General features: G+C 57.9%; 53 protein-coding genes, 1 tRNA gene and 1 riboswitch (2 of these 55 only partly in view). Of the genes, 37 read left to right on the plus strand and 17 right to left on the minus strand.

The features are described from left to right. Positions 1-237, minus strand: partial view of a YjgN family protein gene (locus AC2FLB_RS14680; RefSeq protein WP_496707359.1) — the start only. Its footprint begins 738 nt before the window's first position; the window shows 237 of its 975 coding nt (coding positions 1-237); the start codon lies at positions 235-237; its stop codon lies off the left edge, out of view. Positions 238-464: 227 nt separating this feature from the next. Beyond that, positions 465-1,691, minus strand: a complete 1,227-nt coding sequence (locus tag AC2FLB_RS14685) for an argininosuccinate synthase (RefSeq protein WP_142637390.1) — start codon at positions 1,689-1,691, stop codon at positions 465-467. Positions 1,692-1,832: 141 nt separating this feature from the next. On the opposite strand from AC2FLB_RS14685, the gene AC2FLB_RS14690 reads away from it, so the two are divergent. Both AC2FLB_RS14690 and ilvA read left to right on the plus strand, forming a co-directional pair. Continuing rightward, entirely contained in the window at positions 1,833-2,594 is a 762-nt protein-coding gene (locus AC2FLB_RS14690) for a hypothetical protein (RefSeq protein ID WP_496709511.1), read from the plus strand. A gap of 57 nt (positions 2,595-2,651) precedes the next feature. After that, positions 2,652-3,878 (plus strand): threonine ammonia-lyase IlvA, encoded by a 1,227-nt coding sequence (gene ilvA, locus AC2FLB_RS14695; RefSeq protein WP_496702886.1) that lies wholly within the window; start codon positions 2,652-2,654, stop codon positions 3,876-3,878. Between the two features lie 125 nt (positions 3,879-4,003). Here ilvA and AC2FLB_RS14700 read toward each other — a convergent pair whose 3' ends face one another. Further along, positions 4,004-4,333: an Hpt domain-containing protein gene (locus tag AC2FLB_RS14700; protein ID WP_496709512.1), complete on the minus strand. Its 330-nt coding sequence runs from the start codon at positions 4,331-4,333 to the stop codon at positions 4,004-4,006. A gap of 150 nt (positions 4,334-4,483) precedes the next feature. On the opposite strand from AC2FLB_RS14700, the gene AC2FLB_RS14705 reads away from it, so the two are divergent. Then, positions 4,484-5,755, plus strand: coding sequence for a PP2C family protein-serine/threonine phosphatase (locus tag AC2FLB_RS14705; RefSeq protein WP_496690215.1), 1,272 nt, complete (start codon positions 4,484-4,486; stop codon positions 5,753-5,755). Here AC2FLB_RS14705 and AC2FLB_RS14710 read toward each other — a convergent pair. Continuing rightward, positions 5,752-6,195: an NUDIX hydrolase gene (locus AC2FLB_RS14710; RefSeq protein WP_496692609.1), complete on the minus strand. Its 444-nt coding sequence runs from the start codon at positions 6,193-6,195 to the stop codon at positions 5,752-5,754. The two genes, AC2FLB_RS14705 and AC2FLB_RS14710, sit on opposite strands and share 4 nt — an antisense overlap. A 76-nt stretch (positions 6,196-6,271) precedes the next feature. Between AC2FLB_RS14710 and hslO the strand changes: the two genes are divergently transcribed. The 8 genes from hslO to AC2FLB_RS14750 all read left to right on the plus strand — a co-directional run bounded on the left by hslO (position 6,272) and on the right by AC2FLB_RS14750 (position 15,498). Further along, entirely contained in the window at positions 6,272-7,249 is a 978-nt protein-coding gene (gene hslO, locus AC2FLB_RS14715) for an Hsp33 family molecular chaperone HslO (protein WP_271950591.1), read from the plus strand. Further along, positions 7,233-7,838 (plus strand): CoA pyrophosphatase, encoded by a 606-nt coding sequence (locus tag AC2FLB_RS14720; RefSeq protein WP_496692611.1) that lies wholly within the window; start codon positions 7,233-7,235, stop codon positions 7,836-7,838. The genes hslO and AC2FLB_RS14720 overlap by 17 nt, the downstream gene beginning before the upstream one ends. Continuing rightward, positions 7,835-8,989, plus strand: coding sequence for a CCA tRNA nucleotidyltransferase (locus AC2FLB_RS14725; protein WP_496709513.1), 1,155 nt, complete (start codon positions 7,835-7,837; stop codon positions 8,987-8,989). Before AC2FLB_RS14720 ends, AC2FLB_RS14725 begins: the two co-directional genes overlap by 4 nt. 190 nt (positions 8,990-9,179) lie before the next feature. Beyond that, positions 9,180-11,018 carry an ABC transporter ATP-binding protein gene (locus AC2FLB_RS14730; protein ID WP_496709514.1) on the plus strand — a complete coding sequence of 613 codons (1,839 nt, stop codon included), beginning with the start codon at positions 9,180-9,182 and terminating at the stop codon, positions 11,016-11,018. Then, a complete protein-coding gene (locus AC2FLB_RS14735) occupies positions 11,015-12,847 on the plus strand; it encodes an ABC transporter ATP-binding protein (RefSeq protein ID WP_496709515.1) in 1,833 nt (610 codons plus the stop codon). Before AC2FLB_RS14730 ends, AC2FLB_RS14735 begins: the two co-directional genes overlap by 4 nt. Before the next feature lie 38 nt (positions 12,848-12,885). Further along, the gene (locus AC2FLB_RS14740; RefSeq protein ID WP_496709516.1) at positions 12,886-14,115 is read left to right on the plus strand and encodes a class I SAM-dependent RNA methyltransferase; all 1,230 of its coding nucleotides are present in this window, start codon (positions 12,886-12,888) and stop codon (positions 14,113-14,115) included. 20 nt (positions 14,116-14,135) lie between these two features. Further along, entirely contained in the window at positions 14,136-14,921 is a 786-nt protein-coding gene (locus AC2FLB_RS14745; RefSeq protein WP_271950705.1) for an ion transporter, read from the plus strand. A gap of 58 nt (positions 14,922-14,979) precedes the next feature. Further along, positions 14,980-15,498 carry a L,D-transpeptidase family protein gene (locus tag AC2FLB_RS14750; protein WP_142637369.1) on the plus strand — a complete coding sequence of 173 codons (519 nt, stop codon included), beginning with the start codon at positions 14,980-14,982 and terminating at the stop codon, positions 15,496-15,498. On the opposite strand, the gene AC2FLB_RS14755 is transcribed toward AC2FLB_RS14750, so the two are convergent. The 7 genes from AC2FLB_RS14755 to cysQ all read right to left on the minus strand — a co-directional run bounded on the left by AC2FLB_RS14755 (position 15,482) and on the right by cysQ (position 23,447). Continuing rightward, positions 15,482-16,927, minus strand: coding sequence for a nodulation protein NodH (locus AC2FLB_RS14755; RefSeq protein ID WP_496692615.1), 1,446 nt, complete (start codon positions 16,925-16,927; stop codon positions 15,482-15,484). The genes AC2FLB_RS14750 and AC2FLB_RS14755 overlap by 17 nt on opposite strands. 6 nt (positions 16,928-16,933) lie before the next feature. Beyond that, on the minus strand, positions 16,934-18,634 hold the full coding sequence (locus AC2FLB_RS14760) for a DUF5927 domain-containing protein (protein ID WP_496709517.1): 1,701 nt from the start codon (positions 18,632-18,634) through the stop codon (positions 16,934-16,936). Then, positions 18,631-19,617, minus strand: a complete 987-nt coding sequence (locus AC2FLB_RS14765; RefSeq protein WP_496709518.1) for a glycosyltransferase family 2 protein — start codon at positions 19,615-19,617, stop codon at positions 18,631-18,633. The genes AC2FLB_RS14760 and AC2FLB_RS14765 overlap by 4 nt, the downstream gene beginning before the upstream one ends. Positions 19,618-19,781: 164 nt before the next feature. Next, positions 19,782-20,858, minus strand: coding sequence for a glycosyltransferase family 2 protein (locus tag AC2FLB_RS14770; protein WP_496709519.1), 1,077 nt, complete (start codon positions 20,856-20,858; stop codon positions 19,782-19,784). Then, positions 20,818-21,801, minus strand: a complete 984-nt coding sequence (galE, locus tag AC2FLB_RS14775) for a UDP-glucose 4-epimerase GalE (RefSeq protein ID WP_496703229.1) — start codon at positions 21,799-21,801, stop codon at positions 20,818-20,820. The genes AC2FLB_RS14770 and galE overlap by 41 nt, the downstream gene beginning before the upstream one ends. A gap of 48 nt (positions 21,802-21,849) precedes the next feature. Further along, positions 21,850-22,650 carry a 3-deoxy-manno-octulosonate cytidylyltransferase family protein gene (locus tag AC2FLB_RS14780; RefSeq protein WP_496692620.1) on the minus strand — a complete coding sequence of 267 codons (801 nt, stop codon included), beginning with the start codon at positions 22,648-22,650 and terminating at the stop codon, positions 21,850-21,852. Next, entirely contained in the window at positions 22,650-23,447 is a 798-nt protein-coding gene (gene cysQ, locus AC2FLB_RS14785; RefSeq protein WP_496702870.1) for a 3'(2'),5'-bisphosphate nucleotidase CysQ, read from the minus strand. Before cysQ ends, AC2FLB_RS14780 begins: the two co-directional genes overlap by 1 nt. Before the next feature lie 122 nt (positions 23,448-23,569). Between cysQ and AC2FLB_RS14790 the strand changes: the two genes are divergently transcribed. Next, positions 23,570-24,391 carry an ABC transporter permease gene (locus tag AC2FLB_RS14790; RefSeq protein ID WP_496692621.1) on the plus strand — a complete coding sequence of 274 codons (822 nt, stop codon included), beginning with the start codon at positions 23,570-23,572 and terminating at the stop codon, positions 24,389-24,391. Here the strand turns inward: AC2FLB_RS14790 and AC2FLB_RS14795 are convergent. Beyond that, positions 24,388-24,990: an alpha-ketoglutarate-dependent dioxygenase AlkB family protein gene (locus tag AC2FLB_RS14795; protein ID WP_496709520.1), complete on the minus strand. Its 603-nt coding sequence runs from the start codon at positions 24,988-24,990 to the stop codon at positions 24,388-24,390. The two genes, AC2FLB_RS14790 and AC2FLB_RS14795, sit on opposite strands and share 4 nt — an antisense overlap. A gap of 211 nt (positions 24,991-25,201) precedes the next feature. On the opposite strand from AC2FLB_RS14795, the gene dnaK reads away from it, so the two are divergent. The 13 genes from dnaK (at position 25,202) to radC (ending at position 36,805) form a co-directional block, all read left to right on the plus strand. Beyond that, entirely contained in the window at positions 25,202-27,109 is a 1,908-nt protein-coding gene (gene dnaK / locus AC2FLB_RS14800; protein ID WP_281973405.1) for a molecular chaperone DnaK, read from the plus strand. Positions 27,110-27,183: 74 nt separating this feature from the next. Further along, complete coding sequence (dnaJ, locus tag AC2FLB_RS14805) at positions 27,184-28,332, plus strand: molecular chaperone DnaJ (RefSeq protein WP_496709521.1); 1,149 nt, start codon at positions 27,184-27,186, stop codon at positions 28,330-28,332. A 168-nt stretch (positions 28,333-28,500) separates the two neighbouring features. Then, a riboswitch (TPP riboswitch) is annotated at positions 28,501-28,607 on the plus strand. A gap of 47 nt (positions 28,608-28,654) precedes the next feature. Then, entirely contained in the window at positions 28,655-29,458 is an 804-nt protein-coding gene (thiD, locus tag AC2FLB_RS14810) for a bifunctional hydroxymethylpyrimidine kinase/phosphomethylpyrimidine kinase (RefSeq protein WP_281973406.1), read from the plus strand. Then, positions 29,455-30,432 carry an FAD-dependent oxidoreductase gene (locus AC2FLB_RS14815; RefSeq protein ID WP_496709569.1) on the plus strand — a complete coding sequence of 326 codons (978 nt, stop codon included), beginning with the start codon at positions 29,455-29,457 and terminating at the stop codon, positions 30,430-30,432. The genes thiD and AC2FLB_RS14815 overlap by 4 nt, the downstream gene beginning before the upstream one ends. Continuing rightward, positions 30,416-30,610, plus strand: a complete 195-nt coding sequence (gene thiS, locus AC2FLB_RS14820) for a sulfur carrier protein ThiS (protein WP_496703224.1) — start codon at positions 30,416-30,418, stop codon at positions 30,608-30,610. The genes AC2FLB_RS14815 and thiS overlap by 17 nt, the downstream gene beginning before the upstream one ends. Positions 30,611-30,612: 2 nt before the next feature. Then, entirely contained in the window at positions 30,613-31,377 is a 765-nt protein-coding gene (locus AC2FLB_RS14825; RefSeq protein ID WP_496709523.1) for a thiazole synthase, read from the plus strand. Continuing rightward, on the plus strand, positions 31,374-31,970 hold the full coding sequence (locus AC2FLB_RS14830; protein ID WP_496709524.1) for a thiamine phosphate synthase: 597 nt from the start codon (positions 31,374-31,376) through the stop codon (positions 31,968-31,970). The genes AC2FLB_RS14825 and AC2FLB_RS14830 overlap by 4 nt, the downstream gene beginning before the upstream one ends. Next, complete coding sequence (locus tag AC2FLB_RS14835) at positions 31,967-32,932, plus strand: ThiF family adenylyltransferase (RefSeq protein WP_496709525.1); 966 nt, start codon at positions 31,967-31,969, stop codon at positions 32,930-32,932. The genes AC2FLB_RS14830 and AC2FLB_RS14835 overlap by 4 nt, the downstream gene beginning before the upstream one ends. Positions 32,933-32,951: 19 nt before the next feature. Continuing rightward, positions 32,952-33,887 carry an ABC transporter substrate-binding protein gene (locus AC2FLB_RS14840; protein WP_142637333.1) on the plus strand — a complete coding sequence of 312 codons (936 nt, stop codon included), beginning with the start codon at positions 32,952-32,954 and terminating at the stop codon, positions 33,885-33,887. After that, entirely contained in the window at positions 33,884-34,558 is a 675-nt protein-coding gene (gene tenA / locus AC2FLB_RS14845) for a thiaminase II (RefSeq protein ID WP_496702861.1), read from the plus strand. Before AC2FLB_RS14840 ends, tenA begins: the two co-directional genes overlap by 4 nt. Beyond that, the gene (locus AC2FLB_RS14850) at positions 34,555-35,283 is read left to right on the plus strand and encodes an ABC transporter ATP-binding protein (protein ID WP_496702859.1); all 729 of its coding nucleotides are present in this window, start codon (positions 34,555-34,557) and stop codon (positions 35,281-35,283) included. The genes tenA and AC2FLB_RS14850 overlap by 4 nt, the downstream gene beginning before the upstream one ends. Further along, positions 35,280-36,014 (plus strand): ABC transporter permease, encoded by a 735-nt coding sequence (locus AC2FLB_RS14855; protein WP_271950546.1) that lies wholly within the window; start codon positions 35,280-35,282, stop codon positions 36,012-36,014. The genes AC2FLB_RS14850 and AC2FLB_RS14855 overlap by 4 nt, the downstream gene beginning before the upstream one ends. Positions 36,015-36,049: 35 nt before the next feature. Next, positions 36,050-36,805 carry a RadC family protein gene (radC, locus tag AC2FLB_RS14860; RefSeq protein WP_496709526.1) on the plus strand — a complete coding sequence of 252 codons (756 nt, stop codon included), beginning with the start codon at positions 36,050-36,052 and terminating at the stop codon, positions 36,803-36,805. A 3-nt stretch (positions 36,806-36,808) separates the two neighbouring features. On the opposite strand, the gene AC2FLB_RS14865 is transcribed toward radC, so the two are convergent. The 3 genes from AC2FLB_RS14865 to secA all read right to left on the minus strand — a co-directional run bounded on the left by AC2FLB_RS14865 (position 36,809) and on the right by secA (position 42,135). Further along, positions 36,809-38,365, minus strand: coding sequence for a phosphate ABC transporter substrate-binding/OmpA family protein (locus tag AC2FLB_RS14865; RefSeq protein WP_496709527.1), 1,557 nt, complete (start codon positions 38,363-38,365; stop codon positions 36,809-36,811). Between the two features lie 25 nt (positions 38,366-38,390). Further along, positions 38,391-39,317, minus strand: coding sequence for a hypothetical protein (locus tag AC2FLB_RS14870; protein ID WP_496709528.1), 927 nt, complete (start codon positions 39,315-39,317; stop codon positions 38,391-38,393). Between the two features lie 100 nt (positions 39,318-39,417). After that, positions 39,418-42,135: a preprotein translocase subunit SecA gene (secA, locus tag AC2FLB_RS14875; protein ID WP_496692629.1), complete on the minus strand. Its 2,718-nt coding sequence runs from the start codon at positions 42,133-42,135 to the stop codon at positions 39,418-39,420. 176 nt (positions 42,136-42,311) lie between these two features. Here secA and AC2FLB_RS14880 point away from each other — a divergent pair, with 176 nt between their 5' ends. The 3 genes from AC2FLB_RS14880 to AC2FLB_RS14890 are packed head-to-tail and all read left to right on the plus strand — an operon-like array spanning position 42,312 to position 44,786. After that, entirely contained in the window at positions 42,312-43,160 is an 849-nt protein-coding gene (locus tag AC2FLB_RS14880) for a peptidylprolyl isomerase (RefSeq protein ID WP_142637319.1), read from the plus strand. A 4-nt stretch (positions 43,161-43,164) separates the two neighbouring features. Then, the gene (argJ, locus tag AC2FLB_RS14885) at positions 43,165-44,391 is read left to right on the plus strand and encodes a bifunctional glutamate N-acetyltransferase/amino-acid acetyltransferase ArgJ (RefSeq protein WP_281973415.1); all 1,227 of its coding nucleotides are present in this window, start codon (positions 43,165-43,167) and stop codon (positions 44,389-44,391) included. Then, the gene (locus AC2FLB_RS14890; protein WP_142637315.1) at positions 44,388-44,786 is read left to right on the plus strand and encodes a (deoxy)nucleoside triphosphate pyrophosphohydrolase; all 399 of its coding nucleotides are present in this window, start codon (positions 44,388-44,390) and stop codon (positions 44,784-44,786) included. The genes argJ and AC2FLB_RS14890 overlap by 4 nt, the downstream gene beginning before the upstream one ends. A gap of 133 nt (positions 44,787-44,919) precedes the next feature. On the opposite strand, the gene AC2FLB_RS14895 is transcribed toward AC2FLB_RS14890, so the two are convergent. Continuing rightward, positions 44,920-45,006: transfer RNA gene (locus tag AC2FLB_RS14895), tRNA-Leu, on the minus strand. 198 nt (positions 45,007-45,204) lie between these two features. Here AC2FLB_RS14895 and AC2FLB_RS14900 point away from each other — a divergent pair. Continuing rightward, a complete protein-coding gene (locus AC2FLB_RS14900; RefSeq protein WP_496699306.1) occupies positions 45,205-46,188 on the plus strand; it encodes a complex I NDUFA9 subunit family protein in 984 nt (327 codons plus the stop codon). On the opposite strand, the gene AC2FLB_RS14905 is transcribed toward AC2FLB_RS14900, so the two are convergent. Next, positions 46,189-46,992 (minus strand): undecaprenyl-diphosphate phosphatase, encoded by an 804-nt coding sequence (locus AC2FLB_RS14905; protein ID WP_142640289.1) that lies wholly within the window; start codon positions 46,990-46,992, stop codon positions 46,189-46,191. Between the two features lie 230 nt (positions 46,993-47,222). Between AC2FLB_RS14905 and AC2FLB_RS14910 the strand changes: the two genes are divergently transcribed. The 8 genes from AC2FLB_RS14910 to AC2FLB_RS14945 form a co-directional block, all read left to right on the plus strand. Beyond that, entirely contained in the window at positions 47,223-48,656 is a 1,434-nt protein-coding gene (locus AC2FLB_RS14910) for an NAD(P)-dependent oxidoreductase (protein WP_271951679.1), read from the plus strand. A 23-nt stretch (positions 48,657-48,679) separates the two neighbouring features. Then, positions 48,680-49,114, plus strand: coding sequence for a GFA family protein (locus AC2FLB_RS14915; protein WP_271951681.1), 435 nt, complete (start codon positions 48,680-48,682; stop codon positions 49,112-49,114). Further along, positions 49,111-53,643 (plus strand): glutamate synthase large subunit, encoded by a 4,533-nt coding sequence (gltB, locus tag AC2FLB_RS14920; RefSeq protein ID WP_496709529.1) that lies wholly within the window; start codon positions 49,111-49,113, stop codon positions 53,641-53,643. The genes AC2FLB_RS14915 and gltB overlap by 4 nt, the downstream gene beginning before the upstream one ends. A 185-nt stretch (positions 53,644-53,828) precedes the next feature. Beyond that, positions 53,829-54,743, plus strand: a complete 915-nt coding sequence (locus tag AC2FLB_RS14925; protein ID WP_496709531.1) for a Hint domain-containing protein — start codon at positions 53,829-53,831, stop codon at positions 54,741-54,743. A 39-nt stretch (positions 54,744-54,782) separates the two neighbouring features. Further along, entirely contained in the window at positions 54,783-55,517 is a 735-nt protein-coding gene (gene mtgA / locus AC2FLB_RS14930) for a monofunctional biosynthetic peptidoglycan transglycosylase (RefSeq protein ID WP_496709532.1), read from the plus strand. 58 nt (positions 55,518-55,575) lie between these two features. After that, on the plus strand, positions 55,576-56,241 hold the full coding sequence (fzlA, locus tag AC2FLB_RS14935) for an FtsZ-binding protein FzlA (protein ID WP_496699298.1): 666 nt from the start codon (positions 55,576-55,578) through the stop codon (positions 56,239-56,241). A gap of 78 nt (positions 56,242-56,319) precedes the next feature. Further along, positions 56,320-57,357, plus strand: a complete 1,038-nt coding sequence (queG, locus tag AC2FLB_RS14940; protein ID WP_496709533.1) for a tRNA epoxyqueuosine(34) reductase QueG — start codon at positions 56,320-56,322, stop codon at positions 57,355-57,357. 72 nt (positions 57,358-57,429) lie between these two features. Next, positions 57,430-57,671 carry the 5' end (the start) of a hydantoinase/oxoprolinase N-terminal domain-containing protein gene (locus AC2FLB_RS14945; protein ID WP_496709534.1) on the plus strand. 1,762 nt of this gene lie beyond the right edge of the window, so the window shows 242 of its 2,004 coding nt (coding positions 1-242); its start codon is at positions 57,430-57,432; its stop codon lies off the right edge, out of view.

A 57,671-nucleotide genomic window follows, 5' to 3' on the forward strand; every position in this document is an offset into this window, starting at 1 on the left:
TAGGTAAGGGATCAAGAACAGCAGCCCTAGAAGCATGATCAGGCCGACAAGCGGAATCGCTGCCAGAACAGAATAGGCAACGATGCCCGCAACTACGATGATCCGACCGATCAGGATCTGCAGGCCGGTTGCGTGATAATCAAAGCTGCGCCCAGCTACATAGGTGTTCTGATAAAAGTACTTCTTGGTCCGAACCTTGGCCCAGGCGCTGTAGATGCCCAGGGTCAGGATCGACAACAATAGGTTAACAATCCAGATGCCAAAATATTCTCTAGCGGAGCCTCGGAACTCAAAATCCCTGGGGGTTCCTTGCTGTCCATCTGTCTGCATGACCGCCTCAATAAAATAGATTGAATTCGGCTGACCCGGATTTGAATCAGCTCGCGGTATCAATCATCTCACAAGCAGGTAATTCTACGGCAAAGTTGCGACAGAATTCGTATGTTGCAACTTTGCCGTGTGTCTTACTTTGACAGCCGTTTGTCGCGTGCTGCCAGCAGTTTCAGGCGCAGGGCGTTCAGTTGGATGAATCCCGCAGCGTCTTTCTGATCGTAGGCACCAGCATCCTCTTCGAAGGTCACGTGCGCCTCGGAATACAGCGAGTGTTCCGACCAGCGGCCCACGGTCGATGCCAGACCTTTGTACAGCTTCACGCGCACGGTGCCGGTGACATGATCCTGAGATTTGTCGATGGCGGCCTGCAACATTTCCCGCTCGGGCGAGTACCAGAAGCCGTTATAGATCAGCTCTGCATATTGAGGCATCAGCTGGTCCTTCAGATGCATCGCGCCCCGATCCATGGTGATGGATTCGATGCCACGGTGTGCTTCCAACAGGATTGTGCCGCCCGGTGTTTCATAGATACCGCGCGATTTCATGCCAACAAAGCGACCTTCGACCAGATCGAGACGCCCAATGCCGTGCTTGCCGCCATATTCGTTCAGCTTGGTCAGGATGGTGGCCGGGCTCATCGCCTCGCCATTGATGCTGACCGCGTCACCTTTTTCGAACCCGATCTCGATGAATTCTGGTTTATTCGGCGCGTCCTCGGGGTGGACCGTGCGCTGATAGACGTAATCGGGCGCCATATCGGCGGGGTCTTCCAGAACCTTGCCCTCGGATGAGGTGTGCAGCAGGTTGGCATCAACCGAGAACGGTGCCTCGCCCCGCTTGTCCTTGGCGATCGGAATCTGGTTGGCCTCGGCAAATTCCAGCAGCTTGGTGCGGCTGGACAAGTCCCACTCGCGCCACGGGGCAATCACCTTGATGTCAGGGTTCAGCGCGTAAGCGGCCAGTTCGAACCGCACCTGATCGTTGCCCTTACCGGTCGCGCCATGAGATACGGCATCCGCTCCGGTCGCCTCGGCAATCTCGACCAGACGTTTCGAGATCAACGGGCGCGCAATCGAGGTGCCCAGCAGGTACAGGCCCTCATACTGCGCATTCGCGCGGAACATCGGAAAGACGAAATCGCGGACGAATTCCTCGCGGATGTCCTCAATATAGATGTTTTCGGGCTTGATCCCCAGCAGCTCGGCCTTCTTGCGGGCGGGCTCCAACTCCTCGCCCTGACCCAGATCGGCGGTGAAGGTTACGACCTCACAACCATACTCGGTCTGCAGCCATTTCAGGATGATCGAGGTATCAAGGCCACCGGAATAGGCCAGAACAACTTTCTTGGGCGCGGACATCTGACTTCCCTTTATGCGTAGAACGACTGGCCCCTAGCGGGTTTTGAACGCGGGGGCAAGTTATCTGCGTTGACGCAGGTCGGGATTTGGGGTGAAACAGAAGGAAAGAAAACAAGGATTGGTTGAAGGGATAGATTTCAGATGCTGGGTTGGAAGATTTTTGCACATTCGGTGCGGATGGTTATTGGGAATCTCAAACAGGTTTTGCAGATTACGTTCGGGCCATCTTTGGTTGCGACAGCGGTGATTGTCGCCCTGTTTTTTGTATTGGACGTTCCGCTGGATCAACTCAATACAACCACCGGAGAGTTACCTGCGGGCGTTTCGAGCGGATCGGTGATTGGCTTCCTGGTGGGCTTTATGGTGGTGATATTTGTGACGATGTTCTGGATTGTGGTGTCGTGGCACCGCTTTGTCCTGCTTGAGGAATATCCAAGAGGTATTTTCCCAACCTTCCGGTTCGATAGAATTCTGGCCTATTTCGGGCGGGTTCTTCTGTTGGGTATCCTGATGGCCATCGCGTTCCTGCCGGCGGGCGCGGTACTTTCAGCGCTGGGCGGTGGAGCATTGTCAGTTGTGTTTGTCATTGTCCTTGTCGTCTTCCTCATCATCGGCTTCTACCGTTTGTCCATAATCCTGCCTGCAGCAGCGATTGGGCAACCGTTGACACTTGGGCAAGCTTGGAACAACACCGCCGGTGCGGGTGGTGCGATCATCGTTCTTTTGCTTGTAAGCTTTGTGTTCCAGGTCGTGGTCCAGTTGGTCTTTACAGCGCTCGCTTTCATCCCAGTTCTGGGTGTTTTGCTCTCACTGTTCTTTGGGGTTCTGGTTTTGCCGCTGATCAATGTCAGTATCTTGACCACCATGTACGGCGTGTTCGTTGAAAAGCGCCAGCTGACCTGAACTCGTACACATATGTATTCCTTGCTCTTTCAGCGATGATGGGGCAGGGAAACCGGCATGAGTGATTTCATGACCCGCGCCCGCGCTGCCGAACAGGCGATGCGCTCTGTGTTTCCGGTGACGCCTCTGCAGCGCAATGCCCATCTGTCTGATCGTTTCGGGGCCGATATCTGGCTGAAACGTGAGGACCTCAGCCCGGTGCGGTCCTACAAGATCCGCGGTGCGTTCAACGCCATGCGCAAACAGCAGGGGCAGAACCTGTTTGTCTGCGCCAGCGCGGGAAATCATGCGCAGGGCGTGGCCTTTATGTGCAAGCACATGGATGTGAAGGGTGTGATCTTCATGCCCGTGACGACGCCGCAGCAGAAAATCCAGAAAACTCGTATCTTCGGCGGCGACAATATCGAGATTCATCTGACCGGCGACTATTTCGATGACACGTTGGCCGCCGCGCAGGCGTGGTGCACCGAACAGGGCGGCCATTTTCTGTCGCCCTTTGACGATGTTGATGTGATCGAAGGGCAAGCCTCGCTTGCGGTTGAGATCGAAGCGCAGTTGGGTGGGTTGCCGGACCACATCCTTTTGCCAGTAGGCGGTGGCGGCATGTCTGCGGGCGTGGCTACGTGGTTTGGCGATCGAACCCATTGCCTGTTTGTGGAACCCAAAGGCGGTGCCTGTCTGCACGCGGCAATGGCAGCAGGACATCCGGTGGCATTGGATCAGGTGGACAATTTCGTTGACGGTGCTGCGGTTGGTCGGATCGGTGAAAAACCGTTCGAATTGCTGAAATCCCGTCATCTGTCGGATGCTCTGGTCCTGTCCGAAGACCGCATATGCACAACCATGATCGATATGCTGAATGTCGAAGGCATCGTTCTGGAACCCGCCGGGGCCCTCGCGATTGAGGCGCTGAGCGATATTCAGAGTTTTATCCGAGGGAAAACCGTTGTCTGCGTAACCTCTGGTGGCAACTTCGATTTCGAACGTCTGCCCGAGGTCAAGGAACGCGCGCAGCGCTATCTGGGGGTGAAGAAATACTTCATCCTGCGCTTGCCACAGCGCCCTGGCGCATTGAAAGAGTTCCTGAACATCCTTGGCCCCGAGGATGACATTGCGCGGTTTGAATACATGAAGAAATCGGCACGTAACTTCGGCTCGGTTCTGATTGGTATCGAAACCCGCAAGCCCGAAAACTTTGCCCGTCTGTTCGCGCATCTGGATGAAGCCGGGTTCACTTTTACGGATATCACCGAGGACGAGACCCTCGCCCAGTTTGTGATCTGAGCAAATGACCAGACTGCAATGTTGTCTGTCGCGGCGATGGATCAGCTGCGTTTGAAACAGACAATATACAGGGCCGGGTTGTCACCCATCGCTAGTGTACCTGTTTGCTGCCTGTACGGCGCCGCTCAGAGCTCGTTCAATCCTGCCTGAAACTCCGTTGCTGAGGTCCGGAATGTGCCGACTATTTCGGCGATATCGACGGTTGCGGCCTGACCCTGTGCCGAATGGCGCTCACCATCTTGGCAGAGCCTGGCCAATGTCCTGAATCCCAGACTAAGCGCGCTGCCCTTCAAGGAGTGTAGATGCTGTTCGAAGTCAGACCGATCATCATCGACCTGCAAATGCTCCAGGCCTTGTTGCACCTCATCGAGAAAGATTTCCACTACCTCGTCAAACTCGTCGGCGCCGACCTCGTCCCGCAGCTGTCTGACCCTGGACCAGTCGATCATGGCCATCCTTTCCCTAAAGATAACGACCCGATTATCACTACAGGCCGTTGGTAAATCCGTGGTTAAGATGGATGCATTTACGACCTTCACAGGATGTTAAACAGCCGTGCGCTAGGGTCGTCCCGTTCCGCATTATGTGGCAGAGCTGAGGGTCAGGTGGCAGAGGTCAGTCAGGCAGAAACAAAGGCAGAGCTGGATTTTGGTGCGATTCGCAAGGTGCTGGTCGTTGATGACAGTCGTCTGCAACGTCGCATCCTTGTGGCCTCGCTGAAGAAATGGGGCTTTGAGGTGCTCGAGGCAGACAGCGGAGAGGCCGCCATCGAAATCTGTGCGGCCATGTCCCCCGACCTGGTCCTGAGCGACTGGGTCATGCCGGGGATGAGCGGGCTGGAATTCTGTCAGGCATTTCGGGCGTTGGAGAATGACGAATACAGCTATTTCATCCTTCTGACTTCAAAAAGCGAAAAGCAGGAGGTTGCGCGCGGACTGGATGCCGGGGCGGATGATTTTCTGATCAAACCTCTTGAGGCGGATGAATTGCGGGCGCGCATATCTGCGGGCGCACGGATATTGGATATGCAGCGTGAGCTGTCTGATAAGAACCGAATGATCGAGACCGCGCTCGAAGAACTGAAAGTGGTCCATGATGCGATCGACAAGGACCTGATTCAGGCGCGTAAGATACAGGAATCTCTGGTCCCCGAACTCACGCGTGATTTCGGTAGGTCGCGTATCAGCATGTTGCTGAAACCTTGTGGGCATATCGGTGGCGATCTGGTGGGAATGTTTTCACCGGGGGTCAACCGTGTGGGGTTTTACAGCATCGATGTGTCCGGCCACGGCATCACCTCGGCGATGATGACAGCACGGCTGGGCGGGTATCTGTCCAGCAAACATTTCGATCAGAACGTGGCGATGGAAAAGCGGTTCGATAAATTTTACGCATTGCTACCACCTGATCAGGTGGCAGAGATGCTCAATTCCCGCCTTATGGCTGATGCTGGCGTCGAAGAGTATTTTACCATGGTCTATGCCATTATCGACCTGCGAAACGGACATCTCAAGATGGTGCAGGCAGGGCATCCGCATCCGCTGTTGTTGCGACAGGATGGTGGGACCGAGTATCTGGGGCAAGGTGGACTGCCCATCGGACTGTTGCCGGATGTCACGTTTCAGCGAACCGATACCTACATGAAGCCCGGTGACAAGCTGTTGCTATATTCAGACGGGTTCACGGAATGCCGGATGGCGGATGGATCCCTGCTGGAAGAAGAGGGGCTGTGTAGAATGGTGACGGATTGTGCCACCGATCTCAGCGGGCCCGAATTTCTGGACGATATGTTCTGGCGGCTGACACAGGCCATGGATCCGGACCAGGGTATGGATGATGACGTATCTGCGGTTTTCTTTGAATACAGCGGGCCTTAAAGCCCCATCAGGTGTCCCGAAGCGAAATGTCGGTCGCCGCTGTTGCCCAGCATCTGCGCGGCATCCGCACTGTCCAGCCAAAGGGCTTCGTGGAATGGCTCTGAAGGTGGACCTATGCGGCGCACAGGGCGGGCTCGATATATCAAACAGACCTTTTCGGCCCACAGGTCATATTCGGGCATGTATGTGAAACGGCGAAAGGCGCCGACCCGCCGCGGGCCGGCAATCAACCAGCCGGTTTCTTCAAAGACTTCGCGATGCAGGGCGGTGATGGGCGATTCGCCCGGGTCAATACCGCCACCCGGCAACTGTAGATCAGGGCCGGGCTCTGTCTGGCAGGTCAGCAACAGATGTCGTCCTCGAGGCAACAATGCGTAAACACCCACACGTCGTGTGTATTTGCGCCCCGCTTGTGGGGTTTCACCGAACCGTCTGATCATGTATGGCCCCTTACAACCCGAAATCTTCGACCTATATGCTGGCGGTATGCCAATCTGTGGCGTTTAAGGAAACCCCATGTCTCTTGGAACAAAAATCGCGTGGGACGACACCGTCCTGCCCTTTCAACTTGATATACCGGATATGCGCGGACGTGTGGCGCGGCTGGACGGAGTGTTGGATGGCATTCTGAAACAGCATGACTATCCCGAAAAGGTCGAGGCTTTGGTGGCCGAGATGGCCTTGCTGACTGCTCTGATCGGCCAGACCGTCTCGCTGCGCTGGAAGCTGTCGCTTCAGGTTCAGTCCAAAGGCGCCGTTCGGATGATCGCAACCGATTACTACGCTCCGCAGGCCGAGGGCGAACCGGCTCGCATCCGCGCCTATGCCAGTTTTGACCCGGACCGCCTGACCGATTCCACACCGTTTGATCAGGTGGGTGAAGGCTATTTCGCCATCATGATTGATCAGGGCGAGGGCACGCAGCCTTACCAGGGGATCACACCGCTGGCTGGCGGCTCTCTCAGCGCATGCGCAGAGGCGTATTTCGCACAGTCCGAACAGTTGCCGACGCGGTTTTCACTGAGTTTCGGCAAATCAACTGAACCTGGCGTCGGTGAGCACTGGCGCGCAGGCGGCATCATGCTGCAGCACATGCCCAAAGCGTCACCATTTGTAGCCAATGCAGAGGGTGACGGTCAGATTCTGTCGGCGGATGATCTGGTTGACGGTGAGGAAGGTGAAAATTGGGGGCGCGTCAACATCCTTCTGGATACTGTTGATGACCTTGAACTGATCGGCCCTTCGATTGCGCCAACCGACCTGTTGATCCGGCTGTTTCATGAGGAACAGCCACGGGTTTATGATGCGCAATCGGTTCAGTTCGGCTGCACCTGCTCGGAAGAGCGCGTGCGCCAAAGCCTGTCGATCTATTCGGCGCGCGACATCGAAAAGATGACAACCCCCGAGGGCCAGGTCACCGCCGATTGTCAGTTCTGTGGTGCCCATTACGTATTGGACCCCGTCACCGTTGGCTTCGATGCCGGTGAGGCCTGATCCAACAGAACAGCTGCGGGCGGCCCTGAGCCGCCCCGGCAACGGGTCCAGCGATTTCGATTTGAACCCTGATGCGGTTTTGCCAGCGGGGCGCAAGCTACGTCCAGCCGGGGTTCTGGTTCCGATTCTTGTAACGGATGAGGCCCCGCGCCTGCTTTTGACCAAGCGCTCATCGGCGCTGAAACACCATCCCGGCCAGATCGCCTTTCCTGGCGGAAAACAGGATGAGACCGATCCGGATGTAACCGCAACCGCCCTGCGGGAAGCACAGGAAGAGATTGGCCTTTCCTCGGATTTGCCTGAAATTCTCGGGCATTTGCCTACCCATGAAACCGTGACGTCTTTTGTCGTAACCCCGGTTGTCGCGATCCTACGAGACGGGTTCGACCCAATTCCTGAGCCGGGTGAAGTTGACGAAGTTTTTTCAGTCCCACTTGCGCATGTTCTAAACCCTGCGAATTATATCGTTGAGTCGCGTCGCTGGCGGGGCCAGCGGCGGTATTATTTCACCGTGCCCTATGGCCCTTATTACATCTGGGGGGCTACGGCCCGGATGTTGCGGGGCTTGGCTGCGCGGGTGAGTGAATGATGAAGCTATCAGAAAGCTGGGTTACAAACCCGGCAACCCAGACAGTCTGCGCCGTTTTGATCGATGCCGGTTTTCAGGCGCTTTTCGTCGGCGGTTGCGTCCGCAACGCGCTTTTGGGGGCGCCGGTCTCGGATCTGGATATTGCCACGGACGCTCCGCCCCAGCAGGTGCTGGATTTGATGCGGGCGGCGGGGTTGAAGGCCATTCCGACTGGGATCGAGCATGGCACGATAACCGTTGTCAGCCAAAGCATCCCGCATGAGATCACGACCTTCCGGCGAGATGTCGAAACCGATGGCCGCCGGGCTGTTGTGGCGTTCTCAGACAATGTTGATGAAGATGCCAGCCGGCGCGATTTCACCATGAATGCGCTGTACGCCCGCCCGGATGGGACGCTTTTGGACCCGCTGAACGGACTGCCCGATCTAAAGGCCCGAAAGGTCCGGTTCATAGGCAACGCCCAGCACCGCATCCGCGAAGACTATCTGCGCTCTTTGCGCTATTTTCGGTTTCACGCCTGGTATGGGGATATCGAAGCCGGGTTTGATCCCGAAGCGCTGTCGGCCATTGCAACCAATCTGGACGGATTGGCAAGCCTGTCGCGCGAACGGGTTGGGGCCGAGTTTATGAAATTGCTGACCGCGCCTGACCCTGCGCCTTCGGTCGCTGCCATGCGCAGCACGGGCGTTCTGGCACAGATATTGCCGGGGGTTGAGGATCGATCACTTGCCCCGCTGATCGCCTTGGAACAGCAGGCTGGGGCAAAGCCCGAGCCGGTCCGGCGGCTTTCCTCCATCGCCACGCCCGAGATTGCCCAGACCCTGCGTCTGAGCAAGGCCCAGATGCAACGCCTGACACGGATGCGGGATGAGGCCGCGGGAACCGCGGGCACTGCCGAGCTTGGGTTCCGTTATGGCGAAGAGGACGGCCTGCACGAAGTTCTGCTGCGTTGTGCTTTGTTGGAACAGCCCTGGTCCGAGGATAAGCGGCAAGCGCTCCGGGACGGGGCAGCAGCGGATTTTCCCGTGCGGGCCGCTGACCTGATCCCTGACTTTACCGGCCCGGCGCTGGGCAAGAAACTGGCCGAGCTTGAGGCGCGCTGGATCGCCTCGGGTTTCACCCTGACGCGCTCCGAGTTGCTGGTCGAGTAAATTGAAGTCTCAAAAGGGGATGACAAGCCGGATCGTTTGTGTTTTCTTGCGCCTGTAACATGAATGGAGGGATGCGAATGTATTACGGGATCTGGTTCGGCTAAAGCCATAACACTTGACCCGTAGGGGTGGTGTTCTGGCGCCATCTTTTTTCGCATGACTTGTTATCTGCTCAATCGGAGCACTCTCTATGTTTCGCTATTTCGAAAATCTCGTCGACCCTTTTGTCGACTACGAAGAAACCGACACGCCGCCGACACGGCTGTGGCCCTTTATGTTGAACTATTCCCGCCCTTTTATGCGGGTGTTCTTTTGGGCCGGATTGATTTCGGTCGTGGTGGCCGCGGTTGAGGTCGGTCTGATCTATTATATGGGTCGCGTTGTTGACTTGCTGTCCGCCCCGCCGGACGAAGTTTGGCAGACCCATAGTACGGAACTGATCCTGGTGGCGCTTTTTGTGCTGCTGCTGCGACCCATGCTGCATGTCGTTGACGTGCTGTTGCTGAACAACACGATCCTGCCGAATTTTGGCACTTTGATCCGTTGGCGCGCGCACAAGCACGTGTTGCGGCAATCGGTGGGCTGGTTCGAGAATGATTTTGCAGGCCGCATTGCCAACCGGATCATGCAGACGCCGCCCGCTGCGGGTGAGGCCGTGTTTCAGGTGTTTGATGCGATTTCTTTCTCGCTGGCATACCTGATCGGCGCAGCCATTTTGTTGATGACGGCTGATGCCCGGCTGCTGTTGCCGTTGTTGATCTGGCTCGTGCTGTATGGGTTTCTGGTGCATTGGACGGTGCAGCGGGTGGGGCCGGCTTCGAAGGCGGCCTCAGACGCGCGCTCGGCCGTAACGGGCCGGGTTGTGGACAGCTATACCAATATCCATTCCGTAAAGATGTTTGCCCATGGGGCACAGGAACTGGATTATGCGCGCGAAGCGATCGAGGAAACCCGCCGTACCTTTCAGGCTGAGATGCGGATTTTCACCATCATGGATGCGGTTCTGGTTGCATTGAACGGGTTGCTGATCGTTGGTGTGGTTGGCTGGGCGATTGCTCTGTGGATGCAGGGCAGTGCTACGGTCGGTGTGGTCGCGGCGGCCACAGCCCTGACCCTGCGCCTGAACGCGATGACCGGATGGATCATGTGGGCGCTGACCAGTTTTTTCCGCCAGCTTGGTGTCGTTGCCGAAGGTATGGAGACGATCGCTCAGCCGATCGACCTGTTGGATGCGCCGCAGGCCAAGCCCCTGCATCTGTCCAATGGCAAGATCGAGATTCGTGATCTGTCGCATCATTACGGTCGCAAGACCGGCGGGCTGGATCATATCAACCTGACCATCGAGCCGGGCGAAAAGATCGGTCTGATCGGACGGTCGGGGGCTGGGAAATCGACCCTAGTTAAGCTCCTACTTCGGTTCTACGATGTGGAGCAGGGGGCCATTTTGATCGACGATCAGGACATTGCCCGGGTCACTCAGGACAGCTTGCGCATCCATATCGGTATGGTGCAACAGGACAGCGCGTTGCTGCACCGTTCGGTGCGCGACAATATCCTCTATGGCCGCCCCGAGGCTTCCGAAGAGCAGATGATTGCCGCGGCCAAACAGGCCGAGGCGCATGAGTTCATCCTTGACCTGCAGGACCCGAAGGGGCGTACCGGCTATGATGCGCATGTGGGCGAGCGGGGCGTGAAGTTGTCAGGTGGTCAGCGGCAGCGGGTGACGCTGGCGCGGGTGATCCTGAAGGACGCGCCGATCCTGTTGCTGGATGAGGCGACCTCCGCGCTGGATTCCGAGGTTGAAGCGTCCATTCAGGAAACGCTCTATGGCATGATGCAGGGCAAATCCGTGATCGCGATTGCTCACCGCCTCAGCACCATTGCCCAAATGGATCGCATCCTGGTGATGGATGGCGGCCGGATCGTCGAGCAGGGCACCCATTCCGAATTGCTGTCACAGGGCGGGCTTTACGCCCAGTTCTGGGCACGGCAATCTGGGGGCTTCCTGAACACGGAGGCAGCTGAGTGAAACTTGCCGATCTCATAGATCCGTTCAAACCCACCGAAACGCCCCCGCCGCAAAGGCTGGGGGCGTTCATTCGCTGGTGCCTGTCCGGAGCTTGGCCGATGATCCTTGTCGCCTCCGTGTTTTCGGCCTCGGCCGGGGCGATGGAGGCCGGAACCGCCTGGATGCTGGGTCTGGTGATCGACATGGCAAACGAAAGCGGGCCGGATGGGGTTCTGACGGCGGGCAATCTTTGGATAATTGGAGGGGTCGCCGCATTTTTCATGCTGCTGCGACCGGCGCTGTTTGGTCTTTCGGCCTTTTCCAACAACTATATTGTCATGCCCAATATCCCGCCCCTGGTTCTGGCCAAGCTGAACCGGTGGACTTTGGGTCAGTCTGTGACCTATTTCGACGACGATTTTGCCGGGCGGATCGCTCAGAAACAGATGCAAACTTCGAACGCGATGGCCTCGGTCGTGTCCGAGACGATAAGCGCAATGGTTTTTGCGCTGGCGTCTCTGGCAGGGACTTTGCTTTTGTTAGGGTCTATTCATCTGCTGGTAATGCTGCCCTTCGCCGCCTGGTTGGCGGTGTATTTCCTGCTGATCCGCTGGTATTTGCCACGCATCCGGGCACGCTCAGCGGCGCGGGCCGGGGCGCGGGCGATGGTGTCGGGGCAGGTGGTCGACACGATCACCAATATCAAAACCGTCAAGCTGTTCGCCCATTCCGAGTTCGAGGATCAGGCAGCCCGAAACTCGATGGTCGATCTGCGCCACAAGATGCTGGCCTTTGGCAAGCTCTCCGCCAGTTTTAGGTTCATACTGATGGTTCTGGCCGGGGTGTTGCCCGTGCTGCTGCTGGGGGTGACCTTGCTGCTGTGGCGGTCCGGGATGGCCAGCGCTGGTGATATCGTTGCGGCGGGCGCGATGTCCGTGCGAATTTCGCAGATGACAGGCTGGGTCAGTTTCACGCTGATGGGGCTTTATGCCAATGTCGGCGAGATCGAGAATGGCATGAAAACCCTGGCCAAACGCGACCGGGTTGAGGATGCAGCCGACGCCACCCGGCTGAGCGCGCCCCAAGGCCAGATCGAGTTTGACCATGTCAGCTTTGCCTATGGCGGTGATATTGGTGGCGTGACTGACGTGACCATGACCGTACATCCCGGCGAAAAGCTGGGTATCGTCGGGGCATCGGGTGCGGGGAAATCTACGCTCGTTTCGCTTCTACTCAGGCTCTATGAAGGGGAAAACGGCGCAATTCGGATTGACGGGCAGGACGTCAATCAGGTGACGCAGGACAGTTTGCGCAGTCAGATCGGGATGGTCACGCAGGAAACGGCGATGTTCAACCGCTCGGCGCGCGAGAATATCTTGTATGGTCGCCCCGACGCCTCAGAAGACGATATGATCGCGGCTGCGCAAAAGGCCGAGGCGCATGAGTTTATCCTTGGCCTGCGGGATGCCCATGGCCGCAAGGGCTATGATGCTCATCTGGGCGAGCGCGGCGTCAAACTGAGCGGCGGTCAGCGGCAGCGGATTGCGCTTGCACGCGCCATCCTGAAAAACGCGCCGATTCTGGTGCTGGATGAGGCGACCTCGGCCTTGGATTCCGAGGTCGAAGCCTCAATCCAGACCGCGCTGCATCGGGTGATGCAGGGCAAGACGGTGCTGGCCATCGCACACCGGCTGTCAACGCTAAGCGAGATGGACCGGATCGTCGTTCTGGATCAGGGGCGGATCGTCGAAAGCGGCAGCCATGACGACCTGCTGGAACAGGGCGGGCTGTATGCCCGGTTCTGGGATCGCCAATCGGGCGGGTTTATTCAGGCCGCCGCCGCCGAATAAGGGTTTTGTTGTGGGTAAAGCCCAGCTATCAGGCCCTCATGACGCAGCATTACAGCATTTTACGCCTTGGTCATCAGGGCGACGGCATCGCCGATGGACCGATCTACGCCCCCCGCACCTTGCCAGGGGAGGTTGTCAGCGGGACATTGGTTGGTCAAGTGCTGAGCGACATTCGGGTCGAGACCCCCTCTGACCGGCGGGTCAAAGCACCGTGCCGGCACTACAAAGCCTGCGGCGGATGTCAGCTACAGCATGCCGCAGATGATTTCGTCGCTGATTGGAAGGTTGAGGTCGTGCGCAACGCACTGGCCGCGCAGGGGCTCGAGGCCCCGATGCGGCCGATCTATACCTCGCCGGAACGATCACGGCGACGGGCTACGATTGCGGTTCGGCGGACCAAAAAAGGCACCATGGCCGGGTTCCATGGCCGCGCCTCGGACACGATCACCGAGATTTCCGATTGTCATCTGCTTGATCCGGCCCTGATTGCAGCCGTCCCCGTGGCCGAGGCGCTTGCCCTTTTGGGCGGTAGCCGAAAGGGGGCGTTGGCCGTTACGTTGACCCTTTCCGAGGGTGGTTTGGATGTCGCCGTCAAAGGCGGCAAACCGCTGGACGGTCCGTTGGAACTGGCCCTGGCACAGGCGACCGAGGCACATGGGCTTGCGCGGCTCAGCTGGGATGGCGAGGTGATCGCCTCGCGTCACGCCCCGATTCAGCGATTTGGCGTGGCGGCTGTCGTGCCGCCTCCAGGGGCATTCCTGCAGGCCACGAAGGACGGAGAACAGGCTCTATTACAGGCAGTATTGCAGGCAACCAAGGGCGCCAAGCGGGTTGTGGACCTGTTTGCGGGTTGCGGGACATTCTCATTGCCACTGGCCGAGGACGCCGAAGTACACGCGGTTGAGGGTGAGGCCTTGATGACCGACGCGCTCGATCAGGGCTGGCGTCGCGCGCAAGGTCTGAAACGGGTCACGACCGAGGCGCGCGACCTGTACCGCCGCCCATTGATGCCTGATGAGCTGAAGAACTTTGACGCGGTTGTCCTGGACCCGCCCCGCGCCGGGGCTGAGGCGCAGGTGGCCGAGCTGGCGCAAGCGCTGCCCCCGGTCATCGCCTATGTCTCATGCAACCCCGTGACCTTTGCGCGGGATGCAAAAAACCTGATTAACGCAGGCTATACCCTTGAATGGGTACAGGTGGTGGACCAATTTCGATGGTCGTCACACACGGAACTTGCCGCGCGGTTTGCACTAAACCCCGCATCATGACCAAACAGGAGAGTTTCAGAATGGGGCTTGCCCAGCGCCTGCATGATATCACTGAAAACCCGACCTTCGGTCGGTTCATCACAGGTGTCATCATCTTCAACGCCATCCTGCTCGGCATGGAAACCTCACCGACGCTGATGGAGGCCGCGGGTCCCTTGATCGTGGTGTTGGACAGCCTCTGCCTGACCATCTTCGTTGCCGAGATCGCGATGAAGCTGGTCGCCACGGGGCGGCGGTTCTTTACCAATGGCTGGAACCTGTTTGACTTCATCGTTGTTGGCATTGCCCTGATCCCAAGCGCCGGTGGCCTGTCAGTTCTGCGGGCGCTGCGGATCCTGCGGGTCTTGCGGGTGATCTCGGTCGCGCCACGGCTGCGCCGGGTGGTTGAGGGTTTCATCTCGGCCTTGCCGGGTATGGCCAGCGTTTTCCTGCTGATGGCGATCCTGTTTTACATCGGCGCGGTAATTTCAACCAAGCTGTTCTCGGGCACATTCCCGGACTGGTTCGGCGATTTGGGCCTGTCGGCCTATACGTTGTTCCAGATCATGACGCTGGAAAGCTGGTCCATGGGCATCGTGCGCCCGGTGATGGAGGTTTATCCCTATGCGTGGATATTCTTTGTGCCTTTCATCATGGTTACGACATTTGCAGTGGTGAACCTGTTGGTTGGTCTGATCGTGAATTCAATGCAGGATGCCCATCACGCCGAGGATGAGGTGAAAACCGATGCCTATCGTGATGAGGTGCTGGAAAGGCTGGAATCCATCGAACGCCGCTTGCTTGAGCAGTCGAACAGCAAAAAGTGATTTCAGTTTTCTGGATTTCTGGCATAATCACAAAAAAAAGCAGAAGCAGGCATTAAACATGGATCGTCGAGCATTTGGAATGGGTGCTGTGGCTACGCTGGGTCTTTCGGCCTGCGCCTCGGCCAACCCCAGATTTCTGGCCTATGATGGCCCCGAGGTGACCTCTATGGTCATCAACAAAAGCGCGCGGAAGCTTTATCTTCTGCACAATGAACATGTCCTCAAGGAATATAAGGTCGATCTTGGCTTTGCCCCCAATGGCACCAAAACAAAACGCGGCGACGGCCGCACGCCAGAGGGCACCTATTTGATCGACCGGCGCAATCCCAAAAGCCGCTATCACCTGTCGCTGGGGATTTCCTATCCGGATTCGAAGGATATCGCAGAGGCCAAGGCTGCGGGCGTTGATCCGGGCGGTGACATTTTCATCCACGGCGAGCCGAAAACCCGGTCCGAGAAAAAGCGTGCCAAGAAGCAATCGGATTGGACGGCAGGGTGCATCGCTGTCAAGAATGAAGAGATCGAAGAGATCTATGCGATGGTGAATCGCGGCACAGTGATTACGCTGCGCCCGTAACCGGCTTCCAGACGTCAAACCCGAATTGCATATAGTCGCGCTGGTAGGTTTCGGCCGCCAGCGCCTCAAGTTTGGTGTCATAGATATCGCTCAGTGAAAACGGGATATCTGGTCTGGTATTGCCGGGCGCGGGCGGGCTGTCATGACCCAGCCGCCGCGCCAGATCAGGCAGGGCAGTTGCAATTTCTTCCTCGCGCAGGATCAGATCCGGCAGGGCAAAACCGACTACGCCCTCCAACACCTGCGCCTGACTGCACCAAACGCCGTCAACGCGCACAGGGGTTTGTCCCGCCAGGTTTTGCCGCAGGAAGGTCAGAAAAGCCGAGAATGCCTCATAATGCTGTTCGATGGGGTAGTTTTCAGCGCGTAACTGTCCGGGGATCGGAAGCTTGAACCGGTTGCGCAGCATATTGCGGATTTTCAGATAGGCGCCGGGCTCGGTGCTGAGGATGTAGGAACAAAAGGCCGAATGTGCGCGTACCAGCGGGTGCCGCACCACGGTGAATTTGCGATGCCCCGGATGATCCTGTAACCACTGGCGGGTCTTTTTGCGGTTTTGATCAGTGATCAGGTCATCCGCACTGATTGAATCAAGCGCTGCCATCCATTGCTTCACAACCCCTTCAATGCCGCTCCGCACGGGCAGATACATTAACGGGGTTTTCGGCGTGGCGACATAGGTCGCAACGGCCGCGCCACGCCGAGGTTCAAAATTCGGAGTTCTGTGCAGGCTGAAACTGTCGATGCGCGACAAGGCCTGTTCGGTCTCATCAGGGTTTGTCACCTTGGACAAGGCCGGCTCAGGGTTTTGGGGTTTGAGCGTGTCGTCGATCGTGGTCAACCGACCCGATACCCCAAGCCAGGCCGCCAGGCCGTTCAGGCTGTCGAGCCGGTTCAGATCGTCGTAAGCGATGAAAAAGGCGGTTTGCCCGCTGGCCTGAAGATGATGCAGCAAAGTCAGTTGAAAGGCCTGTTGCTGGTCCAGATAGTTTTCGAATTCACGAGGGTTGAAGGCGATCTGCTCGGTGCGCCGCCGCTTGACGTTTTTCAGCTGCCATTGCTTGGTCTCGCGCGCAATCTTCAACGAGATATAGCTGTCCAGAGGGTTGCGCGTCAGAATGATCTTGGCGCAACTCGGATCATCTAAAACAGGCTCTAACACACGCGGATCATGGCCCTGGAAAAAGCGAAACCCGTTCATTTCACCCTCAGCTGATCGGATGGCGTTCAGCAGGGTTTTAGGGTCATTGTCGCGTTCTTCGAGAGTGACGCCCAGCAGGCTGTCCCCCTTTAGCCTGCCAATGAAATGAGGATTGAAGGCCTCACCATGGCTGGAGACACCTTCCAATGCGTTCAGATTTGCCTCAAGCAGGTTCGATCCGGTCCGCATGGCGGCAAGTATTACGAAATAGTCGAATTTGGATGACATGAAACGCTATTGCACCAGATATGGTTTTCGATAAGGCCTGAGTTGCCGGCCAAAAATGTCATCGGCTGGAAAATCTCCCATAAGATAAGGGTGCATACCCTGGTTCTTCAGGTTTTGCAGGAACTTCCCGAACCCGGACAGGTCAACCATCGTAGGGGCTTGGGTCAGGTGGCTGGGGTTCTGGCATCCGGTTTCTTCCAGAATGGATTGCAGAGGCTCCATCGGAGATTCCACAAACTCGGCCAGCGACCAGGTGCGCACATTGGCCTTGGTCCAGACCGAAGTTAAAACCTCAAGCTGTTTGGTCTCGATTTGTTGCAGGCGGGCGGCTTCGTTACGGATATCCGCGAAATTTCCATTCGAACGGAACAGGGGAATGGCCCAGGCGCCTGTGACAACGGAAATCTGCGCATTTCTGTCGCGCGCCAGAAACCAGTTGATGTCCTGCGTATCCGTGGGGCCAAATTGAAAGCACTGCCTCTCGCCCCGAGTATTCCAGATCAGGTTCGACAGAAACGCTGTAGGGTTATAGTCCCGCAGGCTGGCACAATCGCTTAGTGCGCCGTTGACCAGAGGCGCCCCGCCGGCGAATTCCGCACGTTCGGGACCGAAGAGGTGACCGTGGACCTTTGTTCCGGTGGCTTCCGACAGCCAGGGCTCGAAATCTGCGAACAGTTCGGTAAACCCTTGGAATACCGAATAGGGGAACGACGTCAGTCCGTTCTCGCTGCCGTGGCGGGGAAAGCGGCTTTGCATATACAGGCCATCCCGGCCTCGAGTCCTGCGCTCGACCGCTTTCGAGAATAACCGGTCGATCTTGCCCGGGTTGGGTTCTGTAGGCTTCATCGCCTGTGCCTGGTTGGTCAGAAACGCCTGATAAAGCCGATTGGCCTGGGGCCAGATCTTGCGTGCTACAAAACAGTCCGACCGTCGCAATAGCTGTAGATGATCGTCATAAAAGATATGCGGGCGACCTTGATAATCAAATTTGGACAGCGTCAGGGAGCGACTTTCGATATGTGTTGAATAAAGCCGGGTTAGGGTCTGAAAATAGCTTTCGTCGGGAATCCAGACGCGCCGGAAATAGCGGTCATATGTTTTGCGTTTGGGATCTTGCAGAATGGCCGACAGCGTTTGACGGGTCAGGCACCACCATTGACTGCCCATATGCGGCACCAGACCTTCGGGTATCGACCGTCGGATTCCGATGGTCCGCTGTAGCTTTACGTAAGCGTCGAACAATTTGCGCTGTTTACGCCACGAGAACGGAAATCTCAGAGTAAATCGTTCCTGATCCAGTCCGCCAATCGTCCAGCTTACATCAGCTGTTGTCGCGCTTTCGATAAAGTCGACACGGGGCCGTTCCGCTAGATATGTGGCCAGCTCATCGACGGGCCGTAGCGGCAGGCAGGCGCCCGAGGCCAGAAAGATATGGTGTACATCGGGAAAGGCCTTCAGCATCAGTTCAGCCGCTGATTGCGAGGCTGCAACAATGCCCCAACCGCCCCAGTTGCAGGTGTGGCGCTCCGAGAACCGGATCAGAGGTTCGTCCGCACAGGAGGCTACAAAGTCATCAAAAACAGTGTCCGCAACCTTGCGGTCGACATGGATCACCACCGGGCAGCCGGATGCCGCCCAATGGCGCGCGACCTGTTGCGCCCTTGGAAGCGCGGCATGCACCAGCATGATGACGCCAAGGCTGCTCATGCCCAGTTCCCTTTCGACATGAGGCCAAGAATCTCAAGCTGTCGCCAGTTTATATAAGCCTCGGACCAGTCGCACCAAAACACCGGACGGTCGTTCAGCCCTTCGGCATAGGCGCGATATTCGCCGGACCCGCGATAGTGCTGACGCCGCTCCATCTCTTCATGTGCCTTGTCGCCCAAGGTGTTGATCAGCTTGGCATGCAGCAACGCCCCGCTGGTTTTTTCGCCACCCCAATCGTCATAGACTTGGTTCAGCCCGCGTGGCAGCAGCGAATGGGTCGAACTGACATAGACATACCGACGGTCCCACTTGACCAGCGGTATCTTGTTCAACGCAGGCGCCTTTTCCGGAGCCTGGCGGAAAAAGACACGGGCGCGCGGCCCACCCTGTATCCAGAGATTCCCGTATTCAGGGTTTTTGCTGATCACATAATTCCCGGCATCGAACCAACGGGCAATCTCGAAGGGGTCTTGCCCCTCACGATAGGGTTCGGCATCTACCGGGCCCTGCGGGTACATGTCGATCAGCATGGTGCCGAAACTGCGGACGGCACAGCCATCAAGCCAGTCGGTCAGGGCACGAATGGGCCGCGTGTCGCAGAACGGATAGATGAAGAACTCATCCGGATCGACCGTCAGAACCCAGTGCCCATCGGCGTATTTGCGCAGCAGATAGTTCGACCAATCAGTGCCATATGTGGCCCGCTTATAGCTGCCGTTGGACTGCCAGACCGATACGTCCGGCTGACGACTCAGAAACTCGCGGGTGCCGTCGTCGCTGTTGTTGTCCACAAACAAAAAACGATCAACGCCAAGTTTTCGGTAATATTCCAGAAAATAGGGCAGGCGGATTTTTTCGTTTCGCACAACGCTCATCAACAGGATGTCACCGGGTTGAATGGCGTTGGTTTTGTCGGAAACCGCTTCTAATTCGCGCCGTTTGCGAACGCAACGCAACAGGCGGCGCTTGCGCCGCAATCTCATTCGGTATGAATCCAACAGGCTCACGCGACTGCCCAACCTTTGTTTATACGCGAGCATACCCGGGGCCTGAACAAGCCAGAGTGGAGCCGGGCGAATGCCATTTTATGCCACTTTACCATCTAATGAAGCAACGCATTTAAAAGTAGTTAGTCCGAAACGTTGTTTTACCAGTCAGTTTTGCCCATCAAGCCAAGCTCACACAGTTGGCGCCATCCGATATATTCCACTGATTGTGGATCCCACATGATCGGGCGGTTAATTATGCCGTCATAATAGCTGTCGAACTCCGCCGGGTCGTGAAAATGCTGCGCTCGGGTTTTCTCGATTCTTGATTTGATGACCACCTCGGGCAGGAACTTTGTGTGCAGCAACACGCCTGAAGGGCCGTGGCTCCCCGGTCCGTCATATGTGGCGTTCAAACCTCGGGGCAGGGCGGAATGGCAGGAGTTCACGTAAGCATAGTGCCGCGACCAGCGTACCAGCGGTATTTTGTTTAAAGTTGGTGACCGCTCGGGCCGGTCAGCAAAAAACACACGTTCCCGTGCACCGCCCTGAACCCAGAGATTGCCCAGCGGCGATTGCCGATTGGCGCGCAACGGGCCTGGATCAAACCAGCCCAAAACTTTGGTCGGGTCGGTCCCGGGGTCATAGGGCTGTGTGCCGAGCTGATCTTTGGGGTACAGGTCCAACATCAAGGCTCCGAAAGCGTCGCGCCCCTGCACCTCTAGCTGTTGGGTCAAATCCTGCAGCAGATGGCTGTCCCATTCGGGATAGATAAGCAACTCATCCGCATCCACCATCAAAGTCCAATGGCCGTGACCAAATCGCATCTGTAGCCAGGTCAGCCAATCCAGCCCGTATCGTGAGGCGCGATAGCTGGCATCGGTTTGCCACAAGGATACATCCGGTTGATCTTTCAGATATGCGACCGAGCCATCATCGCTGCCGTTGTCCACGATCAGAAAATGATCAACGCCCAGCGACCGGTAGTGATGGAAATACCAGGGCAGGCGCGTGATTTCATTTCGCAGGGTGGTAAAGACCAGTATCGCACCCGGGCGTATCTGGTCGGTTCGGTCGACCAGTTGGGTTAACTGATGGCGGCTGCGAAAGGATCGCCACAACAGCCGCCTGCGTTTCAGGCGCAAGCGATAGCGTTGCACCCATCCGATTGGCGGCAGGGTATCGCTCACGCGGCCCTCATCTGTCGTAATGCCCGTTCTGATGCCAGCGCCAGGCATCGGCAATCATCGTCTCTAACACGGACCTTTTGGGGGACCAGCCCAGTTCTTGCCCGGCCCTGTCCGAGCCCGAAACCAGCTTGGTGCAATCTCCGGCGCGGCGTGGACCGATTGTATAGGGCACTGCGCGATTGGTGACGGATTTCGACTGTTCGATCACCTCCATCACTGAAAAGCCGGACCCGGTGCCCAGGTTGAAAACGCGACTGTCTTTGCCCTGTTCCAGCCAGCGCAGCCCCAGAACATGCGCGTCAACCAGATCGCAGACATGCACGTAATCGCGGATACAGGTGCCATCGGGCGTGTCATAGTCGGTTCCGAACACAGTCAGCCCGTCGCGCTTGCCGTCAATCGCATCCAACATCAGCGGAACCAGATGGGTCTCGGGGCGGTGGAATTCGCCTACCTCTCCGTCCGGATCGGCGCCAGCCACGTTGAAGTAGCGAAAAATCACGTGGTTCATCCCGTGAGCGGCCTGGAAATCACGCAGGATATCCTCGATCGCGCGTTTGGAGGCGCCGTAAGCGTTCAGCGGGTTTTGCAGGGTGTTTTCGTCCAGGACCACATTGTCATGTTCGCCATAGGTGGCGCAGGTCGACGAAAACACGAAATCCAGACATCCAGCCGCCACGGCGGCCTCGATCAGGGTCAGCGAACCGGTGACATTGTTCGCCCAATATCTTCCGGGTTCAGACATCGCCTCACCCACCTGGCTGAGCGCTGCAAAATGCATCACGGCGGCGGGCTGATACTTGGCGAAAACCTCATCCAGCCGCGCCCGATCCAGCAGATCACCCTGTTCGAACGGGCCAAATTTGACCGCGTCCTGCCAGCCGGTGATCAGGTTGTCATAGGTGACAGGTGTGTACCCGGCCAGCGCCAGCGCCTTGCAGGCATGGGATCCGATATATCCGGCACCGCCGGTTACAAGGATATGTGTCATATCAGATCCCGTTATTCCGGTTTTTCAGGGTGCGACAGCCTGCGGCACTCAGTCCAGCCCCATCGCGGCCATCATCTCTTCAAGTTTGGGAACGTCCTGCGGATTGTTTAGTTCCCAGAACTGGCGGCCTTTGGATTCGACTTCAACACACAGAACCTTACGCCCGTTTTCCATGAAACGCAGCTGTTCCAGCCCTTCCAGCTGCTCTAATGGACCGACAGGCCAGGACGGATAAGCCGCCAGCGCGTCAGGGCGGTAGGCATAGACGCCGACATGGTGAAACACCGGCGTTTCCTCCCCACCCGCATAAGTCTGTGAAGTAAAGGGCACGACCTCTTTCGAGAAATACATCGCGCCGTGATCAGCGGCGAAAACGGCGGTTGTTCCACCGACGCGCCCGTGTTTGCGGTCATTCAGCAGGCTGTTGAGCGCATCGCCGTCGCAGCGCAGAACCGGAGTGGCCACCCCAGCCTTGGGTGCGGCACGCAGACCGGTGATCAGATCTTCGACGAACCAATGCGGGGTCAGCGGTGCATCGCCCTGCAGGTTCACCACGATGTCATAGCTTGCCCCCAGCACATCATGCGCTTCGGCGCAGCGTTCGGTGCCATTGCCACAGGTTTCCGAGGTCATCACAACCTCGGCCCCGAACCCTTCGGCCACCTCGCGAATGCGGTCGTCATCGGTGGCAACCACAACGCGGTCCACGCCCGAGACCGAACTGGCAGCGCGCCATGACCGCTCGATCAGAGTCATTGCATTGCCACTGGCCCCGGTGAGCGGCACCAGAGGTTTGCCCGGATAGCGGGTCGAGGCGTAGCGGGCGGGAATGGCGATCAGAACGGACATCAGGCCTCCTTCAGGTCTACACCCGGAGCGTAGGCGATAAAGAACGGGTTTGCATAGCCGTCCTTGCCATAGGTCAGCGGCGCATGATTGTCGAACCGGACAACTTTGCCGCCCGCACCTGTCAGCACGGCGTGACCTGCTGCGGTATCCCATTCCATCGTGCGGCCAACGCGGGGATAGATATCTGCCTCGCCCGTCGCAATCAGGCAGAATTTCAGCGACGAGCCCGCGCTTTTGCTGTCCTGCACTTGATATTTGTTGATGTAATCGTCGGTCGCCTGGTCACGATGTGACTTCGAGGCCACGACCAAAAGCGCGGAATTGTCTGGATCAGAGACCGAAATCGGAGCCACGGCGCCGGGTTGATCCTTGTCCAGCGCGCCGGTTTCCTCGACCGATTGCCCGTCGGCCAAAGTATAGAACATCCGGCCGCGGGCTGGCGCATAAACCACGCCACGCGTTGGGGTGCCGTTTTCGACCAGCGCGATATTAACGGTGAAATCGCCGCGCCGGTTGATGAACTCTTTGGTGCCATCCAGCGGATCAACGATCAGGAACGTATCGCCTTTTTCAGAATGCGAGGCGGCCTGTTCCTCAGTCACCAGCAGGATATCGGGGAACGCCACGCGCAGACCGGCCGAGATCAGCGCATCGGCGGCCTCATCTGCTTCGGTCACGGGGCTGGCATCGGATTTGACCTTCACGTCAAACTCATCCGAGTTATAGATGTCCATGATCGTATCGCCCGCTTCCAGGGCCAGACGTCGGATGACGGGGATGAGGGCATCATAGGTCACAAAAAAGCTCCGTTCCTGTGATTTGTTGATCGAATAACCTGACGGCCTTATGCTGTGCTGGTTACGGAACGGCAAGAATTTCGTGCCAGATTGCAGGCAATAATACAGGAAAGACGCTTCGGGTGTTTTATTACAAGCGAAACCGGTCGCTTATAGGCGGTGCGTTTACGACGGCGGAACTGGTGTTTCACGCCGTGGTCCGGAATGTCCGATCTCAACACAGCAATGCCGTGCTTTCGGTGCTTATCAATATTTTCCAGGTTCTGGTGCTGGTGAGTGTGTTTTACGTGATCATGTCCCTTCTTGGCGCGCGCGTTGCCAAAATCCGGGGTGAGTTCATTCTGTATCTGCTGTCTGGGGTTTTCCTGTTTCTAACGCACATTAAAGCCGTCGGTTCGGTTTCCGGAGTGGACACGGGTAATAACCCGATGATGCTGCATTCGCCGATGAACATGATGGTCGTGCTTATGGCTGCCGCTTTCGGGTCGCTGTATACTCAGGTTTTGACAATCGTCATCATCCTGTTTGTCTACAGCGTATCGGTTGCTCCGCTGGAAATTCAGGAGCCCGGTGGCGCCTTTGCCATGCTGATGCTGGCCTGGTTCACGGGCTGTGCGGTCGGCGTGGTGTTCATGGCGATCAAGCCCTGGTTTCCGACCACTGCGACGATCATGAGCACGATTTACCGGCGCCTGAATATGGTGTTCTCGGGAAAAATGTTCGTCGGCAATGCGCTGGGCGGGTTCATGTTGACCATGTTCGCCTGGAATCCGTTGTTTCACATTATCGACCAGTGTCGGGGTTTCGTTTTTCGAAATTACTATCCGCGCAATACCAACTGGGAATATCCTGTCTGGGTCGGGTTGGCTCTGTTGTTGATCGGCTTGCTTGGAATTTTCTTTACCCGCCAGCATGTGTCGCAAAGCTGGAGCGCACGCCGTTAACCCGCCACGCGTAAGGTCAGGTTGATCCGCCCGCCCTTTGGCAACAGTTTTGAAGACCCGAAACGAATGCGATCTACCCCGTGATAGGTCAGGCGCGCAGGTCCGCCCATCACAACAACATCACCCGAGCCAAGCCAGATCGATTCCGTTTTGCCCCCTCGGGTCGTGTTGCCAATGCGGAACAACGCGTCGTCACCTAATGAGATCGAAAGGACCGGCCAGGAAAAATCGGCCTCGTCCTTATCCTGATGCAGGCCCATTCGCGCCCCTTCGCCATAGTAGTTGACCAAGCAACAGTCGGGGTCACGTTCGGGGCTGGCAAGATCGCGCCAGATATCCAGAATGAAGTCTGGAATGGTGGGCCATTCCATGCCCTTTGGATGGTGCGGCTGGTACCTGTACCCGTTCTTGTCAGTGACCCAACCCAGCGCCCCGGCCGAGGTCATGCGAACAGACATTTCCTTGCCCGAAGGGGTGGTCGGGCGGAACAAAGGTGCTGATTTCAGAATCGGACGCAACAGCGTGATCAGCTGTGCCTGGGCAGCTCCGTCAAGGTAAGCTTTCCTGATTTCAAAACCGCGTAAAAGCAGCCGCGCCATTCCAGATTCCTCAATCCTTGCCAAAACCTTGCTAAAAAGGCTGCAGATTCCTGAAAACCTGCATTTGTGAATGCTTGCAGGCCCCTGTTCCCGTCCTTATATACGCCGGGACGCGCGATGGTGTAGGACCATTGCGCAAATCAGATCGGGGCCAGATGCCATAACGGGTCGGGCCTCGGGACATCGCCTTGAAGAGAAAGGGATTGAACATATGGGAAAAGTAATCGGGATTGACCTCGGCACCACCAACTCGTGCGTTGCCATCATGGACGGCTCGCAGCCGAAGGTCATCGAAAACGCCGAAGGGGCGCGGACCACGCCCTCGATCGTCGCCTTCACCGAAGATGAGCGACTGGTCGGTCAGCCTGCGAAACGCCAGGCGGTCACCAACCCTGACAACACGGTTTTTGGCGTCAAACGCCTGATCGGTCGTCGTGTAGATGATGCCGAAGTCGAAAAAGACAAGAAAATGGTACCATACGCCATCGTTGATGGCGGCAATGGCGACGCGTGGGTCGAAGCCCGCGGTGAAAAGTACTCCCCAAGCCAGATTTCGGCCTTCACTCTGGGCAAGATGAAGGAAACCGCTGAAAGCTACTTGGGTGAGGAAGTCACACAAGCCGTTATCACCGTTCCGGCCTATTTCAACGACGCACAGCGTCAGGCGACCAAAGATGCCGGTAAAATCGCCGGCCTGGAAGTGCTGCGGATCATCAACGAACCGACAGCTGCCGCTCTGGCCTATGGTCTGGACAAGGAAGAAACCCAAACCATCGCGGTTTATGACCTTGGTGGCGGCACCTTCGACGTAACCATTCTGGAAATCGACGACGGGTTGTTCGAGGTTAAATCGACCAATGGCGACACCTTCCTGGGTGGTGAAGACTTTGACATGCGCATCGTCAACTACCTGGCGGATGAGTTCAAAAAGGAACACGGTGTCGATCTGTCCCAGGACAAGATGGCGCTGCAGCGTCTGAAAGAAGCTGCGGAAAAAGCCAAGATCGAACTGTCCTCGACCTCACAAACCGAGATCAACCAGCCGTTCATCTCGATGGGCGCCAACGGCCAGCCGCTGCACATGGTCATGAAACTGACCCGTGCCAAGCTGGAATCGCTGGTTGGTGATCTGATCAAGAAGTCGATGAAGCCCTGCGCGGCTGCTCTGAAAGATGCTGGCCTGTCGGCTGGCGATGTAGACGAGGTTGTTCTGGTCGGTGGTATGACTCGGATGCCGAAAGTGATCGAAGAGGTCACTAAATTCTTCGGTAAAGAGCCGCACAAAGGTGTGAACCCGGACGAAGTGGTTGCCATGGGCGCCGCCATTCAGGCCGGTGTTCTGCAGGGTGACGTCAAAGACGTTGTTCTGCTGGACGTGACACCGCTGTCGCTAGGTATCGAAACGCTGGGTGGTGTGTTCACCCGACTGATCGACCGCAACACCACGATCCCGACGAAAAAGTCTCAGGTCTTCTCGACCGCCGAAGACAACCAGAACGCGGTGACCATTCGCTGTTTCCAAGGGGAACGTGAAATGGCTGCGGACAACAAGATCCTGGGTCAGTTCAACCTCGAAGATATCCCGCCAGCACCGCGCGGCATGCCGCAGATCGAGGTGACTTTTGACATTGACGCCAACGGCATCGTCTCGGTTTCGGCCAAGGACAAAGGCACCGGCAAAGAGCAGAAGATCACCATCCAGGCATCGGGCGGCCTGTCCGACGAGGACATCGAAAAGATGGTCAAGGACGCCGAAGAGAACGCGGAGGCCGACAAGGAACGCCGCGAGCTGGTCGACGCAAAGAACCAGGCGGAAAGCCTGATCCACTCGACAGAAAAGTCGATGGAAGAACATGCCGACAAGGTTGATCCAACAACTATCGAAGCCATCGAGCTGGCGATTGCCGCGCTGAAAGACGAGCTGGAAACCGAGAATGCCGACAAGATCAAGTCGGGCATCCAGAACGTTACCGAAGCGGCCATGAAGCTGGGCGAAGCCATCTACAAAGCGCAAGCTGAAGACGGCGAAGATGAACCTGCCGCTGCGGATGCTGCACCGGGCGAGGATGACATCGTCGATGCCGAGTTCGAAGATCTGGACAACGACAAGCGTAGCTAACGGGTAACCGGGCCAATTCGGGCCGGTCCGGTCACCGGGCCGGCCCGATTACGTTGAGGCAGAAGGAAATACTGATGTCAAAACGCGACTATTACGATGTGCTCGGCGTATCCAAGGGTGCATCAGCGGACGAGATCAAGAAAGGCTTTCGCAAGAAGGCCAAAGAATTGCATCCCGACCGCAACAAGGACAATCCGGAGTCAGAGGCACAGTTCAAAGAAGCGAACGAGGCCTATGACGTCCTGAAAGATGCTGAACGCAAGGCGGCTTATGACAGGTTCGGTCATGCCGCATTCGAAAATGGCATGGGCGGCGGTGGCCGACCTGGCGCTGGCTTTGGTCAGGGCGACTTTTCCAGTGCATTCTCGGATGTGTTCGACGACCTGTTCGGCGATTTCATGGGTGGCCAACGGAGCGGGGGCGGTGGACGTCGTGCCGCACGCGGTTCGGATCTGCGCTATAACCTGCGCGTCTCGCTGGAAGAGGCGTATTCAGGTCAGCAGAAAACCATCAATGTCCCGGCAGCGGTTGCCTGTTCGTCCTGCGACGGATCCGGGGCTGAAGGCGGTGTTGAGCCCACCACCTGTCCGACCTGTTCGGGTATGGGCAAGGTGCGTGCGCAACAAGGCTTTTTCACAGTAGAACGCAGCTGTCCGACCTGTTCGGGCCTAGGTCAAATCGTCAAGAACCCCTGCAAATCCTGTCAGGGTGCGGGCCGTGTTGAAAAAGAACGCGCCTTGTCCGTTAACATTCCAGCCGGTGTCGAAACCGGCACGCGCATTCGTCTGGCCGGTGAAGGCGAGGCTGGAATGCGCGGTGGCCCTCCGGGTGATCTATACATCTTTGTAGAGGTCTCAGATCACAGGCTGTTCGAGCGTGACAGCGTGAACCTCTATTGCCGCGTGCCGGTCAGCATGGCCAAAGCCGCGCTTGGTGGTTCGATCGAAGTTCCGACCATCGACGGTGGCCGCGGGCGTGTGCAGATTCCAGCGGGCAGCCAATCGGGTCGCCAGATGCGCCTGCGCGGCAAGGGCATGCCAGCCCTGCGCGGCGGCGGTGTTGGAGATATGTTCATTGAGCTGGCCGTGGAAACTCCGGTAAACCTCACCAACCGCCAGAAAGAGCTGCTGCGCGAGTTCGACGACCTGGGTGAAGATAATCACCCGGAATCCAACAGCTTTTTCTCCTCCGTCAAATCCTTTTGGGACGGGATGAAGGGCTGAAGTCTTTTCCCAAAAAAGGGGGGCGCTGCCCCCCCGCGACTCCCCCGAGGTATCTAGGGCCAGATGAAGCGGGTGATCCGCATTTCATCTGGCCAAAAATACCTCGGAGCGCGAGGCAGAGCCTCGTAATTCTTCGCTTGATTATTGTCGCCGCGCCTGAGATGGTCCGCGCAACCGTTGGGGTGCCTTGTTCGCAAGGCTGAGAGGTGCTGCTGCATCAACCCATCGAACCTGATCCGGGCAATACCGGCGGAGGGAACGGTCTTATGAATACAGACGTTTTCCATCCTCCGTTGTTGCCCCTAGAAGATGGAGCAACGACATGGCAGCTATTGCCCTGACCATTGCAGGGTCCGACAGCGGAGGCGGGGCCGGAATTCAGGCGGACCTCAAGGCGATGTCTGCGCTGGGCGTTTATGGGGCCAGCGTTATTACGGCGGTGACTGCGCAAAACACCCTGGCCGTGACAGCCGTTCATGGCATTCCTCTGAGTGTGATCCGCGCGCAAATCGACGCCGTGCTGAACGATCTGGATGTCGGGGCGATCAAGATCGGCATGCTGGCAACACCCGAGATTATCGAGACCGTTGCAGATGCCCTGTCGGGCTATGCCGGGCCCATAGTTTTGGACCCTGTCATGATAGCGAAATCCGGGGATGCACTGCTGGCGGGTGACGCAATCCGGACCCTTATGGACCTTCTGATACCACGCGCGACTGTTCTGACGCCCAATTTGCCCGAGGCTGCGCGCCTGCTTGGACAGTCCGAAGCGCAGTCTCCGGATGAAATGGTGGTTCAGGGACAGGCCATTTGCGCAAAGGGGGCCGCGTCTGTTTTGATGAAAGGCGGGCATGGTCAGGGCGAGATATGTCATGATCTGTTGGTCGACGGTTCGGGATTGGTGGATGAATTCACAGCGCAGCGCCGGAACACAAAGAACACCCACGGGACTGGGTGTACATTGTCCTCGTCAATTTCCGCCGGGTTGGCCAAAGGTCTGAGCTTGCGGGATTCCGTGGCAGAGGCACATGCTTATTTGCAAGGCGCTATCGCCCAGGCTGATGGGCTGTGCGTGGGTCAGGGCCATGGTCCGGTGCATCATTTCCATCGGGTCTGGCCAGCGTGACGATCTGGTCTGTCATAGGGGCAGGCGTGGCCGGTTTGGCTGTTGCGTCCGAATTGGCCCATCGCGGCGCACGGGTGCAAGTCTTTGACCCCGCCGGCCTGCCGGGTCCGCATGGCTGTTCTTGGTGGGCCGGGGGAATGCTGGCCCCGTGGTGCGAGTTCGAAAATGCCGAAGAGCCGGTCTTGCGCCTGGGGCAGGGTGCTTTTGACTGGTGGGCGACCCGGACCAAGGTTCATCAGCGCGGTACTTTGGTCGTTTGCGGTGCGCGCGACTTGCCGGATTTGCGTCGGTTTGGTCGTCGAACGCAGGGGTATCATGAGGTAGATCAGCAGGAGCTAGCCGCATTAGAGCCTGATCTACATGGTTTCGGCAACGGTCTGTATTTCAAGGACGAAGCCCATATAGACCCACGCAAGGCGCTGCAGGATGTGTTCGACGATCTTATCGCGCGGGGCGTTGCCTTTCATCGCGAACCCGCCCCTGCTGGGTTGGAGAACGCGATTGACTGCCGTGGTCTTCAGGCGCGGGACGCCTTGTCTGATCTTCGGGGCGTAAAGGGTGAGATGCTGGTGATCCGCTGCCCTGATGTGACGCTGACCCGGCCCGTGCGCCTGTTGCATCCCCGGATGCCGCTTTACATCGTGCCGCGTGGCGATGGCATCTACATGCTGGGCGCGACGATGATTGAATCCGAGGATAAAACCCGCATCACCGCGCGCTCGATGCTGGAACTGCTCAGCGCGGCCTATGCGTTGAACCCCGCTTTTGGCGAGGCCGAGGTGCTAGAGATCGGCGTCGATCTGCGCCCGGCCTTTCCCGACAATCTGCCTCGGATCCGGCGTCGGGGCAGGACGATTTACGCCAACGGGCTGTACCGCCACGGGTATCTGTTGGCACCGGCGCTGGCCCAGGGCGTTGCCGATCTGGCGCTTGAACACAAACATTCGGAGATGGTCGATGAAGATCGTGCTTAATGGCAAGCCGCGCGAGGTGCGGGCCGAGACCTTATCGGAATTGCTGATGGAATGCGGCTACTCGGGCCGTGTCGCCACTGCGGTGAACGAAGATTTCGTGCCCTCGGGGCTGCGTGTTGCCCATGCTTTGGCAGAAGGGGATCGGATCGAAATCGTCGCGCCGATGCAGGGGGGCTGAGGATGAAATCCTTTTACGGAACCACATTGGCCAACCCGCTGATGCTGGGCACGGCGCAATATCCCAGCCCGGCTATTCTGGAGCAGGCCTTTCGCGAAAGCGGGGCGGGTGTTGCCACGGTCTCGCTTCGCCGAGAATCAGGGGCGGGGCAGGCATTCTGGCAGATGATCCGCGATCTGGGCGTGTCGGTGCTGCCCAACACCGCCGGATGCCATACGGTCAAAGAGGCGGTAACCACCGCCCAAATGGCGCGTGAGGTCTTTGATACCAAGTGGATCAAGCTGGAACTGATCGGCCATACCGACAGCCTGCAGCCGGATGTGTTCCAGCTGGTCGAAGCCGCGCGCATTCTGACCAGCGACGGGTTTCAGGTCTTTCCCTATACGACCGACGATCTGATTGTTGGCGAACGGCTGCTTGCCGCCGGGTGTGAGGTGCTGATGCCATGGGGCGCGCCGATCGGGTCAGGGCGGGGGCTGAACAATGAATATGCCCTGCGGGCGATGCGGGCAGAGTTCCCGGATGTGCCCTTGGTGATTGACGCGGGCATCGGCCTGCCCAGCCACGCCGCCCACGCGATGGAGCTGGGTTATGACGCTGTACTGCTGAACACTGCTGTGGCCCGCGCCGGGGACCCCGTTTTGATGGCCCGCGCAATGGCCCGCGCCATCGAGGCCGGGCAACTGGCCCATCAGGCCGACCCGATCGAGGCGCGCGATATGGCGGAACCTTCGACCCCGGTTATTGGAAAGGCATTTCTGTCATGACACTCGACCGGTTTTATCCGATCTTCGATCATTCGGACTGGCTGCGCCGGATGCTGCCGCTGGGCATCAAGTTGGTACAGCTGAGGGTCAAGGACCAGCCCATGGATGTGGTGCGTGACCAGATTGCCAAGTCGCGTGACCTGTGCCGCGCAAGTGGGACAGTTCTGGTGGTCAATGACTATTGGCAGGCGGCCATCGACGCCGGCTGTGACTGGGTGCATTTGGGGCAAGAGGATCTGGACGAGGCCGATTTGATTGCCATCCGCAAGGCGGGTTTGAAACTGGGCGTGTCCACCCATGATGATGATGAGTTAGAGCGCGTGCTGGCCATGGACCCCGACTATGTGGCGCTTGGCCCGGTCTATCCCACCATCCTGAAAAAGATGAAATGGCAGCAGCAGGGTCTGCCCCGCGTCGCAGAATGGAAAGCGCGTGTTGGAGATACGCCGCTGGTTGGCATTGGCGGGATGAGCGTCGAACGTGCGCCGGGTGTCTTGCAGGCGGGGGCGGATATCGTCTCGGTTGTGACCGATATCACCCTGAATACCGACCCCGAGGCGCGCTTGCGCCAGTGGATCGAGGTCACCAGATGAGCCGATATGCCCGTCAGACGCTGTTGCCAGAGGTTGGGGCAAAAGGGCAGGGCCGACTGTCCTCGGCGCGTGTCTTGGTGGTAGGGGCAGGCGGGTTGGCTGCCCCGGCCCTGCCATTGCTGGCCGGGGCAGGGGTCGGGCAGATCACGATCCTGGATCGGGATCAGGTTGAGCTGTCCAACCTGCATCGGCAGACCTTGTTTTCTGAGGCGGATTGCGGACACCCCAAGGCCGAGCGTGCGGCGGCACGGTGCAAGGCGATCAATGGGGACATAGACGTCAGCGGCAAAAAACAGGCTCTAACAGGCGAAAATGCCAGTAACTCGGTCGCTCAGGCGGATGTGATCCTGGATTGTGCAGACAGCTATGCGGCCAGCTATATCCTCTCGGACACTTGCTTGGCGCAGGGCAAGCCGCTGATCAGCGCCTCGGTGCTTGGGCTGTCGGGCTATGTCGGAGGTTTCTGCGGCGGCGCGCCGTCTTTGCGGGCGCTGTTCCCGGATGCGCCGGACAGCGGGGCCAGCTGCGCCACCGCTGGTGTTCTGGGTTCGGTCGTCGGGACGGTCGGCGCGATGCAGGCACAGATGGCGTTGAACCTGATCCTTGGACTGACGCCCTCGGTGCTGGGTCAGATGGTTCAATACGATGGTCGGACACTCCGTAGCACGGCCTTCCGCTTTGACGATGCGCCCGAGCCGAACAGCTGTTTCCGGTTTCTCTCGGCCGGGCAACTGACGACAGATGACCAGATCATCGAGCTGCGCAGCCCCGAGGAATCCCCGCGCCCGGTACATCCTGATGCGCAACGGATATCGCCGGATGATCTGAATCAGATAGACCCTAATAAGGGCAAAAGGCTGGCATTGTGCTGTGCTACCGGATTGCGCGCCTGGCGCGCTGCCGAACGAATTCAACCGAATTGGCCGGGCGAGATTGTTCTTGTCGCGGCTTCAACCTCGTGAACAGAAGGAACCGCGAGATATGAAAAAACTGATCGCTGCAATCGCCCTGCTGGCTGCCGCGCCGGCCTGGGCCGAGGATAAGATGACCGTCTTGTTGGATTGGTTTGTGAACCCTGACCATGGTCCAATTATCGTCGCACAGGAAAACGGCTATTTTGCCGACCAGGGGCTTGAGGTTGAGATCATTCCGCCCGCGGACCCCTCCGCGCCGCCGCGTCTGGTGGCCGCTGGTCAGGCCGATCTGGCGGTGTCCTATCAGCCGCAGCTGCACCTGCAAATCCATGAGGGCTTGCCGCTGAAACGGGTCGGCACGCTGGTTGCCACCCCGCTGAACTGCCTGCTGGTGCTGGATGATGGCCCGATCAAGTCGCTGGCCGATCTGCGGGGCAAGAAAATCGGTTTCTCGGTCGCCGGTGTCGAAGAGGCGATCCTGACAACCCTTCTGGGTCAGCATGATATCGGTCTGGATGAGATTGAGATGGTCAACGTCAACTTCTCGCTGTCGCCGTCGCTGATGACCGGTCAGGTGGATGCGGTTATCGGGGCGTTCCGGAATTTTGAGCTGAATCAGATGGATATCGAAGGTGTCGCGGGCCGGTGTTTCTATATCGAAGAGGAAGGCATCCCGCCCTATGACGAGCTGATCTATGTCGCCAATCCCGATACGATGGATGCCGACAAAATCGCCCGTTTCTTGGCTGCGACCGAGAAAGCGACCCAATATATCGTCAACAACCCGGAAAAAAGCTGGGAAATCTTCGCGGCCACCTCGACCGAGCTGAAGGATGAGCTTAATGCCCGCGCCTGGGTCGACACGCTGCCCCGGTTTGCACTGCGTCCGGCGGCGTTTGATGCGGGTCGTTATGCGCGGTTCGAGGAGTTCCTGAAGAACAGCGGCATGATTGACAGCCTGAACCCGGTCAGCGACATTGCCATCGATGTGACCGCGCAATGAGCAATTACGGCAAAGCTTTCGCATTGATGCGGGATGCCGCGCAGGGGCCGTGGCGGGATTACACTCGCCACACCTTTGTGGAAGGGATGAAAGACGGAACGCTGCCGCGCGCGGCGTTCCTGCATTACCTGCGACAGGACTATGTGTTCCTGATCCATTTTTCCCGTGCTTGGGCACTGGCGGTTGTCAAATCCGAGACTCATTCGGAAATGCTGGCGGCCGTGGCCACGGTAAATGCGTTGGTTGCCGAGGAAATGCAGCTGCATATCGGTATCTGCGAGGCCGCCGGGATTTCCCAGGAGGAGCTGTTCGCAACCCCCGAACGCGCCGAAAACCTGGCCTATACGCGCTTTGTGCTTGAGGCCGGGTATAGTGGCGATTTGCTGGACCTGCTGGCGGCTTTGGCCCCCTGTGTGATGGGCTATGGCGAAATCGGCACGCGGTTGGCCTCTGAAGCTACATCCGAGGTCTATCGTGATTGGATCGATACCTATGCCAGCGACGACTACCAAGGCGCGTGCAAAGCGGTTGGAGAACTGCTAGATCAGGCTCTAACACGGCGTATTGGTGAGAACTTTGCAGCCTCGCCTCGCTGGGACCGCCTGTGCCAGACCTTCCGCACCGCAACCGAGCTAGAAGTCAACTTCTGGCAAATGGGCCTGACCCCATGACACGGGCGCCCGATCTGAGCATCAACGGCACGGCTACGATTGACGGGGCGACGTTGTTCGCGCCGCTTACCCTGACCCTTGGGGCCGGGCAGTGGACTTGCCTGCTGGGCGGATCGGGCGTCGGTAAAACCACAATTCTACGTCTGATTGCCGGGCTTGATACAGGTGCCGTGTTCACCGGGCAGATCACCGCCGGTGACGGTGCTCCGATGCAGGACCGCGTGGCCTATATGGCGCAGGATGATCTGCTGCTGCCCTGGGCAACGGTTGCACAGAATGTCTCGTTAGGTGCGCGGCTTCGGGGCAAGTCGGTCGATCTGGAGCGGCGCAACCGTCTGATTCAGCGCATGCGATTGCAGGATCATATGACCAAGAAACCCGCCGAACTGTCGGGCGGCCAACGCCAACGCGTCGCTTTAGCCCGCACGCTCATGGAGGATCGCCCGATTGTTCTGCTGGATGAGCCGTTCTCGGCGCTGGATGCCCGCACCCGTGCCGATATGCAGGATCTTGCAGTCGAGGCATTGCAGGGCCGGACTGTTCTGCTGGTCACCCATGATCCGGGTGAGGCCGCCCGGCTGGGCCAGTCCATCATGGTGATGACACAGCAGGGCCTGACCCCTTGTGAACCGCCGCATGCACCTGCCCCGCGCCATGTGGACGACCTTGAGACGCTTGAGACGCAAGGTGCGCTGTTGCGCTTGCTGCGCGAGGCGGTCGCATGAAATATCTCTCAGCCCTTGCAGCTACCGTGTTCGCGATTGCCATCTGGCAGGGTATCGTCTGGACGACCGGCTTGCCTAAGTTCATCCTGCCAAGCCCCGCCGTGGTGGCCGAGACTTGGTGGCAGAACCGTTGGCTGATCGCCGAACACACTTGGATCACTGCGGTCGAAGTGGTGATTGGATTGGCCTTTGGGACGGTTCTGGGTGTGGTCACTGCGCTGCAACTGGCCAATTCGCGGGCGGCGCGCGTGCTGGTACAGCCGATGCTGGTGTTCACGCAGGCTCTGCCGGTTTTTGCGCTGGCCCCGTTGCTGACGCTTTGGCTGGGCTATGGTCTGTGGTCCAAGGTCGCGATGGCGGTGCTGATCATCTATTTCCCGATCACCTCGTCTTTCTTCGATGGGCTGATGCGGACGCCGCAGGGCTATCTGGACCTTGCGCGCACGATGCAGGCCAGTCCGCGTGCAGTGCTGTGGTATATCCGCATTCCGGCGGCGATGCCCTCGCTGGCGTCGGGGATGAGGCTGGCCGCCGTCTATGCGCCGATCGGGGCGGTGATTGGTGAATGGGTCGGCTCGTCCCAAGGGTTGGGATATTTGATGCTGTTGGCCAATGGCCGTGCAAAGACTGATCTGATGTTCGCCGCAATGCTGACCTTGGGGGTGTTTTCCATCGTGTTGCATATGGTTGTCCGCCGCGCCACTGCCCGCATGGCAGGTGAGGTGCGTTAACCATCTGGAAACCGATTCTGCGTCAGGCTGAGAGCATGACACAGGACGCCTTTTCCGAAGCCCCAATGCTGTTCGATACAGACGAAGCCCCCGCGCAGCCGCTGCCGACGGGTCGGTTACCCTCCTACATCAAAGATCATCGCAAGCGGCTGCGCGAACGGTTCCTGTCTGGCGGGTCCGCCGCCATGCCGGATTATGAGCTGTTGGAACTGGTCCTGTTCCGTTCAATCCCCCGGCAGGATGTGAAACCGCTGGCGCGTGCGCTGATGGAGGCGTTTGGCGATTTCAACCGGGTGCTGACCGCGCCCGAGGAACGGCTGCGCCAAATCAAAGGTGTCGGGGATAGCGTGATCACCGATCTGAAAATCCTTGAGGCCTGCGCCCATCGCATGGCCCGCGCACGGGTGATGAGGCGACATGTGATTTCCGGATGGGACGCATTGCTGGACTATTGCCACACCACCATGGCCCATCGCGAGACCGAACAATTCCGTGTGTTCTATCTGGATCGCAAAAACGTGCTGATCGCTGATGAGGAGCAGGCCAAGGGCACGGTGGATCATGTCCCTGTCTATCCGCGCGAGGTTGCCAAACGGGCGCTGGAGCTGAATGCCTCGGCGTTGATACTTGTGCATAACCATCCGTCAGGTGACCCGACCCCGTCGCAATCGGATATCGACATGACCAACCGAATTCAGGATGCCTGCCTGGCACTGGGCCTGACGCTGCATGACCATCTGATCATTGGAAAGTCGAACGAGTTGAGCTTCAGGTCCGAAGGCTATCTATGAGTGCTATTGAACCCAGACCTCGACCCGGCGGTTGACCTTTCGGCCCCATTCCGTGTCGTCGCAGGCCATGGGCATGGCCTCGCCAAATGCGTCGACCGTGATTTCGACGCTGTCCCCGATAGCGGTTTCAATCTCGGCCAATACGGCATTGCGAACGGTTTTTGCCCGCAACAATGCGATCCGCGCATTGGTTGACGCTGCCCCTTCGCCATCGCTGAAGCCGACAAACCTAAGCTTTCGGGCATCGAGGGTCCCGGATTCCAAAAGAAGGGCAAGATGTCGGATATTGGACCGTGACTGCGCATCCGGGCGCGAGGAACCGGGCTCGAACCGGAAGGACAGTGACAGGCGGGACATGGGTCTGAAAATCTCGACCAGCCGCTGAAGTTCCTCCAAACCAACTTCTGATCCGCCCGACGCGATCGCATTGGCAAGTCGATCCCCTTGCACCCCAAGACCCATAGTCTCTGGGGTTTGATCGACAAAGCCAACCTCGCGTATTGCCATCTGTGCCTCGGCTCCCTGGGTGTAGGCCAGGAATTGACGTGCAAAACGCGGCAATCGCCGGTCCGGCAGGTATAGAAACATAGGCGAGGTCAGCGGATAATCTTCGGTCTTAATTGACTGCCGAGTTGCCGCCAGCACATGACCGCATCCGCCGGTCAAAGGCAGGGCACGCGCGGTGCTGGCTTCGGCTTGGCTTGCGACACCTATTGAAAAGGGATCCGCAGCAACGGAACGCACCAGATCAGTACTGCGGTTATGCCGAATGGCCGCCTCGGAAAGGGCTGTGCCGGAGGGTGCCAGAAGCCTGTCTTCGACATTCTGGGCCAGACCCGAACCGGCTTCCGGAAGGTGCAGTGAAATTGGCGCATCGGGTCCGCCCAACTCGGCCCAACTCGTAATCTCGCCCGAAAACACCCGGGTTAATTCCGCAAGCGAGATTTGCTGTAACGGGTTCGAGTTGGCAACGATTGGTACCAAAGCGTCAAGCGCGATGACGCGGGCCCGGCGGGTGCGGGTCAGATCGCCAAGGCCTACCGCTTGTGTGGCTTGCTCCTCTTCGGGTCGGATTTCGCGCAACGCCAGAACAATATCAGCCTGGTTTTCTGCCTGCGCCCTAAATCCGCGCTCAGTATTCCCTGCGTCAAAGAAGAACCGACCCAGCGGTGCTGCCCTCCCGGGTTGGTGCAGTTCGTAAGAAAATGTGTTGGCGGTCAGCCTGTTTGGGGTCGCCGACAACCCTTGCTGCTGTGCGAAGCCAACAATCAGCGCTGGTAGAACCTTTTCCGCCATGACCGAAGATCCGGCAAATCGGATTTCAGCCACAAAGTCGGTCAGGCTTGGGCAGGCAGGTCCGGTACAGGTCACACCGGACCCATCAACTGTCAGCGTGCCGAATTGTGTTGCCACGCGATAGAACTCGCCGTCAAATCCCAGCAGGTCACCGGTGACTTCGACCTTGCCGTCATGCGATCTAAGCGAGATGTCTTGCGCCTGTGCGCCCGACGCGATTGTAACGGAAGCCAGTGCAGCCGCTGCCACACGAAAGAATGTCATAAGATGCCCGAGCCTGCCTGCGGATTTAGTTTGCGGCGATTGTCAGGTCTTGGAAGAGATTATTCAACACCAGAAACTCTCCGGTGCGGGAGCATTCAGGAAAACTCAGCGTCCTGTCTTTTGATCTCAACCGATCATCCCGCAATTCAAGCGACTGGATGTTCAGGTCGCGCCCGCAATTTTCTGAAGTCACCTCGGTTTCGACAGTGATTTCTATCGACCCGTTTTGGTTGGAAAGACCAGCAGGGAACGAATAGATTTCGATGTTTTTCATGTCCCCGGTTCCGGTATTGCCCAGACGCACTACCTGTCCGGCGCCTTCGGTCGGGGTCTCGGCCGAGACATGGCCATTGCCGCCATAGATGGCCCCGAATTCCAGCGCATGAATTTGCAGGTCAGTTTCACCCTGCCATTGCAGGGCAATGCGTTCGTAATTGGCAATGTCAGCGATATGGGTGGTTGCGACTGTTCCATGCTGGTCTTCAAACGAGATCAGAAAGATCGCATATTCTGACAGGGCCGGGATTGTCATATCCATGCGCCCTACTGCGTCGGTGCGCTGTGTGACTGTCAGACCGCTGTGGTGAATTTCCACGGATTCATTACTGTGGCAGGGGGCGTTGACGACCAGCCGGGCGGCAGCACCGGGAACGGCAGTAGCGCGCGCACTGAGGGTGCAGTCAACGGAATTGACAGGTTCTGATCGACTGGATTCGATAAAACGGCTGTCGGACCCGGTCTCTTCGCTTGTTCCGTGAACCGGCGCAGATGAGGTCAGAACGACTTCGCTTAACCCGGGGATGATTGAAGCCTGATCCGTAACTGATGCCACATCAACAGAAGCCCGCTCCCCTCGCGGTTGCGCAGGGGTTCCGTTCTGCATGAGGTAGCCAATGGCCAATGCACAAGCAACGGTGCCGCCAGTGGTTACGTAGTTCTTAATTACAAACAAGACACCCTCCCCAGTTGAAGGAGCGATTCGCACCCTGCAGTTGAATCACGGCTAATATGTGGCCGTGAGGCGGACTCATTGTGTCTCGATTGTGATGACGTTAGGTCAACCGGCCATGGCAATGCTTAAACTTCTTGCCTGAACCGCAGGGGCACTTGTCGTTGCGCGACGGGTTTCCCCAAGTTGCCGGGTCGTCTTCGACAAATCCAGGCCGCGCATCACCCGATGCTTCGGCCTCGGCCACCGCTTCGGCGTGACCAGTGGCCTGATCTACCGCCTGCTGCGCCCGTGCCTGCTGCGCTTGCATCTGGGTCAGCATTTCGCGCTGTTCCTCTTCGGTCAGCGGTCGCACGCGGGACAGCTGCTGGGTCACGGTTTCGCGCAACGAATCCAGCATGGATTCGAACAGCTGGAAGCTTTCGTTCTTGTATTCGTTCAGCGGGTCGCGCTGGGCATAGCCGCGGAAGCCCACGACCGAGCGCAGATGTTCCAGCGTCAACAGATGTTCGCGCCATTTGCTGTCGATCGTGTTCAGCAAGACCTGCTTTTCGATGTTGCGCATGTTCTCGGGGCCGAACGCGGCCACTTTTTGCGCCATCATCTCGTCAGCGGCGTTGATCAGCCGTTCGCGCACCTGCTCGTCATCTACGCCTTCCTCAGCGGCCCAATCCTGAACCGGGGCGTCAATGGTCAATTTTTCCTTGACCGCTGCGTGCAAACCCTCGGTATCCCACTGATCAGCATAGGATTTCGGCGGCATATATTCGTCGATCAGATCGTCGATCACCTGTTCACGCATGTCTGATACGATTTCGGACAGATCGTCGGCGGACATGATTTCGCGCCGTTGGCTGAATACCACCTTACGCTGGTCGTTCATCACATCGTCGAATTTCAGGACGTTCTTGCGCATGTCAAAGTTGCGACCTTCGACCTTGGATTGCGCCCGCTCCAGCGATTTGTTCACCCAAGGGTGGACGATGGCCTCACCTTCTTTCATGCCCAGCGTGGTCAGAACCTTGTCCAACCGTTCCGAGCCGAAGATGCGCATTAGGTCGTCTTCGAGGCTGAGGTAAAACACGGTGCGGCCCGGATCACCCTGACGGCCGGACCGGCCCCGCAGCTGGTTGTCGATACGGCGGCTCTCGTGCCGTTCGGACGCCATGACATACAGCCCACCGGCAGCCAGGACCTTTTCTTTTTCTTCAGCATGGCGGGCTTCTTCCGCGGCACGCAGCTCGGCCGGATCTGCCTCGGGGTTTTCGGCCAGCGCCTGCAGAACCTTCATTTCCACATTGCCGCCCAGCTGAATATCAGTACCGCGACCGGCCATGTTGGTGGCGATGGTTACTGCGCCATATCGGCCCGCATCGGCAACAATCTGCGCCTCTTGCTCGTGTTGGCGGGCATTCAGAACATTGTGCTGGATACCTTCTTTGGTGAGCATCTGGCTGAGCAATTCGGACTTTTCGATGGACGTGGTGCCCAGAAGGACCGGTTGTCCGTTTTTCTGGGCTTCCTTTGTCTCGTCGATCATGGCGCCGTATTTTTCGGCTGCGGTACGAAAGACCTGATCGTCCTCATCCAGACGCGCGATCGGTTTGTTGGTTGGTACTTCGACAACGCCCAGACCGTAGATTTCGGCAAATTCCTCAGCCTCGGTCAGCGCGGTGCCGGTCATGCCGCCCAGCTTGTCATACAGGCGGAAATAGTTTTGGAACGTCACGCTGGCCAATGTTACGTTTTCGGGCTGAATCTGCACGTTTTCCTTGGCTTCGATGGCCTGATGAAGACCTTCCGACAGGCGACGACCTGGCATCATGCGACCGGTGAACTCATCAATCAGAACGACATTGCCGTCCCGCACGATGTAATCTTTGTCACGTGTAAACAGCTTATGCGCGCGCAAGCCCTGGTTCACGTGGTGAACGACCGTGGTGCTTTCAGGATCATACAGCGAATGGTCTTCTGGGATCAGGCCGTTGGCAATCAACTGTTGCTCCAGAAACTCGTTACCCTCATCCGTGAAGGTCACGTTCCGGGACTTTTCGTCCAGCGTGAAGTGATCTTCTCCCAATGACGGGATCAGCGCATCAATCGCGGTATACAGGTCCGACCGGTCCTCGGAGGGCCCGGAAATGACCAGCGGCGTCCGCGCCTCGTCAATCAGGATCGAGTCGACCTCATCCACGATCGCGAAATTGTGGTGTTTCTGGTAAATTTGATCCAGTTCCGCCTTCATATTATCGCGCAGATAATCAAAACCCAGCTCATTGTTGGTGGCATAGGTCACGTCACAGGCATAAGCAGCCTTTTTCTCGGCATCGGGCTGCCCTGACCAGATGACACCGGTGGTCATGCCCACGGCGGCAAACACCTTGCCCATCCATTCCGAGTCGCGCTTGGCCAGGTATTCGTTCACTGTGACCACGTGCACGCCTTTACCGGTCAGCGCGTTCAGATAGGCGGGGAGGGTCGCAACCAATGTCTTGCCTTCACCCGTTTTCATCTCGGAAATATTGCCCTGATGCAGGAAGGCGCCGCCCATCAACTGCACATCAAAGGCACGCAGGCCCAGCGCGCGTTTTGCCCCTTCGCGTACGTTGGCAAACGCCTCGGGCAGCAGATCATCCAGGCTTTCGCCTTCCAACGCACGTTTGCGCAGCTCGGCGGTCTTTGCGATCAGGCCGTCATCCGACAGATTCTCGAACTCGGGTTCCAGCGCGTTGATCTGTTCGATCAGGGGGCGGGTCGCCTTGATCTTGCGGTCGTTCGGTGTTCCGAACACCTTTTTGGCGAGCGTTCCGAGTCCCAGCATGTTCACTCCAGCGGATCTGTTCTTGTCTTGGTTTTGACAGGCTTGCCCACCTTGCGCGCAACCCATAGATACGGGGGGTGAAAGGCGGCCCTGTCCAAGGCTTCAAAGCGATGTAAGCGGCAGGTTCCAGAGTGTCAACGCTGCGCCCTGCCGTGGCAAAGAAATAGGATGATTCCATGCCCAAAGGCCTCACTTTTCTGCCATCGCTGGCCCTTGCAACGGTGATGGCGCTGCCATTGGCCGCCGAAACCAAGCCCGATGCCAGCACGGTGGTCGCCCGCGTAAACGGCGAAGAAATCACTCTGGCGCATGTGATCGCAACAGTTGCGACACTGCCCCCCAACTACCAGCAGGTCGAAGATGATGTTCTGTATGATTTCATCATCGAGCAGCTGATTCAGCAGCAGTTGCTGGGCCAGGAGCAAGAAGGGCTGAGCAATCTGAACGCCTTGGCCATCGAGAACGAGACGCGGTCGTTGCTGGCGGTTCAGACCGTAAATGCCCTGATCGACGAAGTTGTAACGGCAGAAACCATTCAGACCGCCTATGATGCGCGCTTTGCCGAGTTTGAAGGCGAAGATGAGTTTAATGCCAGCCATATTCTGGTCGAGACCGAGGATGAGGCAAAAGACCTTAAGGCTCAGTTGGATGATGGCGCCGACTTTGCCGAGCTGGCCAAAGAAAAATCAACCGGTCCTTCCGGCCCGAATGGCGGGGTGCTGGGTTGGTTCGGCAAGGGGCAGATGGTTCCCGAGTTTGAAACCGCCGTTGTCGCGCTTGAGAAGGATCAGGTGTCTGACCCGGTGCAGACACAGTTCGGCTGGCACGTGATCATTCTGAATGACAAGCGCAAATCCGAAGCGCCCGCACTTGATGCGGTGCGCGACGAGCTGGCACAGGATCTGCAAAGTGAAGCTATTCAGGCCCGTATCGGCGAATTGACCCAGGCTGCACAGATCGAACGTCCTGCGCTCGAAGATGTGACTCCGGGCATCGTGCGTCAGTTGGACCTGATTCAGGAGTAACCCCGTGGCCTCGATCACCAAAGTCTCTCCGCTGGCCCCGGCGGCGTTTCCCGAATTGCCCGCGATTGACGGTGTGCGCTTTGCGACCGTCGAAGCCGGCGTACGCTATCAAGGCCGCACTGATGTGATGCTGGCGGTCCTGGATCCGGGCACATCAGTGGCTGGGGTCTTTACCCGCTCTGCCACACGCGCGGCACCCGTGCTGGATTGTCAGGACAAGATCGGCGGGCCAAGTGACGGGCCGGCGGCGATCCTTGTGAATTCGGGCAATGCTAATGCATTTACTGGGCATTATGGCCAAAGCTCGGTCGCCGAGGTGACGCAAGCAGTGTCCAAGACCACAGGCGTACCGGTCGAACGGGTTTTTACCTCGTCAACTGGTGTGATCGGTGAACCCTTGCCGCATGACCGCATCGTGGCGCAGCTTGAGGCCCTGAAATCCGGCCTCAGTCGCCACGCAATCGAAGATGCAGCGCGGGCCATCATGACCACGGATACCTTTCCGAAAGGAGCCTCGGCGCAGGTCGAGATTGATGGAAAAACGGTCTCTATTGCGGGGATTTCCAAGGGTTCTGGCATGATCGCGCCTGATATGGCGACGATGCTGGTTTATATCTTCACCGACGCCCAGGTCGAGCAATCCGCGCTGCAGCAGATGCTGGGTGCGCAAACCGACCGCACTTTCAACTGCATCACCGTCGACAGCGACACTTCGACGTCGGACAGCCTGCTGCTGTGTGCTACTGGGGCTTCGGGGGTGGATGCGACAGACAATGCCGCCTTTGCCGAGGCTTTGGAAACCGTGATGCTGGACCTTGCCCAACAAGTGGTACGCGATGGCGAGGGCGCCACGAAATTCGTAGAAATTCGTGTGACCGGGGCCGTCACCGATGCCGACGCCAAGGTGCATGGATTGGCGATTGCCAATTCACCACTGATAAAAACCGCCATTGCGGGCGAAGACCCGAATTGGGGCCGCGTCGTCATGGCCATCGGAAAATCGGGTGCAGCTGCCGACCGTGACCTGCTGAGCATTTCTTTCGGAGACATCCTTGTGGCCGAAAAAGGCTGGGTCAGCCCCGATTACCGCGAGGAAGACGCCGCCGAATACATGAAGGCTCAGGACCTTGTAATCGGCGTCGATCTAGGGCTGGGCGCGGGTAAATCCACCGTTTGGACCTGCGACCTGACCCATGGCTATATCGAGATCAACGCGGATTACCGGTCGTGAAAACAGTTCTGGTTTCTGCGGTCGCCCTGATAGACATTGAGGGCCGGGTGCTGCTGGCGCAGCGCCCCGAAGGCAAATCCATGGCTGGACTTTGGGAGTTTCCCGGCGGCAAGATCGAACCCGGCGAAACGCCCGAGGTCGCCCTGATCCGCGAACTGTACGAAGAACTGGGCATCAATACATGGTCCTCCTGCCTCGCCCCGCTGACCTTCGCCAGCCACAGCTATGATGATTTCCACCTGCTGATGCCGCTGTTTGCCTGCCGCAAATGGGAGGGCATTCCGCAATCGAAGGAAGGACAGGCGCTGAAATGGGTGCGTGCGAATGATCTGCGCAGTTACCCGATGCCTGCGGCAGATGTGCCGTTGATCCCGATTTTGCGGGATTGGCTTTAGGGTCCCGGTTCGATCTTGTCTGGACGCTGGAATTCAGCGGGCGATTTAAACCTATTGCAGCGCTTAGGCGCAGGCAAGAAATGGAAAAGCGCACGAGCGCAATCGCTTGAAAATTAGGGAGATGTTTGGAGTTTGGTGCCCAGGAGAGGACTCGAACCTCCACGTCCATACGGACACTAGCACCTGAAGCTAGCGCGTCTACCAATTCCGCCACCTGGGCAGGTGTCGTGGAGGGGCGTTTAAGCCTACTGGCGGAAGGCGTCAACCGGATTCGGGAAGTTTTTCGAAAGTTTTTTGACCACCGCTTTCAACCGTCTGTGCCGCGTTGCTTTTTCGTGGCTGCGCGGCGTTATTGCGCCTTGTTTGAAAGGGCATTGGGCGGTAGATCGGATCAGGACCCAATAGCAGGAGCCCTCAAATGTCCAAACTGGTCACGATTTATGGCGGATCCGGATTTGTCGGCCGGTATATTGCGCGACGTCTGGCGAATGAAGGCTGGCGCGTTCGGGTTGCGGTGCGCCGTCCGAACGAAGCGATGTTTGTTAGACCCTACGGTGCGGTGGGGCAGGTCGAACCTGTCCTGTGTAACATCCGCGATGACGCTTCGGTTGCTTTGGCGATGCGGGGGGCTGATGCGGTGGTGAACTGTGTTGGTGTGTTGAACGAGATTGGCCGGAATGAATTCGATACCGTTCAAACCGAAGGGGCTGAACGCATTGCGCGTCTAGCAGCCGCTGAAGGTGTAACCCGTATGGTCCATATCTCGGCCATTGGTGCTGATGCCGAGGCGGGGAGCGAATACTCTCGTACCAAAGCGCAGGGCGAGGCCGGTGTTCTGGCGCATATGCCGGGTGCAATGATCCTGCGCCCTTCGGTGATTTTCGGAACCGAGGATCAGTTCTTCAACCGTTTCGCTGCGATGACCCGGATGGGGCCATTTCTGCCGCTGGTCGGGGCCCAGACGCAATTTCAGCCGGTCTATGTGGATGATGTCGCTAAGGCTGCGGTGCAGGGCGTGCTGGGGCAGGCCAGCGGGGGTGTCTACGAACTGGGCGGACCCGAAGTGAAAACCTTCCGTGCGTTGATGCTGCAGATGCTGGATGTGATCAACCGCCACCGGATTATCCTTGGGATTCCCTTTTGGGTGGCCCGGATCATGGCGGGAATGCTGGACATAATGAAATTTGCGAGCTTTCAGTTGTTTCCGAACAATATCTTGACGCGTGATCAACTCAAGAATCTGCGTCACGACAATGTTGCTTCGGATAGCGCGCTTGGCTTTGCCGATCTGGGGATCGAGCCGGCGACGCTGGAATCGGTCCTGCCGGATTATCTGTGGAAGTTCCGCCCCTCGGGTCAGTATGATGACATACAGAACTCGGCCAGCAATATGCGGACCTGATCAGCTGTAGGCGATGACCAGAAGGATTGCGCCCACTACTACGCGGTAGATCACGTATGGCGTAAAGCTGACGCTGCGCAACAGGCGCATCATCAGCGACAAGGCAAGCAGCGCGGACAGAAACGCAAAGAAGGCAGCAACAGCACTGTCGAACGCCAGTTGGGCATTTGCCTGGCGGATGACCTCTGTGGACAGCAGCGCTCCGGATGCCAGAATCGTGGGTATGGACATCAACATCGCGATGCGTGCGCCGTCTTCGCGGCTGTATCCAAGCTGGCGCGCCCCGGTGATCGTGATCCCGGACCGGGATGTTCCGGGGATCAGTGCCAGAACTTGCCACAGGCCCATGATCATCGCATCGCGCAGGCCCCAGTCAGAGGTTTCTTTGCTTTGCGGCCCTTTCTGGTCCATCCAGTAGAGCAATATGCCGAACCCCAGCATCGTCCAGCCGATGACCGTCATTGAGCGCAGAGACTGGCTGAGCCCGGTTTTGAACAGGATCGCTCCGACAATGACGGTTGGGATCGTGGCCAGAATCAGCCCCAGGGCCAATCGGGCTTGTGGTGTATCGGTGCGCCCCAAAAGAGCCTGCGGCAGTCCGGAAATCGCCATTTTCACATCAGACCAGAAATACAGAATTACGGCGCCCAGAGTGCCCACATGCACAGCGACATCGATGGCCAACCCCTGATCGTCCATACCGGTCAGGCTGGGTAAAAGTATCAGATGACCCGAAGATGAGATCGGCAGAAATTCGGTAATTCCCTGAATGACTGCTGCAAGAATCAACTGAAAAAGACTCATTTACCTGCCCGTGCTGCCGTCACGTGTTCTTTGTGATCCCTGCGTATAAGCGCGGTAAGGAAAAGAAAAGGATGCAAATAGGTCCGAATCGGAACTAAAATCCTGTATTTCTCACTGGTCATCGGTGGAATCCCGCAAAGTTTTTGAAAAAAGGTCAGTACACTTGACTTTTAATCCCCCTACGCATCTTTTAAAGAGGCGCGACCAAGCCAATTCATGGAGTCTGACCCGTGGCCAAGCAACCGATGCTGAAATTTGTGCAGATCGACCGAGTAATGCCGGAAAAACGGGCCGCAGATGCCCGCACGGAAGACTTTGACGAAATCTATGCCGAATTCGCTGCTGCCAAAGCTGAAGAACAGGCCAGCCGCTGCAGCCAATGCGGTGTGCCTTATTGTCAGTCGCATTGCCCGCTGCACAACAACATCCCCGACTGGCTGAACCTGACCGCAACGGGCCGTCTGGAGGAGGCCTATCACACCAGTCAGGCCACCAACACCTTCCCCGAGATTTGTGGGCGCATCTGCCCACAGGACCGCCTGTGCGAAGGGAATTGCGTGATCGAACAATCTGGGCACGGCACTGTTACCATTGGCTCGATCGAGAAATATATCACCGACACTGCCTGGGAAAAGGGGTGGGTCAAGCCGGTCGTACCGGGTGCTGAGCGCCGCGAAAGCGTCGGCATCATCGGCGGCGGCCCTGGTGGACTGGCAGCGGCGGACATGCTGCGCCGTGCGGGTATTCAGGTCTCCGTGTATGATCGCCATGACCGGGCAGGCGGACTGCTGATGTATGGAATTCCGGGTTTTAAGCTGGAAAAAGACGTTGTTCAGCGCCGCAATGACCTGTTGGCTGATGGCGGGGTTGAGTTTGTTCTGAATTGCGACGTGGACGCCGCCAAATTCGCGGAAATCCGTTCCAAACATGATGCGATTATCATCGCAACCGGCGTTTACAAGTCGCGCGACCTGTCCATGCCTGGGAGCGGTTTGACGGGTATTGAAAAGGCCATCGACTTCCTGACAGCCTCGAACCGCAAAAGCTTTGGAGACGAGGTCGAAGATTTCGACAATGGCCGTTTGAATGCCGAAGGCAAAAAAGTTGTCGTGATCGGTGGCGGTGATACCGCGATGGATTGCGTGCGGACTTCGATCCGTCAGGGTGCGACCTCGGTCAAATGCCTGTATCGCCGCGACCGCGCGAACATGCCCGGATCGCAGCGCGAAACGCAGAATGCCGAGGAAGAAGGCGTCGTATTCGAATGGCTAAGCGCGCCAAAGGGCTTTACCGGCGATGATCAGGTTTCCGGCGTTATGGTCCAGAAGATGCGTTTGGGTCAGCCCGATGCCACCGGCCGTCAGGCCCCCGAGTTGATCGAAGGCGCGGATTATGTCGAAGACGCTGATCTGGTGATCAAGGCGCTGGGGTTCGAGCCCGAAGACCTGCCCACCCTGTTTGGCCAGCCTGACCTGCCCGTGACCCGCTGGGGCACTGTAAAAGCAGCATTCGAGACCGGCGAGACCGAGATGGACGGGGTCTATGCCATCGGTGACATCGTGCGGGGTGCCTCGCTGGTGGTCTGGGCGATCCGCGATGGGCGCGACTGCGCCGACGCGATCCTTGACCGTTTCAACAACACGGCTGCGGTTGCAGCCGAATAAGCCCCGCGACAGGAGGGACAGAGATGCCCGAATTGCAAGGCCAATGTATGTGCGGCGCGGTCACAGTGACTGCCACCCCGGCGAAAGAGTCGTTGGGCGCGTGCCATTGCGACCAGTGTCGCCGCTGGACTAGCTCGATGCTGATAACGTTTCCCGCGCAAGAGGGGTATGCGGCCCTTGGGCCGGTTAAGACCTTTACGTCCTCGGACTGGGCGGAACGTGCATTTTGCGCCGATTGCGGATCGGCCCTGTGGTACCGGATTACGCTGCCGGGTGAAATGCACGGGCATACCCAAATGGCAGCAGGCCTGTTCGACGACACGGACAATCCGCTGCAACTGGAACTTTATATCGACAAAAAGCCTGACGGGTACGCGTTCGCAGGCGAGCGTCGGCAGATGACCAAAGCTGAGGTCGAAGCCATGTACGGCCTGCCGGAAGAAGGAGACAGCCAATGACCAAATATGATGCCGATTGGGTACGGGCCGAAGAAGCCAAACGTCAGTTCATGGCCGAAAACGGTCTCTATTCCGAGGAAGAAGAGCATTCGTCCTGCGGTGTGGGTCTTGTGGTCTCAGTCGATGGCAAGCCGTCACGCAAGGTTGTGGATGCTGGCATCGCCGCGCTCAAGGCGATCTGGCACCGCGGCGCGGTAGATGCGGATGGCAAGACCGGCGACGGCGCGGGTATCCATGTGCAGATCCCGGTTCCTTTCTTCTATGACCAGATCCGTCGCACCGGGCACGAGCCCAAATTGGATCAGCTGATCGCGGTTGGTCAGGTCTTTCTGCCCCGCACTGATTTCGGTGCGCAGGAACAGTGCCGGACCATCGTGGAATCCGAAGTGCTGCGCATGGGTTATTATATCTATGGCTGGCGCCACGTTCCGGTTGATGTCACCTGCCTCGGCGAAAAGGCCAACGCGACCCGGCCCGAGATTGAGCAAATCCTGATCTCGAATTCCAAAGGCGTGGACGAAGAGACATTCGAGCGTGAGCTTTATGTCATCCGTCGCCGCATTGAAAAGGCTGCCGCAGCGGCCGGGATTTCCGGGCTGTATCTGGCTTCGCTGTCGTGTCGTTCGATCATCTACAAAGGCATGATGCTGGCCGAGCAGGTCGCGGTTTTCTACCCCGATCTGATTGATGAACGGTTCGAATCCGCCTTTGCCATCTATCACCAGCGCTATTCGACCAACACCTTCCCGCAATGGTGGCTCGCCCAGCCCTTCCGCATGCTGGCCCATAACGGTGAGATCAACACCCTCAGGGGCAACGTCAACTGGATGAAAAGCCATGAAATCCGCATGGCCAGTGGCACCTTTGGCGATTACGCCGAGGATATCAAACCGATCATCGCTGGTGGATCGTCGGATTCTGCCGCATTAGACTCTGTATTCGAAGTTCTTGTACGCGCAGGCCGCTCGGCCCCGATGGCGAAAACCATGCTGGTGCCCGAAAGCTGGTCCAAGCAGGCGGTGGAATTGCCGCAGGCCTGGCGCGACATGTATTCTTACTGCAACTCGGTGATGGAACCCTGGGATGGCCCTGCCGCGTTGGCCATGACCGATGGCCGCTGGGTCTGTGCCGGTCTTGACCGGAATGGATTGCGTCCGATGCGTTATGTGGTCACTGGAGATGGTCTTGTAATTGCAGGCTCCGAGGCCGGGATGGTCCCGATTGATGAGGCCAGCGTGACCGAAAAGGGCGCGTTGGGCCCGGGCCAAATGCTGGCCGTGGATATGAAAAAGGGCAAGCTGTATCGCGATACGCAGATCAAGAACAAGCTGGCCCGCGCACTGCCATTCGGCGATTGGGTCGGCAAGATCAACGATTTGGACGAGTCTCTGGCTGGAATCACCGAAGCGCCGATCTATGCGGGCGAGGAGCTGCGCAAGCGTCAAATCGCCGCCGGATATTCGATCGAGGAACTGGAGCAGATTCTGGCGCCAATGGCCGAAGATGGAAAAGAGGCACTGGCTTCAATGGGCGATGACACGCCATCGGCTGTTCTGTCGAAACAGTACCGTCCGCTCAGCCATTTCTTCCGCCAGAACTTCAGCCAGGTGACCAATCCTCCCATCGACTCGTTGCGCGAATATCGTGTGATGTCGCTGAAAACCCGGTTCGGAAACCTGAAAAACGTGCTGGATGAAGACAGCAGCCAAACCGAAATTATTGTGCTGGAAAGCCCGTTTGTGGGCAATGCCCAATGGGAAGCATTGGCTGAAAACTTCAATGCTCCATTAGCAGAAATCGACTGTAGCTTTGAAGCCGGACAAGGGGCGCTGGGCGCAGCTTTGGCCCGTATTAGAGCCGAAGCCGAAGAGGCCGTGCGCTCGGGCGCGGGGCATTTGGTTTTGTCCGATATGAATTCAGGTCAGGGTCGCGTGGCGATGCCAATGATCCTGGCAACAAGCGCGGTGCACTCGCATCTGACCCGCAAGGGTCTGCGCACCTTCTGCTCGCTGAACGTGCGGTCGGCGGAATGCGTTGATCCGCATTACTTCGCCGTTCTGATCGGGTGTGGGGCCACTGTGGTCAACGCCTATCTGGCCGAAGATTCTCTGGCCGATCGTATTGATCGCGGGTTGCTGGATGGCAGCCTGACCGAAAATGTCGCGCGGTACCGCGAGGCGATTGACCAGGGCTTGCTGAAAATCATGGCCAAGATGGGGATTTCGGTGATCTCATCCTATCGTGGCGGATTGAACTTTGAGGCCGTGGGCCTCAGCCGTGCCATGGTCGCCGAGTTCTTTCCCGGTATGACCAGCCGGATTTCCGGCATCGGTGTTACGGGTATTCAATCCAAGGCCGAAGAGATCCATGCCAAGGGCTGGGAAAGCGGTCTGGATGTTCTGCCGATCGGTGGTTTCTATAAGGCGCGGAAGTCGGGCGAAACCCATGCGTGGGAAGCGACCTCGATGCATATGCTGCAGATGGCCTGCAACAAAGCGTCGTATGAGCTGTGGAAGCAGTATTCGGCCAAGATGCAATCGAACCCGCCGATCCATCTGCGCGACCTGATGGATTTCAAACCGCTGAGCAAGCCGATCCCGATTGAAGAGGTGGAATCTATCACCTCGATCCGCAAACGGTTCGTGACGCCGGGCATGTCGCTGGGGGCGCTGTCGCCGGAGGCGCACAAGACGCTGAACGTTGCGATGAACCGGATCGGGGCGAAATCCGACAGCGGCGAGGGCGGCGAAGATCCGGCGCATTTCGTGCCGGAACCCAATGGTGACAACCCCTCGGCCAAGATCAAACAGGTGGCTTCGGGCCGGTTCGGTGTAACCGCCGAATACCTGAACCAGTGCGAAGAGCTGGAAATCAAGGTTGCCCAGGGTGCCAAACCCGGTGAGGGCGGGCAGTTGCCTGGCATGAAGGTCACCGACCTGATTGCGCGCCTGCGCCATTCGACCAAGGGTGTAACACTGATCTCACCGCCGCCGCACCACGATATCTATTCGATCGAGGATCTGGCGCAGTTGATCTATGATCTGAAACAGATCAACCCGCGCTGTAAGGTGACGGTCAAGCTGGTGGCGTCCTCGGGTGTTGGCACGATTGCTGCAGGTGTAGCCAAGGCAAAAGCGGACATTATCCTTATTTCGGGTCACAATGGCGGCACCGGCGCGTCGCCTGCGACATCCATCAAATATGCTGGTCTGCCGTGGGAGATGGGCCTGACCGAGGCGCATCAGGTTCTGGCGATGAACAACCTGCGGGATCGCGTGACCCTGCGAACCGATGGCGGCTTGCGTACCGGTCGTGACATCGTCATGGCCGCGATGATGGGGGCCGAGGAATACGGTATAGGCACTGCCGCCCTTATCGCGATGGGCTGTATCATGGTGCGTCAGTGCCAGTCCAACACTTGCCCAGTTGGCGTGTGTACTCAGGACGAAAGCCTGCGCGCCAAATTCACCGGTAATGCCGATAAGGTCGTCAACCTGATCACCTTCTACGCGCAAGAAGTGCGCGAGCTGCTGGCCAGCCTGGGTGCGCGCTCGATTGACGAGATCATCGGTCGGGCAGATCTGCTAGCGCAGGTCAGCCGAGGGTCGGCGCATCTGGATGATCTGGACCTCAACCCGCTGCTGATCACCGTCGATGGTGCCCATAACATCGTCTATAATCGCGACAGAGACCGGAACGCGGTGCCCGATACGCTGGATGCGGAAATCGTGCGCGATGCCGCCCGGTTCCTGAAAGACGGCGAGAAAATGCAGCTGTCTTACGCAGTGCAAAACACGCACCGAACCGTTGGGACGCGGGTTTCCAGCCATATCGTGCAAAATTTCGGGATGCGGAACACGTTCCAGTCGGATCACCTGCACGTGAAGCTGCAGGGCTCTGCCGGTCAGTCGCTGGGAGCGTTTGCAGCGCCGGGACTCAAGCTTGAAGTTTCGGGTGATGCCAATGACTATGTCGGAAAGGGCTTGTCTGGTGGTATGATTGTTGTGCGTCCACCGCAGGTCAGCCCGCTGAAGGCGGATGACAACACCATCATTGGCAACACGGTTCTGTATGGGGCCACGGACGGGTATCTGTTTGCAGCAGGCCGCGCCGGGGAACGGTTCGCTGTGCGCAATTCAGGCGCCAAGGTGGTGATCGAAGGCTGCGGCTCGAACGGGTGCGAATACATGACCGGCGGGGTCGCCGTGATCCTGGGCAGTATCGGCGCCAATTTCGGAGCGGGCATGACAGGCGGCATGGCTTATCTGTACGACCCCGACGGCAAGGCGCAGGCGCTGATGAATATGGAAACGCTGGTGACATGCCCCGTGACCATTGGCCATTGGGAAGATCAGCTGAAATCGCTGATCGAAACCCATCAGGCCGAAACCATTAGCCGCAAGGCTGCGGATATCCTGCAGCACTGGGAGGTCGAGAAGGCGAACTTTATCCAGGTCTGCCCGAAAGAGATGCTGAACAAGCTCAGCCATCCGTTGGCGGTCGAGGCAACAGCGGTTCCTGCAGAGTAATCTGAGGACTAATGAAAATGGCAACCCCGCGTGTCTTTTAAAACACGTGGGGTTTTCTTTTATTGGTCCTAGGTGGTCGTTTGCCTTGTCGAAACGGGCCCAATAAGCCTAGATTTCGTCACTTTTTGTTCGGAAGTTGCGGTTAGGCTGCCTTGCAGTCGTGCGAACGCGTAGGAGTCTGTTAGATGCCAACCACCTATCTTGATCAGTTTTATTCGTTTGACCCCGCGAATCCGCCACCGGGCGGTACATCGGTAGTTGTTGATAAATTCAACCTCACCGATGTGGATGACGATGGCGAGATCGACGCGCCCAGCGGGGATACGGTAAACGGCCAGGATGTAACTTCGTCGTGGCCGGGTGATGTTGTTACGATTAACGTGACAGGCGTTGGCAATGTCACCTATACCGGCACGACCTTCTATCTTGCTGACGGAACCCGTGTCTTTACACCAACAGACGGGCAGGTTCTGCAACCGGGCACGTTTGTCTCATCAACATTTGTCAACACGCAGGGGCCGCTAGATGTTGGCAATCTTGGCCCGCCCTGTTTCACCCCCGGAACGCTGATCGAAACGCCTGACGGCGCTTGCTCAGTCGAAGATCTGAAGCCCGGCGATATGGTCATCACAATTGACAACGGTGCGCAGCCGCTGCTTTGGGTGGGGCGGACCACGGTTGAGGCCGAAGGCAAGCTGGCGCCCATTCGGTTTGAGGCTGGCGTGCTAGGGCTGGAACAGCCTTTGATCGTGTCGCCACAGCACCGGATGCTGGTCTCGGACTGGCGGGCGCCGTATTTGTTCGGCCATTCCGAAGTGCTGATCGCAGCGCATTGCCTGGTCAACGGGGATTCTGTTACGCGTGTTGAGGGTGGTCAGATCGACTATATTCATCTTCTCTTTTCGCGCCATGAGATCGTCATTGCAAATGGGGCCAAAAGCGAAAGTTATTACCCGGGGCACGCGCTCTCTCAGTCTGACGCCGAGACAAAGGCTGAAGTTCTGGCCCTGTTTCCCGAATTGCAGACCCGCGATGCGGTCCTGCCAGAAACCGCCCGTCCCGTGATACGTCCGCGCGAGGCGCGCGCTTTGGCGATTTAATCCGTTCCAAACATCGTCGCCGCGTCGTATAGCAACAATATGGCAAAGAAAGCAGCGCGCAAATCGAGCAGTAAGAAAAGCAAGGCGTCGAAGGCAAAGAACCAGACACAATCGCGGATTCGCCGCTGGGTGACCCGCGCAGTATTGGGTCTGGTTGCGTTTGTTGTGGCGCTTGTGGTGCTTTTTTCTGTGGTGAATCCCCCGGTAACCCATACGATCTGGTCTGAATGGCGGCGGCTGGGCAAAGTTCAGCGCGATTGGGTGCCGATTGAACAGATCTCGCCCGTCATGGCGCGATCCGTGGTGGCGGCAGAGGATGCCAATTTCTGCCTGCACTGGGGGTTTGATGTCGATGCCATTCGCGATGCTTTGGAGGAAGGCGGTACACGTGGCGCCTCAACCATCACGCAGCAAGTGGTGAAGAATGTGTTCCTGTGGCAGGGACGCAGTTGGGTGCGTAAGGCGCTTGAGACATCTCTCACCCCCGTGGTCGAGATTTTCTGGAGCAAGCAGCGCATTCTCGAGGTCTATTTGAACGTTGCCGAGACTGGCGAAAGTGTGTTTGGCGTTGAGGCCGCAGCCCAGCGCAACTTCAATGTGACCGCGGCCCAGCTGTCGCCAGTTCAGGCCGCACGTATTGCCGCAATCCTGCCTTCTCCCAAAAACAGGTCCGTTCGGGATCCGTCGGTCCGCACACGCAGACGGGCTGCCTCGATCCTCGATGGGGCGGCCACCATTCGCGCAGATGGTCGCGCGGATTGTTTCGAGGATTGAAACCCAAGGCCCTGCAAGGCTAAAGCTTGAGTGTATTCACTGGTTCGATTGGAAGCCCATGGCGCGTTTGTTTCATGTTCCCTTGTCCCCCTTCTGCCGCAAGGTGCGCCTGTCACTGGCGGAAAAGAAGATTGAGGTTGAATTGGTCGAGGAGAAATACTGGGAGAAAGATCCCGATTTCCTGCGCCGCAACCCGGCCGGAAAAGTCCCGGTTCTGCGTCTGGACGGAAAGATCATGTCCGAAAGCAACGCGATTTGCGAATATATTGAGGAAACCCGCCCAGAACCTGCCCTGATGCCCAAAACGCCCGAGGCGCGATATGAAGTGCGCCGGTTGGTATCCTGGTTTGATGACAAGTTCCATCACGAGGTGACATCCAAACTGGTTTATGAGCGCGTGAACAAGAAAGTTACCGGTCAGGGCTATCCTGACAGCAAAAATGTCAAGCAAGGTGCCAAGGCCATCAAATATCATCTGGATTACATGGCCTGGTTGCTGGATCACCGCCGTTGGCTGGCCGGGGATCAGATGACATTGGCCGATTTTGCTGCTGCGGCGCATCTATCGGCGCTGGACTATATCTCGGACGTAGATTGGAATCGGTCTCAGGCAGTCAAAGACTGGTATGCCAAGATCAAATCCCGACCTGCTTTCCGGTCGATTCTGGCGGATCAGGTTCCTGGGTTCAGGCCGCCCACCCATTACGCAGATCTGGATTTCTGATAGGGTCACGTAAGGGGGGCAGTCTGCCCCCAATCGCGCCTTGAGACGCGATTTCCCCCCAAAGGTATTTAGGGCCAGATGAAGAGCGGATCGGGTTTAAAGGGTAAGTTGGTGGCGCAGGCGCTGAGCGAGGGCTTTGTGTCGTGCCGTATTTGTCGCCCGTGGGATGTCCCCCTAGTGCCCGACCGGCTTGAGGCGTTCCTGCAGGCCGGATATCACGGGCAGATGGAATGGATGGCCGAACGGACCCATTGGCGGGGCGATCCGGCAGCGCTCTGGCCTGAGGCGAAATCGGTGATCATGTTGGCAGAAAGCTATGCGCCCGAACATGATCCAACCGAGATTCTGGACCACCCCGAGAAAGGGGCGATCTCAATCTATGCGCAGAACAAGGACTATCACGACCTGGTCAAGAAGCGGCTCAAAAGGTTAGCCCGCTGGTTGATAGCCGAGGCTGGTGGCGAGGTGAAGGTCTTTGTCGATACCGCCCCGGTTCCGGAAAAGGCCTTGGGTCATGCTGCGGGGTTGGGATGGCAGGGTAAGCACACCAATCTTGTAAGTCGCGATTGGGGAAATTGGGCCTTTATAGGGTCTGTTTTTACAACTCTGGACCTACCTTCGGATCAAGCAGAGGTGGATCACTGTGGATCCTGCCGGGCCTGTTTGGCCGCCTGTCCGACAGACGCATTCCCGGCGCCTTATCAGTTGGACGCGCGGCGCTGCATTTCTTACCTGACAATCGAACACAAGGGTCCGGTTGATGAAGACCTGCGCGCGAAACTCGGCAATCGGATCTATGGTTGCGATGATTGCCTTGCCGCCTGCCCCTGGAACAAATTCGCAGTCACGGCCAGTGACATGCGCTATGCAGCGCGTGAGGATCTGAAGGCTCCTCGGCTGGCGGAATTGGCTGGCCTGGACGATCCGGAATTTCGAACGAAATTCTCGGGTTCTCCGATTAAGCGGATTGGACGGGACCGGTTTGTGCGAAATGTGCTGTACGCCATTGGCAACTCGGGCCTGCAGGGGTTGATACCGATTGCACAGGATTTGACAGAGGATCCGGATTCAGCCGTGGCAGATGCCGCGCGCTGGGCGGTCAAACAACTCTCCTAGGTGCCGCAAACAGGCTGGACGTGTCGGTGCAAACCGCTAAACCCAATCACAGCGAACAGGAAGGAGAACCCGATGGCGCTGGCTTTGGGGGTTGATACAGGCGGAACCTATACGGATGCGGTGCTGGTCCGGGATGAGACTGTGGTGATTGCTTCAGCCAAATCTCTGACAACACGAGCTGATCTGGCGATTGGCGTCGGCAAGGCGATTTCCGCGGTTCTGACGCAGGCTCAGGTGTCGCCCGAGCAGATCTCGATGGCGTCGCTGTCAACGACATTGGCCACGAATGCGCTGGTCGAAGGGCAGGGTGGCCG

It is taken from the genome of Ruegeria sp. CDSA236, from assembly GCF_059611285.1.

Coding starts and splice junctions, on each gene's coding strand:
- AC2FLB_RS14685 (WP_142637390.1), bottom strand. CDS start 1,691: ATGTCCGCGCCCAAGAAAGTTGTTCTGGCCTATTCCGGTGGCCTTGAT.
- AC2FLB_RS14690 (WP_496709511.1), top strand. CDS start 1,833: ATGCTGGGTTGGAAGATTTTTGCACATTCGGTGCGGATGGTTATTGGG.
- ilvA (WP_496702886.1), top strand. CDS start 2,652: ATGAGTGATTTCATGACCCGCGCCCGCGCTGCCGAACAGGCGATGCGC.
- AC2FLB_RS14700 (WP_496709512.1), bottom strand. CDS start 4,333: ATGGCCATGATCGACTGGTCCAGGGTCAGACAGCTGCGGGACGAGGTC.
- AC2FLB_RS14710 (WP_496692609.1), bottom strand. CDS start 6,195: ATGATCAGACGGTTCGGTGAAACCCCACAAGCGGGGCGCAAATACACA.
- hslO (WP_271950591.1), top strand. CDS start 6,272: ATGTCTCTTGGAACAAAAATCGCGTGGGACGACACCGTCCTGCCCTTT.
- AC2FLB_RS14720 (WP_496692611.1), top strand. CDS start 7,233: ATGCCGGTGAGGCCTGATCCAACAGAACAGCTGCGGGCGGCCCTGAGC.
- AC2FLB_RS14725 (WP_496709513.1), top strand. CDS start 7,835: ATGATGAAGCTATCAGAAAGCTGGGTTACAAACCCGGCAACCCAGACA.
- AC2FLB_RS14730 (WP_496709514.1), top strand. CDS start 9,180: ATGTTTCGCTATTTCGAAAATCTCGTCGACCCTTTTGTCGACTACGAA.
- AC2FLB_RS14740 (WP_496709516.1), top strand. CDS start 12,886: ATGACGCAGCATTACAGCATTTTACGCCTTGGTCATCAGGGCGACGGC.
- AC2FLB_RS14745 (WP_271950705.1), top strand. CDS start 14,136: ATGGGGCTTGCCCAGCGCCTGCATGATATCACTGAAAACCCGACCTTC.
- AC2FLB_RS14750 (WP_142637369.1), top strand. CDS start 14,980: ATGGATCGTCGAGCATTTGGAATGGGTGCTGTGGCTACGCTGGGTCTT.
- AC2FLB_RS14755 (WP_496692615.1), bottom strand. CDS start 16,927: ATGTCATCCAAATTCGACTATTTCGTAATACTTGCCGCCATGCGGACC.
- AC2FLB_RS14760 (WP_496709517.1), bottom strand. CDS start 18,634: ATGAGCAGCCTTGGCGTCATCATGCTGGTGCATGCCGCGCTTCCAAGG.
- AC2FLB_RS14765 (WP_496709518.1), bottom strand. CDS start 19,617: ATGAGATTGCGGCGCAAGCGCCGCCTGTTGCGTTGCGTTCGCAAACGG.
- AC2FLB_RS14770 (WP_496709519.1), bottom strand. CDS start 20,858: ATGCCTGGCGCTGGCATCAGAACGGGCATTACGACAGATGAGGGCCGC.
- galE (WP_496703229.1), bottom strand. CDS start 21,801: ATGACACATATCCTTGTAACCGGCGGTGCCGGATATATCGGATCCCAT.
- AC2FLB_RS14780 (WP_496692620.1), bottom strand. CDS start 22,650: ATGTCCGTTCTGATCGCCATTCCCGCCCGCTACGCCTCGACCCGCTAT.
- AC2FLB_RS14795 (WP_496709520.1), bottom strand. CDS start 24,990: ATGGCGCGGCTGCTTTTACGCGGTTTTGAAATCAGGAAAGCTTACCTT.
- dnaK (WP_281973405.1), top strand. CDS start 25,202: ATGGGAAAAGTAATCGGGATTGACCTCGGCACCACCAACTCGTGCGTT.
- dnaJ (WP_496709521.1), top strand. CDS start 27,184: ATGTCAAAACGCGACTATTACGATGTGCTCGGCGTATCCAAGGGTGCA.
- thiD (WP_281973406.1), top strand. CDS start 28,655: ATGGCAGCTATTGCCCTGACCATTGCAGGGTCCGACAGCGGAGGCGGG.
- thiS (WP_496703224.1), top strand. CDS start 30,416: ATGAAGATCGTGCTTAATGGCAAGCCGCGCGAGGTGCGGGCCGAGACC.
- AC2FLB_RS14825 (WP_496709523.1), top strand. CDS start 30,613: ATGAAATCCTTTTACGGAACCACATTGGCCAACCCGCTGATGCTGGGC.
- AC2FLB_RS14830 (WP_496709524.1), top strand. CDS start 31,374: ATGACACTCGACCGGTTTTATCCGATCTTCGATCATTCGGACTGGCTG.
- AC2FLB_RS14835 (WP_496709525.1), top strand. CDS start 31,967: ATGAGCCGATATGCCCGTCAGACGCTGTTGCCAGAGGTTGGGGCAAAA.
- AC2FLB_RS14840 (WP_142637333.1), top strand. CDS start 32,952: ATGAAAAAACTGATCGCTGCAATCGCCCTGCTGGCTGCCGCGCCGGCC.
- tenA (WP_496702861.1), top strand. CDS start 33,884: ATGAGCAATTACGGCAAAGCTTTCGCATTGATGCGGGATGCCGCGCAG.
- AC2FLB_RS14850 (WP_496702859.1), top strand. CDS start 34,555: ATGACACGGGCGCCCGATCTGAGCATCAACGGCACGGCTACGATTGAC.
- AC2FLB_RS14855 (WP_271950546.1), top strand. CDS start 35,280: ATGAAATATCTCTCAGCCCTTGCAGCTACCGTGTTCGCGATTGCCATC.
- radC (WP_496709526.1), top strand. CDS start 36,050: ATGACACAGGACGCCTTTTCCGAAGCCCCAATGCTGTTCGATACAGAC.
- AC2FLB_RS14865 (WP_496709527.1), bottom strand. CDS start 38,365: ATGACATTCTTTCGTGTGGCAGCGGCTGCACTGGCTTCCGTTACAATC.
- secA (WP_496692629.1), bottom strand. CDS start 42,135: ATGCTGGGACTCGGAACGCTCGCCAAAAAGGTGTTCGGAACACCGAAC.
- AC2FLB_RS14880 (WP_142637319.1), top strand. CDS start 42,312: ATGCCCAAAGGCCTCACTTTTCTGCCATCGCTGGCCCTTGCAACGGTG.
- AC2FLB_RS14900 (WP_496699306.1), top strand. CDS start 45,205: ATGTCCAAACTGGTCACGATTTATGGCGGATCCGGATTTGTCGGCCGG.
- AC2FLB_RS14905 (WP_142640289.1), bottom strand. CDS start 46,992: ATGAGTCTTTTTCAGTTGATTCTTGCAGCAGTCATTCAGGGAATTACC.
- AC2FLB_RS14915 (WP_271951681.1), top strand. CDS start 48,680: ATGCCCGAATTGCAAGGCCAATGTATGTGCGGCGCGGTCACAGTGACT.
- gltB (WP_496709529.1), top strand. CDS start 49,111: ATGACCAAATATGATGCCGATTGGGTACGGGCCGAAGAAGCCAAACGT.
- AC2FLB_RS14925 (WP_496709531.1), top strand. CDS start 53,829: ATGCCAACCACCTATCTTGATCAGTTTTATTCGTTTGACCCCGCGAAT.
- mtgA (WP_496709532.1), top strand. CDS start 54,783: ATGGCAAAGAAAGCAGCGCGCAAATCGAGCAGTAAGAAAAGCAAGGCG.
- fzlA (WP_496699298.1), top strand. CDS start 55,576: ATGGCGCGTTTGTTTCATGTTCCCTTGTCCCCCTTCTGCCGCAAGGTG.
- queG (WP_496709533.1), top strand. CDS start 56,320: ATGAAGAGCGGATCGGGTTTAAAGGGTAAGTTGGTGGCGCAGGCGCTG.